Origin of the sequence: Lutibaculum baratangense AMV1, assembly GCF_000496075.1 — a bacterium.
GTDB lineage: Bacteria > Pseudomonadota > Alphaproteobacteria > Rhizobiales > Tepidamorphaceae > Lutibaculum > Lutibaculum baratangense.
In genome coordinates this window covers 1-56,084 of sequence record NZ_AWXZ01000012.1, presented here as the reverse complement: position 1 = coordinate 56,084, position 56,084 = coordinate 1, and the positions used below count along the sequence as shown (strand labels likewise).

The window sequence follows — 56,084 nt, the reverse complement described above, 5'->3', positions numbered from 1 at the left end:
TGAACGAACGCCTCCCGCGCCTCGGCAAACCCGAAGATCATCCCCGACCGAACACGCCGATGGACCAGCCCAAAGCGGACCCAAAGAGCGCCGGCCCCTACAGGGTGCTGGCGCGGAAGTACCGGCCGCAGGGCTTCGAGGACCTGATCGGCCAGGCGCCGATGGTGCGCACGCTCAGGAACGCCTTCGCGTCCGGCCGCATCGCGCAGGCTTACATGCTCACGGGCGTGCGGGGCGTCGGCAAGACGACGACCGCGCGCATCCTGGCGCGCGCCCTGAACTACGAGGGAACCGACGGCACGGCGGGCCCGACGCTCGACATGCAGGCCGAAGGGGTGCACTGCCGGGCGATCCTCGAATCGCGCCATGTCGACGTGATCGAGATGGACGCCGCCTCCCACACCGGCATCGACGATATCAGGGAGATTATCGAGGCGGTGCGCTACCGCCCGGCCCAGGCGCGCTACAAGATCTACATCATCGACGAGGTGCACATGCTCTCGAAGGCCGCGTTCAACGGCCTTCTGAAGACGCTCGAGGAGCCGCCGGAGCATGTGAAGTTCGTCTTCGCGACGACCGAGATCCGCAAGGTCCCGATCACCATCCTCTCGCGCTGCCAGCGCTTCGACCTCAGGCGCGTCGAGGCGGGCGAGCTCGTGCGCCACCTCGGCAAGATCGCGACGGCCGAGAGCGTCTCCGTGACGGACGAGGCGCTGGCGCTGATCGCGCGGGCGAGCGAGGGGTCGGTGCGCGACGCGCTGTCGCTCTTCGACCAGGCGATCGCCCACGGCGCGGGCGAGGTGCACACCGACGAGCTGCGCTCGATGCTCGGCGTGGCCGACCGCTCGCGCGTCGTCGACCTCTTCGAGAAGGCGATGTCGGCCGACGTCGCCGGCGCGCTCCGGGAGTTTGCCGAGCAGTACCGCGAGGGCGCGGCGCCGGAGGCGGTGCTGACGGATCTCGCGAGCTTCTCCCATCTCGTCACGCGGCTGAAGCTCGTGCCGGAGGCGGCGGAGGACGGCGCGCTGTCGCCGACCGAGATCGAGCGCGGCAAGGCGTTCGCCGAAAGGCTCTCCGTGCCGGAGCTCACGCGCGCCTGGCAGATCCTCCTCAAGGGCATCAGCGAGACGGAGAGCTCCTCGAGGCCCGAGGCGGCCGCCGAGATGGTGCTCATCCGCCTCGCCCACGCCTCGAGCCTGCCGAGCCCGGACGAGGTCATCCGCAAGCTGCAGGAGGAGGGGGCCTCCGCCGGCGGCGGCGCGCCGCAGAGGCCGGTGCCGGGCGGCGGCGGCGGCGCACGCGCCGCTCTCGCGGCTGTCCCGCAGGCCGCGCCGCCACGGCCCGTTCCGCAGGTGCCGCAGGCCGTCGCGGCACCCGCGCCGCGCGCCGAGGCCCGGGCGGAGCCCGAGCCGCGCCCGGCGGCGGAGCCGGCTCCGGAGCCCATGCCCGGTCCGGAGACCTTCGAGGAGGTCGTGGCGCTGGCGCAGGAGAAGCGCGACATCTCGCTGAAGGTCGCGCTCGAGTGCCATGTCCACATCGTGAAGTTCGAGCCCGGCCGCATCGAGATGAATCTCGGGCCGAACGGCTCGCACGCTTTGCCGCACGAGCTCGGGCGGAAGCTCGCGGAATGGACCGGCCGCCGCTGGGTCGTCACGCTGACGCGCGAGAAGGGCGGCCCGACCCTGCGCGAGAAGGCCGAGGCGGAGAAGCGTTCGTTCCGCGACGAGATGGCGCGTCATCCATCCGTCAGCGCCGTGCTCGAACGTTTCCCCGGCGCGCGTATTGTCGACATCAGAGTGAGCGAGGAAGAGCCGCCCGCCGAGATCATGGCGGGTCTCGAGGCGCTTCCCCCCGGCGACGAGGAGGACGAGACATGAAGGATTTCACCAGCATGCTGAAGCAGGCCCGCGAGCTGCAGACCCGCATGGCGGACCTGCAGCAGGAGATGGAGCGGACGGAGGTCGACGGAACGGCCGGCGCCGGGCTGGTGAAGGTGACCCTCACGGCGAAGGGCGAGCTCAGGGCCCTGACGATCGACCCCAGCCTCCTGAAGCCAGAGGAGACCGAGGTCCTGGAGGATCTCGTCGTGGCCGCCCATGCGGACGCGAAGCGCAAGGCCGAGGAGGCCCTTCAGGAGAAGATGAAGGAACTGACCGGCGGCCTGCCGATCCCGCCCGGCATGTTCCCGGGAGTCTGAATGGCGGGCGCCTCTCCGGCCGGGCCCGAGCTCGACCGCCTAATCCAGCTGCTCGCGCGCCTGCCGGGGCTCGGCCCCCGCTCGGCGCGGCGGGCGGTCCTGCATCTGATCCAGAAGCGCGACCAGCTGCTCGAGCCGCTGGCCGACGCGCTGCGCCTCGTCGCCGACAGGGTCACGATCTGCTCCACCTGCGGCAACCTCGACACGCGCGACCCCTGCTCGATCTGCAGGGACCAAAGGCGCGACGCCTCCGTCATCTGCGTCGTCGAGGATGTCGGCGACCTCTGGGCGCTCGAGCGGGCCCAGGCGACGACCGCTCGCTACCACGTGCTGGGCGGCGTCCTGTCGCCGCTCGACGGCATCGGCCCGGACGACCTCAGGATCGGCGAGTTGATCGAGCGCGCGAGGGACCCGGCCGTCTCGGAAGTCATCGTCGCGCTCAACGCGACGGTCGAGGGCCAGACGACGGCGCACTACGTCACCGATCTCCTCGCCGAGGCGAACGTGAAGGTCACGAGGCTCGCCCACGGCGTGCCGGTGGGCGGAGAGCTCGACTATCTCGACGAGGGCACGCTCGCCGCAGCAATCCGCTCCCGGCAGCCTTTCTGAGGCGCCCGCGTCAGATGCGCTCTCCCGTCGGCTGTTCGATCAGCATCGATCGCTCGGCCAGGAACGGGTGGATCTCGACCGCCCACTTGAGGATCGACTGCGCCGTCTCGAACCGGCCCTGCCGCATCAGGATGATCGCCTGCCCGGCCATCGCGCCGAAGTGCTTCGGCTCCCGCCGCAGCGTCTCCTCGATGTCGAGGAGGCTGCCCTCGGTGTCGTCCTGCATGAAGCGGATCGTGGCGCGCTGGTTCCAGGCCTCCGCCCAGCCCGGCCGGGCCTCGGTCAGCCGGTCGAGCACGGCGCGGGCGCCGGCGAGGTCCCAGACGCCCCGCAGCCGCAGGGCCTCGTTCATCAGCGACGCCGCCTCCTCGTCCGGCGCCTCGAGCCAGTGGCGCCAGATCTCGCCCTCGATCTCGCGGGCCTGCGTCTCGTCCGCGGCCTGGTAGAGCCGCATGAAGAGCCGGGCGCGCGCCGCCTCGCCATCGCCCGGCTCCGCCCGCACCACCGACTGCACGGCCTGGGCGAGCGCCGGCCCGGCGGTGCCGGCCAGCGCCCCCAGAACGATGCCGGCCGCCACGATGGCGGCAAGGCGGCGTCTCGCTGATCGTCCTCGTCTCATCGTCCGTTCCTCCAGCGACCCCCATGAGCCTGCCACGCCTCGGTAAACCGGACGAGCGGCATGCGGTTCAACACTGCGCGACCGCCTGCACGAGCCGTTTACGTCTGCGGGGCCATGATCGGCGCGAGGGGCAGGACGTTCAACGGTGGAGCAAGGAGAAGCAGATGCTCGGCGACGCACTCGTCACCCTCCACACGATCCTCGCGATCGTCTTCCTGGTCGCGCTGGGCAGGCTGTTGCTGAAGGGAAGGTCACACCGTGTCAGGCTTTCCCTGCCGGTGCGGCAGCGGATCGTCCCTGATCGCTGATCCAGGGACCGAACATGCCAGGCGCCGGCAGATGGGGCAGGCGTGGGTGCCGCCCGCGACGGCGCCTTCATCGTGGCCGCCGGAGCGCGTCACTGCGCGCGAGCCGGCGTCGCCCGGCTCGATGCGGCCGCGATTGCGTCAGGCCCCCGGCTGGTAGGGGCGCGGGATCAGCGTCTCGATGCGGTAGCGGATCTCGAAGGACGGCACGAGCGGTATCGACACCTCGTAGCTCACCTCCGCGTTGAGGCGGGTCAGCGGAAACGTTCCGGGTTCTTCGTCCGCGAAGCTGATGGCGAAGTCCGCCGTGGTGATGTCGCCGAGGAGCGCCTTCGCCTTCGCCTCTATCTCGTCTCCCGTCGTCGCGGGGTTGATCATCATCTCGCGCGAGGCCTTCTCGATCGCCCATTGCACAGAGGAGATCGTGAAGAAGGCCTGGCCGATCATGATGACGCCGAACATCAGGACCAGGAGCAGCGGGAACACCATCGCGAACTCGATCGCGGTGGCGCCGTCACGGGCCTGCCGGAACCGCCGGATCGGGGCGTGGAGAGCCGGCATCATCGTATCCTGATCGTATCGACATAGACGATCTCCTCCTTCTGGAAGATTGTTTCCAGAGGGGCGGAGATGACGACCTTGGTGAAAGCGTCGGGGACGCTCCCGTCCGGACACGCGACATTGCAGGGGCAGTCCACGGGCCCGCACCGGCAGAACTGGGTGATCGTGACCGTCGCGTTCTCGGGCGCCTGCGTCCAGGAGCCGCGGATGATCGCCTCGGCTTCGGAGAGGTCGAGGCCGCCGGCCATGAAATACTGCCCGCCCGTGCGGACGGCGGAGTGCATGTCGCTGCGCTGCAGTGCCAGCCATGCCACGTCGACGACGCCGAGCAGCGTGATCGACAGGAGCGGCGCGATCACCGCGAACTCGACCGCCGCCATGCCGCGGTCGCATCGCCTCCCGCGCTTCAGAAGGCGCAGCAGACGGCGGCGCCAGATTCCGTTCTTCATCACCGGACCTACTCCACCAGGTGAACCGCGCCGGGCGCGGCGACTTTCGAGAAGGCGGCACCGGTGCAGTCCGAAGTGAAGGTCGCGTTGCCGCCGATCTCGACGGTTCGCGCGACGATGCGCGTGCAGCCGCCGCTGCCCCCGAAATCGCCGCGCATGTCGACCGGCTGGGTCGGGAAGTAGAGCGAGCCGATGAGGCTCGAATCCGCCGTCCCGTTGAAGAGGGCCGAGCTCCCGGACGAATGCGGATCCGCATAGAAGAGCATGCCCTCGTAGGTCCCGCTGGCCGGAGCCCTGAACTCCACATGGGCGGTGCCGTTCATCTGCACGCTGGCGCCGTTCGTCAGGTAGAAGGTGACGCCGTCGCCGACGACGTGCGAGTTCGCGTTGATCCGCAGGGTTCCCCCCGACACCACGTACACGCCCGGCTCGAGCGTAACCTCGCCCTTGAGATCGAGGCCGCCGCAGAACTTGCCGGGAGCGAGCGTCGTTGGCCCGCTGCCCCCGGACGAGGCGGAGCAGGCGGAGGGGATCGGCGGAGGTGGCACGTCGGCATATGGGTCCGCGGCTCTCGGCATGCGCTCCCGGGGGGCCGGACACTCGGTCACGACCGCGCCCGCGCCGTCGGCGACCCCACCCGCCGCGCTGAGACAGGACGCACTGAGACTGACCGCGCCACGCACGCTCAAGGCGTCGTCCGCCAGGGAGTTCGACATGAGCGTGCAGCCGGTGAAGGTCGCGTCGGCGCTGCCCGATACGAGCAGTGCCTCGTTCGCCGTCTCGTCGAGGGCGATGATGCAGGCGGATACTGGCTGCTCGAACGCCGCCACGGCCCGCACGACGATCGTGACGGGTTCGTCCTTGATGCTGGTGAAGAAGAGGCGGCGGTAGCGCTGTTCGATGAGCACCTCCACCGAGCGCGCGTTGATGCTCGTCCCGCTCGACGGCGGCCAGTTCACGGTGATCGTCCCGTTGCCGGGGATCAGGCCGAGATATTCGGCTTCCTGCGTGGCTGCGGCGACGATCTTCTCGCCCGATCCGCCCGACCTGGCGATGACGGCCCCGGCATAGGCGGAGAGATCGGCGGAAGACTGGAGGCGCCGCTGCTCGAAGTACCAATAGCCCGTTTCGGCCCCGAGGCCCGCGAAACCCAGAAGGACCGGCAGTGACACGGCGGTCAGCACCGCGACATTCCCGCCGACATTGCCACCCAGGGATGCGGCCTTTCCGAAGAACCCGCGCACAAAAGCACTCCACTTTACGTCGAAGAGGCAATCGTGCTCCGAAGTTACGGCGATCCGATAAACAGCATCGCGAGAAATTGATGGAAAGAGTTCTGTAGAATCCGCAGGTCAAGGCCTCCCCAGAAGCCTTTCCGGCCGGCGGCAAGAGGGGAAGGGTTCAGCCGATCCGCCCGTAGAGGCTTTCGGCGCGCATCTCGTCGCTCAGTCGGAAGCGGTGGTCGGCCGGCGGGTGGGCGCGCTGCCCGCATTCGAGCCGCGGGCAGATCCGGCAGCTGGGGCCCACCGGCACGACGTGCGAGCTCTTCGTGAGGTCGACGCCGTCGGAATAGATCATCTTCCTCGCGTGCGAGATCGAGCAGCCGAGGCCGATCGAGAGATGCCGGCGCGGCGCGGTGTAGGAATAGTCGCCCCGGGCGAAGCTGCGCGCGATGCAGAAATAGACCTCCCCGTCGGGCATCTGGCTCAGCTGGACGTTGATGTGGCCGGGATGGAGGAAGGCCGAGTAGACGTTCCAGCGCGGGCAGGCGCCGGAGTGGCGCGGGATGTGGATCCCCGACAGCGAGAAGCGCTTCTGGATGTTGCCGGCGATGTCGGTCCGCACGAGGTGCAGCGGGATGCCCTGCGAGCCCGGCCGCTGCAGCGTCGTCATGCGGTGGCAGACCTGCTCGAAGCTCGCCTGGAAGCGCCGCATCAGCCGGTCGATGTCGTAGCGATGGGCCTGGCAGGCCTTGAAGAAGGGCTCGTAGGGCATGATCACGGCCGCCGCGAAATAGGAGGCGAGCACGTTCCGCGCGAGGGGCGGCGCGTCGGCCTCGGGCAGGGTGCTGCCGGCGATGATCGCTTCGATCTCGCCCTGCGCGGCCATCAGCCCGAGATGGTGGGCGACGGCGAAGTTTGCCGTCTCGGGCGGCAGGATGTCCGAGATCTCGAGCGTCCGTCCGTCGCCCGACAGCCGGCGCGCGATGCCGCGCGGCAGCGACGCCTGGCGGCAGTCGACCCCGAAGACGTTCATGAGGTAGGTCCTCAGCCCCTGCTCGAGGCTGTCGGAGGCGCGGTCGACGTCGGCGCGCACGCGCCCGGCCGCGGCTTCGAGCGCGGGGAAGTGGTTCGCGTTCTCCTGCACGAAGTCCGACACCTCGTCGGTCGCGGGATGGAACGCCGCGTCTCCGGCGTCGGCCGAGGGGGCGCCGCTCGCCCGGTTCTTCACGAGGTCCTGGTACTTGTCGAAGAGCCGCATCACCGCCCGCGCGACGACCGGGTTCTGGTAGGCGAAGTCGCGGATCTCCTGGTTCGTCAGGTCGGAGTCGAGGAAGAGGTCGTCGCCGAACATCTCCATGAGGTCGCCGGCGAGGCGCCCGTCGTCGGTCTCGGCGAGGTCGCCGGGCTCGATTCCGAACTGGCCCGCGATCTTGAAGAGCAGCGGCACCGTGATCTTGCGTCGGTTGTGCTCGATGAGGTTGAGGTAGCTCGCGGAGATTCCGAGCGCCTGAGCCAGCTCCGCCTGGGTCAGGCGGCGGTCGCGGCGCAGGCGGCGGATCCTGCCGCCGATCTGCGGATCCTGGGCGTCGGCCATCCGAACCGCTCCTTCACAAGATTTACAGTTTGGCCGCGGGCCTTTGCGAAACTTTACAGGTTTACCGGCCTGCACCGCTGAATTTCTTGCCTTTCCGCTGAGATTGTCAATCCTTTACTCAGGCAACGACGCCAGACGAAAGGACCAGACGATCATGTTCACGAGCATCACGCAGCGTGACGGGCAGGGCGCCGAATACGTCACGATCATCGCGCCGACCTTCGAGCAGGTCATGCGCCGCTTCCGCGACGGCAACCTCGCCGCGCAAGGCTTCTCCATCGCCGGCAGGGTTATGCCCCATCACATCGTCTTCGACGACGGCTCGGGGAAGGACCAGGTCTTCAACGGCGCGCCGATGATCACCGCCACCTTCGTCCGCTCCTCAGAGACGCGCGCCTGATCGGCCGGACCTGCCGGCCGAACCCACGAAAGAACGAGAGACATCGACCATGCTCGACCGACCGACCCGCGGCCCCGCGCCCGAGACCTTCCCCGCCCCGGACTGGGCGCCCGACCGCTGGAAGAACGTCGCCCGCACCTACACGCCGGCCGATGTGCGCAAGCTCCAGGGCTCGCTGCCGATCCGCCACAGCTTCGCCGAATACGGCGCGCGCCGGCTGTGGGAGCTTCTCCACACCGAGGACTACCTGCCGACCCTCGGCACCTTCACGGGCAACCAGGCGGTGCAGCAGGTGAAGGCGGAGCTGAAGGCGATCTATCTCTCCGGCTGGCAGGTCGCCGCCGACGCCAACACGAGCGGCAACACCTATCCCGACCAGAGCCTCTACCCCGTCGACAGCGGCCCCGCCGTCGTCAGGCGGATCAACAAGGCGCTGCAGCGGGCCGACCAGATCCAGACGCTGGAGCGGTTCGAGGGCAAGGAGACGCCGGAGCTCGACTATTTCGTGCCGATCGTCGCGGACGCGGAAGCCGGATTCGGCGGCGCGCTGAATACGTTCGAGCTCATGAAGGCGATGATCGAGGCGGGCGCCGCCGCGGTCCACTTCGAGGATCAGCTCGCGAGCGAGAAGAAGTGCGGCCATCTCGGCGGCAAGGTTCTGGTGCCGACCAGGACCTTCGTCCGCACGCTCAACGCCGCCCGCCTCGCCGCCGACGTGATGGGCGTGCCCACCGTCATCATGGCGCGCACCGACGCGGAGGCCGCGCGCCTCATCACCTCGGACGTCGACGAGCACGACGCGCCCTTCATCACCGGCGAGCGGACGGAGGAAGGCTTCTATCGCCTGAAGGGCGGCTTCGACGCGGCGATCGCGCGTGGCCTCGCCTACGCGCCCTATGCCGACCTCATCTGGTGCGAGACCTCGACGCCGAGCCTCGAGGACGCGAGGCGCTTCGCCGAGGCGATCCGGAAGGAATATCCCGAGCAGATGCTCGCCTATAACTGCTCGCCCTCCTTCAACTGGGCGCGCCACATGGGCGAGGACGAGATGGCGCACTACCAGCGCGAGCTCGGCGCGATGGGCTACAAGTACCAGTTCATCACGCTGGCGGGCTTCCACAACACCGCGCTCACGACCTTCGAGCTCGCCCGCGCCTACGCGAAGGACGGCATGACGGCCTATTCGCGCCTGCAGCAGGCGGAGTTCGCGGCCGAGAAGGACGGCTTCACCGCCACGCGCCACCAGCGAGAGGTCGGCACCGGCTATTTCGACGCGGTCTCCACCGCGATCGCACAAGGGTCCTCCTCGACGCTCGCGATGGAGCATTCGACCGAGACGGCCCAGTTCTAGGGAAGGGCGCGGGCCGCGCACGCTCCCGGATGCGCGGCCGTGCTCTTAGGAAACGGCCCGAAGGTCGATGACGCCTCCAGGGGTGGCAGGCCCCTGGAGGCGGTTTCGTGTCAGGCGGTCGCCACCTCGCCGGGCTCGCTCTTCGGCTTGAAGTGGCCGCGCGTGCCGAGCCACCAGAGGAGCGCGAGGCCGGGCAGCGCCGCGACCGCCGTGATGGCGAAGAACGAGACCCAGCCGATCGCCTCGGCCGCGTAGCCGGCGGTGGCGGCGAGCACCGTTCGCCCGACGGCGGCGAGGGCTGCGAGAAGCGCATACTGCGTCGCGGTGTGGCGGGCGTCGGTGCACAGGCTCGAGATGTAGGCGACGAAGATCACCGTGCCGATGCCGCCGGTGAAGTTCTCGACCGCGATCGTCACCGACAGCGCCCAGAGCTCCGGTCCGATCAGCGCCTGCCACGAGAAGACGAGATTCGAGGCCATCTGCAGCACCCCGGCGATCATCAGGGCGGTGTACATCGGCATCGCACGTGCCATCGCGCCGCCGACGAACCCGCCGACGAGCACGGCGCCGAAGCCGACGCCCTTCACGATGCCGGCATAGGCAGCCTTCGAGAAGCCGATGTCGAGGACGAAGGGGGCCGTCATCACGCCCGCGAAGGCATCGCAGAACTTATAGAGCACGACGAAGATCAGGATCGCGATCGCGTCGCGCCGCGTCAGGAACTCGTGGAAGGCGGCGTAGGCCGTCACCGCCACGCGCATCACCGGGTTCTGCTTCGGCGCGTGCTCCTCGCCGAGATGCGTCTGGTCGGTGCGCCCGTCGCGGCCGGGCTCGGTCGCGAGCAGCGTCGTGATCATGCCAACGAGCACGAAGCCCGCCATTGCCGCATAGGCCCAGCCCCAGGCCGCGCCGAGCTCGAAGCCGTTTGCCTGCAGGTAGCTGACGGCGAGGGCCGCGCCCGCCGTGGAGACGAGCATGCCGACCCGGTAGGCCGAGACGAACCACGCCATGCCGGCCGCCTGCTCCTCGTCCGGCAGGCTCTCCACGCGGAAGGCGTCGATCACGATGTCCTGCGTCGCCGAGGCGATGGCGACGAGGAGCGCGCCGAAGGCGACTGCCCACGGCATGATCGTGGGGTCGAGTGAGCCGAGATAGACGACCGCGGCGATCAGCAGGAGCTGCGACAGGATCAGCCAGCCGCGCCGCCGCCCGAGAAGGCGGGTCAGCACCGGCACGTTCGTCGCGTCGACGATCGGCGCCCAGAGGAACTTGATCGTGTAGGGGATGCCGACGAGGGAGAAGAGGCCGATCGTGCCGAGATCGACCCCCTGGTCGGCCATCCGGAGCGCCAGCGTCGAGCCCGACAGCGCGAGCGGCAGGCCCGAGGCGAAGCCGAGGAACAGGACGATCAGGACGCGCGGCTGAAGGAACACCTTCAGGGCCGCGGCGAACCGCTCCCGCCGGCCGAGGGGGGCTTCGGTCAGTTCACCGGTGGTCATCTTGGCTCCGCTTGCCACTTCGCCTCATGCGCCGGCCATCAGCCGAGGCTGCGCGCGAGACTGGTCGTCCTCTGCGGCGAAATCGAGTTCCTCGATCTTCGCGCCGCGCTTCTGGATCTTGTCGACGGAGGTCAGGATCTGGTCGATGTCCCGCCCCGCCTGGTCGTGGTGGCTCTTCAGCTTGCCGACCCGGTCGCCGAGGCGGCCGACGTCTTCGGCGAGCAGCGTCACCTCCTTGTGGATGACGTGCGCCTGCTCGCGCATCCGGTGGTCGCGCAGGATCGCCTGCACGAGCCCGATCGACAGCATGAGGAGGCTCGGGCCCACGACGATGATGCGCTGGCGGTTCGCCCGCTGCACGACGTCCTCGAAATGCTCGTGGAGGTCGGCATAGACCGATTCCGACGGCACGAACATGATCGCCGTGTCCTGCGTCTCGCCGGGGATGAAATACCGCTCGGCGATGTCGCCGACGTGCTTCAGGACGTCGGCCCTGAGGCGCTGCGCCGCCGCCTTCCGCGCCTCGGGGCCGCCCGCGTCGCGGTAGGCGGTGAAGGCTTCGAGCGGGAACTTCGCGTCGATCACGAGGCACGGCGCGTTCGGCAGCCGCACGACGCAGTCCGGCCGCCTGCCGTTCGACAGCGTCGCCTGGAAGTCGTATCCGCCCTGCGGCAGGCCGTCGGCGACGATCGCCTCCATGCGGCCCTGGCCGAAGGCGCCGCGCGTCTGCTTGTTCGCGAGGATCTCCTGCAAGCCCACGACGTCGCGCGAGAGCTCGGTGATGTTCTTCTGCGCCGTGTCGATCACCGCCAGGCGCTCGTTCAGCCGCGTCAGGCTGTCATGCGTCGCCCGCGCCTGGCTCGTCATCGACTGGTTGAGGCGGTGCCCGAAGCCGTCGAGCCGCTCCGTCAGCGCGCGGGCGAGATCGGAATGCCGGTTCGCGAAGACCTCGGCCATCGACTGCATCCGCCCCGTCATCTCCGCCTGCGCGCGCGCCATCTCCGAGAGGCGGTGGGCGATCTCCTCGTCGTGGCGGGCCGCCTCGCGCGCGCCGCGGCGGCGAAGCAGAATGACGAGCAGAACAAAGAGCGCGACGGCACCGCCGAGCGCCTGTGCCCACGTCACACCATGACCGCCGATCGTGAAGAGCGTGTCGTCCATGCGTCGGACGCTAGGCGATTCTTGGTTAACCGGAGATCAAGGCGCGGCCTGGCGGAAGGCGGCGCCCCGACTTCGCGTTGACCCCCGCCGCGCCATCTCCTATCTGGAGGTCAGTCCCCCGCATCGCCGCAAGAAGACCCGCCCGCCATGACCGTCCGCGACCTCGTGATCCTGCCAGACCCGCGCCTCCGCGCGACATGCGAGCCGGTCGAGGCGGTCGACGACGAAGTGCGGTGCCTCCTCGACGACATGCTCGAGACGATGTACGACGCGCCGGGCATCGGGCTGGCGGCGATCCAGGTGGGCATACCGAAGCGGCTCGTGGTGATCGACCTCGCGAAGGAAGAGGAGGAGCCGCGGCCCTTGTTCCTCGTCAATCCCGAGATCACCTGGACCTCCGAGGAGACCTCCGTCTACGAGGAGGGGTGCCTGTCGATCCCCGAATATTACGAGGAGGTCGAGCGCCCGGCCCGCTGCCGCGTCAGGTTCCTCGACCGCGAGGGACGCGAGCAGGAGCTCGAGTGCGACGGCCTCCTCGCCACCTGCGTCCAGCACGAGGTCGACCACCTGAACGGCGTCCTCTTCATCGACCACATCTCGAAGCTGAAGCGCGACCGCGTGACGAAGAAGTTCGCCAAGCAGGCGCGCCGCGACGGAACGCGCCTCGCCGGCTGATCGGCACTCTCTGCAGGGAAGGCATCCGATGCTCCGCGTCGTCTTCATGGGCACGCCCGATTTCGCCGTGCCGACGCTGATGGAGATCGTCGGGCACGGCCACGAGGTCGTGGCCGTGTACACCCAGCCTCCCCGCAAGGCCGGCCGCGGCATGTCCGAGCGGCAGAGTCCGGTCGCCGAGGCCGCGGCGAAGGTCGGGCTTCCCGTGCGCACGCCGTTGAACTTCAGGGATGAGGCCGAGGTCGAGGCGTTCCGCGAACTCGATGCAGACGTCGCGGTGGTCGTCGCCTACGGGCTGATCCTGCCGAAGGCCGTTCTCGAGGCGCCGGCGGAAGGCTGCCTCAACCTGCACGCCTCCAAGCTGCCGCGCTGGCGCGGCGCCGCCCCGATCCAGCGTGCCATCATGGCGGGCGACCGGCAGACGGCGGTGGCGGCGATGCGCATGGAGGAGGGGCTCGACACCGGCCCCGTCTGCCTCGAGGAGGTGGTCGAGATCGGCGCCGACGAGACGGCCGGCGAGCTGCACGACCGGCTCTCGCGCCTCGGCGCCAATCTGATGGGCCGGGCGCTCGCCGCCCTCTCGCGCGGGTCGCTCGGCGAGACGCCGCAGTCCGGCGAGGGCGTGACCTACGCGCGCAAGATCGAGAAATCGGAGGCGCGCATCGACTGGGCGCGGCCGGCCGCCGAGGTCCACGACCACATTCGGGGCCTCTCGCCGTTTCCCGGCGCCTGGTTCGAGGTCGCGGGCGAGCGCGTGAAGGTGCTGCGCTCGACGCGGGGCGAGGGCTTCGGCGAGGCCGGCATGATCCTCGACGACGACGGCAACGTTGCGTGCCGCGAGGGTGCCGTGCGCCTCCTGCAGGTGCAGCCGGCCGGCGGCAAGCCGATGGCCTTCGCCGATTTCGCCCGCGGCCGCAGGATCGCCCCCGGCGACCTCCTCGGCTGATCCCGCCGATGCCGCGCTACAGGCTGACCATCGAATATGACGGCACGCCCTTCGTCGGCTGGCAGCGTCAGGCGAACGGCCGCAGCGTGCAGCAGGCGCTCGAGGAGGCGGTCTTCCGCTTCTCCGGCGAGGAGATCCGCGTCAACGGCGCCGGCCGCACCGATGCCGGGGTCCACGCCACGGGCCAGGTCGCCCATATCGACCTCTCGCGCGCCTGGCCGGAGGACACGATACGCGACGCCGCGAACGCCCATCTGCGGCCAGAGCCGGTCGCGGTGCTGAAGGCCGAGGCGGTCGCGGACGATTTCGACGCGCGGTTCAGCGCCACGATGCGGGCCTACCGCTACCTGATCCTCAACCGGCGCGCCCATCCGGCGCTCGAGCGGCACCGCGTCTGGCACGTCGCCCGCCCGCTCGACGCCGATGCGATGGACGAGGCGGCGCAGGAAATCGTCGGCCTGCACGACTTCACGACCTTCCGCTCGACGGAATGCCAGGCGAAGTCGCCGGTGAAGACGCTCGAGCGCCTCACGGTGCGCCGCGAGGTCGACACCGTCGTGGTCGAGGCGGTCGCTCGGTCGTTCCTGCACAACCAGGTGCGCTCGATGGTCGGCTCGCTGAAGCTCGTCGGCGAGGGGAAATGGGGGCCGGGTGCGATGGGCCGGGCGCTCCGGGCGCGCGACCGCAAGGCCTGCGGCCCCGTCGCGCCACCGGACGGCCTCTATCTCGAGCGCGTGGACTATTGAGGCGGGTCTTGCGGGTGCTCAGACGCCGGCGATCCTGCTGATCGTTTGGCTGAGCACGATCGACAGGAGGAAGTCGAGCGCCACCAGTCCCGCGGCCATGGCCGGCAGGCCACCCAGGGCTGCCCTGGCCGCCCGGTAGCGCCAGGCGATGGCGAGAACGAGGGCGACGAGCAGGAGGAGGGTTGCGGGCTCGGGCCCGAGCATCCCCGTGCCGAGCAGGATCGAGGGCAGCGACAGGGGCACCGCGATCAGCGGGGCCGTCCAGTTGAAGATGACGATGAGCGGCACGTAGGCCCTGCCGATCCCCAGCGGCCGCGCGAGAAACGCCATCAGCAGCGGGAACGCCGCGAGATCGGCGAGGAAGCCGACGGTGCGCGACAGCGCGAAGACCGCCTCCTCGATCGCCGCGCCTTCCGGCAGCATGTCGAGGATCAGCCGGTGCTCGGCCATGACGTGCAGGACGTAGAGCGGCAGCGCCAGGAGCGGCGCGAGAAAGGACCGCCAGAAGCCCTCGACCGTCATGTCGAGCCCGTCGAGCGGGTGCGGCCGCCCGAGGAACACGCGCCACGCGGCCGAGACTCCCGTGGCGACCTCCGAAGGGTTCAGCATGTGATCACGGGTGTTCAGCCGCCGAGACGCGCGAAATAGCCTTGGATGAGACGCTGGTAGATCCTCGTGAGCGTTTCGAGGTCGGCGACCGGCACGTTCTCGTCGATCTGGTGCATCGTGTCGCCGACGAGCCCGAACTCGAGCACGGGGCAGTGGTCCTTGATGAAGCGGGCGTCGGAGGTGCCGCCTCCCGTCGTGAGCTCCGGCTCGTGGCCGGTCGCGCCCTTCACCGCCTCCCGCATCGCGTCCACGAACCCGCCGGCGGTCGTCAGGAAGGAGTCGCCGGGATTGGGCTCATACGTGACCTTCGCCCTGAACCGGGTGCCGTCGACGCGCTCGTCGACGAGGCGCCCGATCAGCGCCATGAGGCTCTTCGGGGTGTGGCGGTCGTTGAAGCGGATGTTGAAGCTCGCCTGCGCCCGCGGCGGGATGATGTTGTGCGTGGGATTCCCGACGTCGATCGACGTGATCTCGAGGTTCGAGGGCTGGAAGTGCCGGTTCCCGTCGTCGAGCCGCTCGTGCATCAGCCGCGCCAGGAGCTCGACCATCGCCCGGCACGGATTGGCGGCGCGCTCGGGATAGGCGACGTGCCCCTGCCGGCCGACGATCTCGATCGTGCCGGAGAGTGATCCGCGCCGCCCGATCTTGATCGTGTCGCCGAGCGCCGCGACGTTCGTCGGCTCCCCCACGAGGCAGTGGTCGATCTCCTCGCCGAGCTCCTTCATCCAGGCCAGGACCTTGCGGGTGCCGTTGATCGCCGGTCCTTCCTCGTCGCCCGTCAGGAGGAAGGCGATCGAGCCCTTCGGGGCGCCGTGCGCGGCGACCGTGCGTGCCGTCGCGGCGATGAAGCAGGCGACGGCGCCCTTCATGTCGACGGCGCCGCGGCCGTAGAGCCGTCCGTCGGCGACCTCGGCGGCGAACGGATCCCGGGTCCAGCGCGACGTGTCGCCCGGCGGCACCACGTCCGTATGCCCCGCGAAGCAGAGCGTCGGGCCTCTCGTGCCCAGCCGCGAGAAGAGGTTCTCGACGTCGGGGGTGTTCTCGTCGGCGAAGGTCAGGCGCTGGCTGACGAAGCCCAGATCCTTCAGGACGTCCGCCACCAGCGCGAGCGCGCCGCCCTCCTGGGGCGTCACGCTCGGGCACTTGATCAGCGCCTCGGCGAGGGCGAGGGGGTCGGTCGGATCGAGCTTCGCGATGTCGGTCATGTGGTTGATCTAGCCACGCCCGAACGGCCGGTCAACGCGAAGTGTGAGGCCGATGCGCCCGGTCCGGATGCGGCCGGAGCCGTTCCTGTGCGCGGCGGCCGTCACGGCCGATCTCCTCAGCGCGGCGGCCGCACGTCCCTTTCCGGGCCGAAGCGGTTCGGCCCCGCGTCGCCCGGCAGGACGCCGATGATGACCGACCAGGCGAGGCCGACGATCGGGATGAGGCTGATGAGCGCGAACCAGCCGGACAGGTTCCGGTCGTGGCACCTCTTCGCCATCAGCGCGATCTGGCTCCACATGCCGATGAGGAGGAGCGGAAGGAGCGCGTTCAGCGCCGCCTCCGGCTCGAGGTCGGCGGCCACAAGGTCGCCCGCGATGCCGAAGATCGCGAAGACGAGCAGGAGGCCGAGCCAGTAGGCCTCCCGGCCGATCCGGCCGTCGAGGCGGAACAGGAGCCAGGCGAAGGCCGACAGGTCCGCGCTCCGGCTCGGCGGCGGCGGCGAATGGTCCTGGGGTGTGGGGCGTTCGTTCAAGCCGTCACCGCGCAATGGAGGCCACCGGATGGCGGTCCTCGTGAAGGAAACGCATCAGTTGCGCAGAAGGTCGTTGATGGAGGTCTTCGAGCGGGTCTGCTCGTCGACCCGCTTCACGATGACGGCGCAATAGAGGCTCGGCGCCGCCGCGTCGCCGGCGGCTCCCTGCGCCGGCAGCGTCCCGGGGACGACCACCGAATAGGGCGGGACCTCGCCGCGATAGACCTCGCCGGTCGTGCGGTCGACGATCTTCGTCGAGGCGCCGAGATAGACGCCCATCGACAGGACGGAGCCCTGCCGCACGCGCACGCCCTCCGCGACCTCGGAGCGCGCGCCGATGAAGCAATTGTCCTCGATGATGACGGGATCGGCCTGCAGCGGCTCGAGGACGCCGCCGATGCCGGCGCCGCCGGAGATGTGGCAGTCCCTGCCGATCTGCGCGCAGGAGCCGACTGTCGCCCAGGTGTCGATCATCGTGCCCTCGTCGACATAGGCGCCGACATTGACGAAGCTCGGCATCAGCACCACGCCCTTCGCGATGAAAGCGGAGCGGCGGACGGTGCAGTTCGGAACGGCGCGGAAGCCCGCCTGGCGGAACTCGTCCTCGCCCCAGCCGTCGAACTTCGAGGGCACCTTGTCCCACCACCTAGCGCCGCCGGGGCCGCCGGAGATGGTGGTCATGTCGTTGAGGCGGAAGGAGAGGAGGACGGCCTTCTTCAGCCACTGGTTGACGACCCAGCCGCCGTCCCGCGGCTCGGCGACGCGGGCCTCGCCGGCGTCGAGCAGGCGCAGCGCCTCGTTCACCGCGACGCGCACCTCGCCCTCGGTGGCCGGCGAGACCTCGGCCCGGTTTTCCCAGGCGGCGTCGATCGTCTGCTGAATGGCTGATGCGTCCATAGGCTGTGTCGTCCCCATGCGTGTCACTTCGGTCGCGGCGGACCTTATCCGGCGCGCGGGGGGAGTCAATCGCGCGAGGGAGCGCCCGTGCCGATCCTCTCGCACACGCTGACCAGGAACTGCGCGAGGTCGTCGGTCACGTGGTCGACGTAGCTTTCGCCGGTCGTCTGTTCCCAGTCCGCCCGGTGTCCCGCCGTCTCGGTCGCGTCGCCGGTGACGAGCACGGTCAGCATGCCGAGCTCGTGCGGCACCTCGAGGTTGCGCGGCAGGTCCTCGAACATCGCCGCGCGGGCCGGCTCGATGCCGTGGCGCGAAAGGAAGCTCTCGTAGGGCCGCCGCGCGGGCTTCGGCTCGAACTCCGCGGCGATGATGTCGAAGAGATCCTCGAAATGCTCGCCGATCCCCAGCCGCGCGAGCACCGCCTCGGCGTGGCTGCGCGACCCGTTCGTCAGCACGAACTTGCGGCCCGGCAGGAGCGCCAGCGCCGAGCCGAGCGCGGGGTCGGGCTCGATCGGCGAGTGGTCGATGTCGTGGACGAAGGCCAGGAAGTCGTGGGGGTCGATGCCGTGCTCGCTCATCAGCCCGCGCAGCGTCGTGCCGTAGCGGCGGTAATAGTCCTTCTGCACCCGCCGCGCCTCCACGCGGTCGCAGGAGAGAAGCGCCGCGATGAACCGGCCCATCCGGTCGTCGACCTGCTGGAACAGGTTCGAGCGCGGGGGATAGAGCGTGTTGTCGAGGTCGAAGACCCAGCTCTCGACCGTGTCGAACGGCGAGAGCGGATCCTCAGCGCGTGATGAGTGTGCCGACGCCATGTTCGGTGAACAGCTCCAGGAGTACGCAGTGGGAAACCTTGCCGTCGAGGATGACGACGCCCTCGACGCCGCGATCGAGCGCCTCGATGCAGGTCTCGACCTTCGGGATCATGCCGCCGGAGATCGTGCCGTCGGCGATCAGGCGGCGCGCCTCCGCCACGGTCAGCTCCGAGATCAGGTTCCTGTCCTTGTCGAGCACGCCCGGCACGTCGGTGAGGAACAGGAGGCGCTTGGCGTTCATCGCCCCGGCGACCGCGCCCGCGAAGGTGTCGGCGTTCACGTTGTACGTCTCGCCGTCGTCGCCCGGCGCGACCGGGGCGATGACCGGGATCAGGTCGGCCTTCGAGACCATGTCGATGACGGAGGGGTTCACCCGCTCCGGCTCGCCGACGAAGCCGAGATCGACGACCTTCTCGATGTTGGAGTTCGGATCGACGACCTTGCGCGTCGCCTTGCGGACGAACACCATGTTGCCGTCCTTGCCGCACAGCCCGACCGCCTTGCCGCCTTCGCGGTTGATCGCCGCGACGATCTCCTTGTTGATCCCGCCAGCGAGCACCATCTCGACGATCTCGACCGTCGCCCGGTCGGTCACGCGCAGGCCCGCCCGGAACTCCGACTGGATGCCGAGCTTCTCGAGCATGCGGCCGATCTGCGGGCCGCCGCCATGCACGACGACGGGATTGATGCCGGAAGTCTTGAGCAGGGTGATGTCGGCCGCGAAGGCGCGGGCGAGCTCGGCGTCGCCCATCGCATGGCCGCCATACTTCACCACGACCGTCTCCTCGTCGTAGCGCAGCATGTAGGGCAGCGCCTCGGCGAGGATGCGCGCATGATCGTGGGGCGTGATCTCGGACAAGCGCTTCTCCCTTCGCGTCTTCTCGTTCAGCCTTCGCCGTCTGTCGGCGCCAGGGCGAAAGCGGCCATCTCGGCGCGCAGTTCCTCGATGCCCTGTCCCGTCTGGGAGGATGTCAGGATCACGTGCGGATGGGCGGCGGGGTGCTTGGCGAGCGCCTTGCCCACGCTCTCCACCACCTTGGCGACCTCGGCCTGCTTCAGCTTGTCGACCTTCGTCAGCACAGCCTGGTAGGAGACCGCCGCCTCGTCGAGCGTCTTGAAGATCGGCTCGTCGTTCGCCTTCACCCCGTGCCGCGCGTCGATCAGGACGTAGACGCGCCGCAGCTCGACCCTCCCGCGCAGGAACTGGAAGATGAGCTTCGTCCAGCGGGCGATCTCGGCCTTCGGAGCCTTGGCGTAGCCGTAGCCCGGCATGTCGACCACCCTCAGGCGACCGTCGAGGTCGAAGAAGTTGAGCTCCCGCGTGCGCCCGGGCGTGTTCGAGGTGCGGGCGAGATCGCCCTGGCCCGCCAGCGCGTTGATGAGGCTCGACTTGCCGACGTTCGAGCGCCCGGCGAAGGCGACCTCCGGGAGGTCGGGCGGCGGCAGGTCGCCGATCACGCGGGCGCCCCGAAGGAAGGCGGCGGGACGGGAGAAGAGGAAATGGTGGCCGGGCGCCTGTGGCGCCTCGTCCCGATCCCCGTCCTCCCCGCCGGCGCTCTGCATCCTGGCTCGACCCTTACTTCCCGGCGCCCGATTTCGCGGCCGTGCCGCTTCCCCCGCTCGACCCGTCGGAGTCGTTGTCGGGCTTGGACTTGCTGAAGCTCGCCCTGATGTTGCCGAGGATGTCCGGCTTCACGCCCTGGCGCCGCATGATGACGTATTGCTGGAGCACCGAGAGCGTGTTGTTCCAGGCCCAGTAGATGACGAGGCCCGCGGGGAACCGCGCCAGCATGAAGGTGAAGATCAGCGGCATCCAGTTGAACACCATCGCCGAGGTCGGATCCGGCGGGGGCGGGTTCAGCCGCATCTGCACCCACATCGTGATGCCCATGATGATCGGCCAGATGCCGACCATGAGAAGCTCGGGCGGGCTCCACGGAATGAGCCCGAACAGGTTGAACAACGTCGTCGGATCCGGCGCGGAGAGGTCCTGGATCCAGCCGAAGAACGGCGCGTGCCGCATCTCGATCGTGACGAAGATCACCTTGTAGAGCGCGAAGAAGACCGGAATCTGGACGACGATGGGCAGGCAGCCGGAGAGAGGGTTGATCTTCTCCTTCTTGTAGAGCTCCATCATCTCCTGTTGCTGCTTCATCCGGTCGTCTTTGTACTTCTCCCGGATCTCCATCATCTTCGGCTGGACGAGCTTCATCCGGCTCATCGAGACGTAGCTCTTGTTGGCCAGCGGGAAGAAGACCGCCTTCACTAGCACGGTCACGATCAGGATCGCGACGCCGAAATTGCCGACGAGGCCCGAGAAGAAGTGGAGGACGCTGAAGAGCGGCTTCGTGATGAAGTGGAACCAGCCCCAGTCGATGAGGAGCTCGAACCGCTCGATCCCGAGCGTCGCCTCGTAGGAATCGAGAAGGTCGGTGCGCTTGGCGCCCGCGAAGACGTAGCTCTCCACGCTCGCGGTCGCGCCCGGCGCGATCTCGATGGGATCGAGCAGGTAATCGGACTGGTAGCTGATCTTGCCGCCCGTGGCGGTCCCCGACGAGAACCGCGCCTGGTAGTGCGCGTCCGGCGGCGGCACGAGCGCCGCGGCCCAGTACTTGTCGGTGATGCCGAGCCAGCCGCCGGTGGCGGCAAATTGCTGGGCGGGCTCGCCGGCGACGTCGTCGTAATCGACCTCCTTCAGGCCATGCTCCCCGAGCACGCCGATCAGGCCCTCGTGAAGGATGAAGAAGTTCTCGAGATCGCTCGGAAGCCCGTGGCGGGAGACGAGAGCGTAGGGGCTGAAGGTGGCGGCTTCGCCGCCCTCGTTGGTCACGGTGTCGGACACCGTGAACATGTAGTTCTCGTCGACCGTGATCGTCCGCTGGAAGACGAGCCCGCTCTCGCTGCGATAGGTCAGGGTGACGGGCGTGTCCGGCGTCAGCTCCGCGCCTTCCGGCGCTTCCCACTCCGTCCGCGAGCTCGGAAGGTCTGCGAGGCCGGCGTTTGCGGAGACGAAGCCCTGCTCGGCGTAGTAGGGCAGCGGCGCGCCCGAGGGCGACAGGAGGACGACGTTCGGGCTGTCGCGCTCGACCGTCACCCGGTAGTCGCGCAGCACGACGTCGTCGATGCGCGCCCCGACGAGGGAGATCGAGCCCTCGATCGACGGCGTCCGGATCGGGACGCGGGGCCCCTGCTGCAGCGCCTGGTCGCGGGTCATCGTGGTCGGGCTGGCGTGGTCCGAAGGCGCGCCCGGGGCCGCCGGAGTGCCCGGCGCTGACGACTGCGGCTGCGGGATGCCTGTCTGCGCCTCCTGCTGGGCCTCTATCGTCGCCTGCTGCCGCTCGGTCTGCGGTCCGACGATGAAGTACTGCCACCCCACGAGGATGAGGATCGAGAGCACGATCGCGATGATGTAGTTGCGACTGTCATCCATCGGAGGGGTCCTTGACGGCGGCGGTGCGCTTGTTCGCCCGTTTGAAGGCGCGGGCCAGGTCTTGCAGTATGGAATCGTAGCTGGCGGTCAGGGTGTCGCGCCGCCCGATGAGAACGTAGTGACGTTCGGGCTCTGCGTGGCGCGGCGAAAGCGCGCGGGCCGCCTCCCGCAGCCGCCGCTTCACGCGGTTCCGCTCGACGGCGTTTCCGACCTTCCGGCTGACCGTGAAGCCGAGGCAGGTCTCCTCGCCCTCGCGGCGGACAGCCTGCAATATGAGCGTGGGCGTCACGGCGCGCTCCCCGCGGGCGGCCGCCAGGAACTGGCGGCGCTTGCGCAATCGCCCCGGCTGCTCGCCGGAACGCTCCGGCTGCGCCCCGGGGCGCTCGCGCATGTGGTCGACCTCTGAACGCTTACGCGGACAGCCGCTTCCGGCCGCGGGCGCGGCGACGCGCGAGGACCTTGCGGCCGTTCTTCGTGGCCATGCGCGCGCGGAAGCCGTGGCGGCGCTTACGCACGAGTTTCGAGGGTTGATATGTCCGCTTCACGGTGCCTGCTCCGACTGGATTGTCATTCTGATCGCACGTCGTTACCGGGTTCGGCTCGCCCGCCGGAAACAACGCGACGTCGCACGCGGCCGGGCTGCGGCGCGAGGGGCGACGTAGTTTCGCCCGGCATATACGGGACGAAGCGGGGCGAAGTCAACGCGGGAGCGCGCACGAGGCGCTGATTACACGGCCTGTCAAATGCCGGTGAGACCGGCCGCTGGCCGCTCCGGCTGTGCTAGATGCCATGTGGTGGGACCGGCGAAGGCGCCGGCGGATGAGATGGTCGGCGCAACGCGCCGCGGAGGAGCGGTCGGCAATGGCGCGGGAGAGCGGGATGGGCGCCGGGCGTCGCGCGAGCTGGCTGGCTCTCGCCGCGGGTCGTCGCGCTCGCCGCCTTCGTCTGGCTCTCCGGCGCGCTGCGCTACCTGACGTCCGAAGCCCTCGTTGAGCATTACGCGACGTTCCAGGCGTTCCTCGCCGACCACCGGCTCGCGGGGCTCCTGGTCTACGCCGGCGTCTATGTCGTCGCGGTGGCTCTCTCGCTCCCCGGCGGGCTCGTGCTGACGGTTGCGGAAGGGCTCTTCTTCGGCTGGCTGACCGGTGGCCTCGTCACTCTCGTGGCGGCGACGCTCGGGGCCTCGCTCCTCTTCCTCGTCGCGCGCACGACGCTCGGCGAGACGCTGGCGGAGCGCGCCGGGCCGCGCCTCGAGGCCCTGCGCGCCGGCTTTACCGAGGATGCCGCGAGCTACCTACTCTTCCTGCGCCTCGTGCCCGTGTTCCCCTTCTGGCTCGTCAACCCGGCCCCGGCCCTGCTCGGCCTCGGGCGCCTTCGTCGTCACGACCTTCGTCGAGAGCGCCCCGGCCACCTTCGCCTTCTCCGCGATCGGGGCGGGCCTCGGCAGCGTGGAGGCCGAGCAGGCCGAGGCGCTGGAGGCCTGCCGTGCGGCAGAGGGCGATGAATGCGGCGTGACGCTCGAGCTCTCGCGCCTCGTCACCCCGACGCTGCTCATGGCGCTCGCGGCGCTCGGCGTCCTGGCGCTCGTGCCCGCCGTCGTGAAGAAGCTCTGGCGCGTGCGGCAGAGGCGGCGCGGGGTCGCGCGGGGCCGAGGGGAACGCGATGGGCGAAGAGCGGATTGGCTGGCATGGCTGAGCGTCTGCGGCCCGACATCTGCATCATCGGCACCGGGTCGACCGGGCTCTCCGTCGCCGCCACCGCCTCTGCCTTCGGCGTCTCCACGGTGCTGATCGAGCGCGACCGGATGGGCGGAGAGTGCCTCAACACCGGCTGCGTCCCCTCGAAGGCCCTGATCGCGGTCGGTCGCCGGCTCGTGCTCGAGGGGCTGGGGCTCGAAGCGGCCGGGATCGCGCATGACGGCAAGCGGCGGCAGCTCGACGCCAGGCTGCGCACGACGAACAGGCGCGTCTTCGCCGCCGGCGACGTGGCGGGGGGCCCGCAATTCACTCATGTGGCGAGCTACCATGCCGGGATCGTCATCCGGAACGCCCTGTTCCGCATTCCCGCGAAGGCGAGCTACGGGCACCTTCCGCGCGTCACCTACACGGATCCGCCCCTCGCGCAGGTGGGGCTGACGGAGGAGGAGGCGCGGCAGGCGGGGCACCGGGTGAAGGTGCTGCGCTCGGCCTATGCCGAGAACGACCGCGCCCGGGCCGATCGCGCGACACGAGGGCACATCAAGGTCGTCGTGTCGGACAGGGGGCGCATCCTCGGCATCGTCGGCGCCGACGCCGACGCCCTCGTCCAGGTCTGGGCGCCCGCCCTGGCCCGCAGGCTCGGCATCCGCGCGATGACGGAGCTCGTCGACCCCTATCCGAACTTCGGCGAGATCTCGAAGCGCGCCGCGTATGAACACTACAAGCCCGGTTTGACTAACCCCTGGACCCGGCGCATCCTTTCCGCTCTAAGGCTGTTCGGCTGAAGGGCGGCCGGCCTGCCGTCCCGTGCCCTCGTCGCCCGAGGGCGCGAGAGAGCGTGGAAGGACGTCGAGGTGGCCAGAGGGGAAGCGACTGGAGCCAGCGGCGAGGGCCGCGCGGGCCCGCGCCGGCCCGGCCTGTCCGCGAAGCTCCTCCTGCTGACGGCCGTTTTCGTGATGGTCAGCGAGGTGCTGATCTACGTGCCCTCGATCGCGAATTTCCGACGCAGCTTCCTCGCCGAGCGAATCGATGCCGCGCGGCTCGCCGCCCTCGTCCTCGAGGCGTCGCCCGACCGCATGGTGCCGCGCGAGCTCGAGCTGCGGCTCCTCGACAAGGTCGGCGCGCAGATGGTCGTCCAGGAGGAGGGGGGCGCGCGCCGGCTGCTCGCCCTCTCCGACATGCCGCCGACCATCGACGCGACCTTCGACCTGCGCGAGCTCGACGTCGTGGGCGAGATCAGGTGGGCCTTCGCCACACTCGCGAGCCCCCCCGGCCGGATGATCCGCGTCGTCGGCAGCCACGGCGCGCAGCCGGGCGACTTCATCGAGATCGTCATGGACGAGACGCCGCTGCGGCAGGCGATGTTCACCTACTCGACGAACATCCTGACGCTGTCGATCATCATCTCGGTGATCACCGCCGCGCTCGTCTATCTCTCGCTCAACTGGCTGCTCGTGCGGCCGATGCGCCGCCTCACCGAAGCCATGCTCGCCTTCCGGGCGGATCCCGAGGACGGCGACCGCATCATCACGCCCTCCGGCCGGTCCGACGAGATCGGCGTCGCCGAGCGGGAGATGGCGGGCATGCAGCGCGAGCTCGCCTCGATGCTGAGCCAGAAGAACCGGCTCGCCGCCCTCGGCCTCGCCGTCTCGAAGATCAACCACGACCTCCGCAACATCCTCGCCTCGGCGCAGCTCGTCGTCGACAGGGTCGGCACGGTCGACGACCCGCTCGCGCAGCGCCTCGCCCCGAAGCTCGTGCGCACCCTCGACCGCGCCGTCGCGTTCTGCTCGGACACGCTGAAATACGGCTCGGCCCGCGAGACGCCGCCGCAGCGCCAGCGCGTCCGCCTCGCGCCGATCGTCGACGAGGTCGCCGAGACGCTCGAGCCGAACATGGGCGGCGATATCGTCCTCGTGACGGCGATCGACCGGAGGCTCGAGATCGACGCCGACACCGACCAGCTCTTCCGCGTCCTCATGAATCTCGGCCGCAACGCCATCGAGGCGATGCAGGCCGGCGCGGGGGGCAGCGAGCCGACGCTCAGGATCGCGGCGAGGCGCGAGGGCAGCGTCACCGTCATCGAGGTGTCCGACACGGGGCCCGGCATTCCGGCCCGCGTGCGCGAGCGGCTCTTCGAGCCGTTCCAGACCTCGCGGCGGACCGGCGGCACGGGCCTCGGCCTCGCGATCGCGGCGGAGATCGTGACGGCGCATCACGGCTCGATCCGCCTCGCGGAGGGCACGCTCGGCGCGACCTTCCTGATCGAGATCGCCGACCGCATCGTCGAGCTTCATGCCCGGCCGAAGCCGAGCGAGCGGGCGACGGGCAGCGCCTGACGGGCCCTCGGCGCGCGGCCTTCGCGAAGTCGCGAGATCACCGCTTGCATTCGCCGCCGAAGCCCATTAGGTATCGCCACGCTCGCAAGACGCCGACGGCACCGGCCGCGGCGGCGGCACCGTTTCGACGGTCACACGCGAGCGACTTGGCGCCGGTAGCTCAGCTGGATAGAGCACCAGACTACGAATCTGGGGGTCGGGAGTTCGAATCTTCCCCGGCGCGCCATCCCACCGTCAGAGCCACGATAGCGATCGCCTCCACGATGTCTCGGGAGCCGAGGGCCGCGTTCTCCCGGAGCGGCGTGCGTCGGCCGACCTGCGGCACCGCTGTCCTGCGCGGCTCCCCTATTCCTCACCTCACAGGCCCGCGACGCGCGCGAGCCTGCGTCTTGCAGCCCCAGTAGCGGCCAGGCGCCTATCTCCACCTTCGCGGGATCGAACTGCCCGCTCGTCAGGCAGACCCAGGCCCTCGCCGCCATGCCGGCGGTCTCGTGGTCACCGCGTTCGAGGGCCCGCGTGCCAAGGCCGCGCAGACCGGCGGAGGTGTATTCCCGCCACTCCCGGTCCAGGAGATCGGCGTCCATCGGCGGCGAGGGGCGATGTCAGTTCGCCGTCCCCGCGCCGGGGTCCGTTGTGGGCGCCTCGGTGCCGGGCGCCGTCTCCAGGCCCGCGCCGGGCTCGGTGGCCGGGGCCTCGGCTCCGGGCGTCGTGCCCATGCCGGTCGTGCCCGTGCCCGGTGCCGTCTCGGTCGGCGCGGTCGCTGTGCCGGGCGTCGTGTCGACGCCCTGGCCGAACCAGCCGGAGGCGCCCCAGACGAGGAACAGGACCACCAGCACGGCCGCGGCGATCCAGATCCAGTTCTGCGAGCCGCGCCCGCGTCCAGATGGGGCGCCGGTATGCGGGGCGCCGGTCGGGGCAATGGGGTCGGGGCTGGCTGCGGGGCGGCCCGTGGCGGGGTCGAAGGTGGGGTCCCTGTCGAGGTTTGGGTCCCTGGCTCCTGTCCGCTCGCGATCTCGGTCCGTCATGTCTCTACTCTCCCACGCGTCATCTTAAGTCAGAGAGAAACCGTTTCGACCCGGTCGCCGTTCCAGGGGTTGACGCTGGAGGAGCCTCCCCAGCGGGACCTTCTCGACAATCGTCAGAGCACGCGGCCCGGGTGCGGACCGCTCGGAGCATGGTGGGAGACGATGCGTGGAAACGGGGCGCCTGACCGGTGTGGGGCTGCTCACGGTCGGCCCCGAGTGCCACCGCGTGACGTACGAACTGACGCTCCGGCCCGGCGATGATTGTCGTGGCGGTGGCTCGATCGACGGGGTCCCGAAAGAGCTGCTCGAGCGCGTGGCCCGGGTCGGCAACCTCGTTCTGCGGCTGGCCGACGGCAGGGAGACGAGGATCGACATCACCGGTCTGCGCGAGGCGTGGGCCGAGGTGAGCGTGGCGGCGTCGCTTTCGCCCTCGGAATGAAGCGTCCGCGCCACCGGCGGCCGGCTGCGGCGCCCGGGGAGCGGCCGAGGCTTCCGCTTCGATGGCCGGCCGTGCGATGGTGTCGCGTGACTCGCCTGCGGGGCGATCGGTGAACACGGGCAGTCGAGAACGAATTTGAACACCCTGCGTCCTGGCCCCCCACTCGATGCCGCCGCGCTGCTCGACGTGTCGCCCAACCCTTACGTGCTTCTCGATTCCCGGTTCGTCATCGTCTGGATGAACGAGGCGTATCTGCGGGTGACGATGCGCTCGCGCGAGGAGATCCTCGGGCGCGAGATGTTCGAGGCCTTCCCGAGCCCGCCGGAGTCGGAGAACGGCGCCCGGCTCCGCGCCTCCCTCGTCCGCGTTCTGCGGACGGGCGAGCGGGATCACATCCCTCTCATCCACTACGACATCCGCTCGCCCGACGGCGGTGTCGCCGAGCGCTACTGGAGCGCCACCCACACGCCGCTCCGTGACGGCGAGGGCAAGGTCGCCTACATCCTGCAGCACACGGTGGACGTGACCGAGCTGCACCTCCTGCGGCAGGCGACCTCCGACACCCGGACGGGCACGCTGTCGACCCAGGTCGAGGGAGAGGTCTTCCGGCACGCGCGGCAGGTCGAGGATCGCAGCAGGATCCTCGAGGAGGAGCGCGACCATCTGCGGGGTCTCTTCGAGCAGGCGCCGGGCTTCATGGCGGTCCTGCAGGGGCCGGACCACGTCTTCACGCTGGCGAACGAGGCCTATCTCTCGCTCGTCGGGCGGCGGAGCATCCTGGGGCTCGACCTCGTGAGCGCGCTTCCGGAGATCGCCTCGCAAGGCTTCATCGACATTCTCGACCAGGTGTACTCGAGCGGAAAACCCTATGTCGGCCGCAACGTCCCCGTCATGCTCCGTTCCGAGGAGAGCGGGCTTGCCGAGGAGCGCATTCTCGACTTCGTCTACCAGCCCATTCGCGGTCGCGGCGGCACCGTTGACGGCATCTTCGTTCAGGGCCACGACCTGACGGATCTGAAGCGGGCCGAGCTCGCGCTGCAGGAGAGCGAGGCGCGGTTCCGCCTCGTCGCCGAAAGCGCCCCCGTCATGCTGTGGATGAGCGACGAGCGCGGCGGCTGCGTCTATCTCAACCGGGCCCAGCGCGACTTCTGGGGGGTGGACGTAGCGGATCCCGATGGCTTCGACTGGTCCAGGACCCTGCACCCGGACGATGCGCAGTCGCTCTGGGAGCCCTACCGCGAGGCGATGGAGCGGCACAGCGGCTTCGATGTGGAGGCCCGCTTCAGGCGGATCGACGGAGAGTTCCGAACCCTGCATACGCAGGCCCAGCCGCGCTTCGGCCCGGCGGGCGAGTTCACCGGCATGATCGGCGTCAATGTCGACGTCACCGAGACGCGCCTGGCCGAGGCGGCCCTCCGCGAGGAGACGCGGCTTCTCGAGATTCTCAACCAGACGAACGTGGCGGTCGCAGCCGAGCTCGATCTGGAGCGCGTGGTGCAGAAGGTCACGGATGCCGGTGTCGCCCTAACCGGCGCATCGTTCGGCGCGTTCTTCTACAACACCGTGTCGGGAAGCGACGACCGCTACATGCTCTACAGCCTGTCGGGCGCGTCGGTCGATGCGTTCGCCCATTTTCCGATGCCGAGGATCACGAAGCTCTTCGAGCCGACCTTCCGGGGCGAGCGCGTCGTGCGCTCCGACGACGTCACGAGCGACGGATCTCTCCCCGGCCCGACGATGCCGGCCGGGCACCTCCCCGTGCGGAGCTATCTCGCCGTGCCCGTCAGGTCCCGCTCCGGAGACGTCTTGGGCGGGCTCCTCTTCGGCCATCCGGAGCCCGGCATCTTCACGGAGCGGTCCGAGAGGCTGTCGCTCGGCCTGGCCGCGCAGGCGGCGGTCGCGATCGACAATGCGCGTCTGTTCGGGGCGGCCGAGCGCGAGATCGCCCAGCGGAGCGAGGCGGAGCAGGCCCTGCAGCAACTTAATGCCCGCCTCGAGGAGGAGGTGGCGGCGCGCACGGAGGAGTTGCAGCGGAACGAGGAAGCGCTGCGCCAGGCTCAGAAGATGGAGGCCCTCGGTCGGCTGACGGGCGGCGTCGCTCACGACTTCAACAACCTCCTGCAGATCATCGGGGGCAATCTGCAGATGCTGGCGAAGGACGTCGCCGAGGATCCCAGGGTCGCGCAGCGCCTGCAGAACGCGCTCGCGGGCGTGGCCAGAGGCGCGACCCTCGCCGCGCAGCTCCTGGCCTTCGGCCGCCGCCAGCCGCTCGCGCCGAAGGTCATCAATCCGGTGCGCCTGGTGCAGCGGCTGGACGACATGCTCCGCCGCGCGCTGCGCGAGGGAGTGGACCTCGAGATCGTCGCTCGGGATGCCGATGCGAACACCCTCGTCGACCCGGCGCAGCTCGAGAACGCCCTCTTGAACCTCGCCATCAACGCGCGCGACGCGATGGACGGGCAGGGCAGGCTGACCGTCGAGATCGGAACCGAGGCGCTCGGCAACCGGCTCGGCGTGGACGACGTCCTACCCGGTCGCTACGTCGTGCTGGCGGTGACGGACACGGGCTGCGGCATGACGCCGGAGGTGATCGAACAGGCCTTCGATCCGTTCTTCACCACCAAGCCCGAGGGACGCGGCACCGGCCTCGGCCTGAGCCAGGTCTACGGCTTCGTGCGGCAGTCGGGCGGCTACGTGACGATCGACAGTGAGGTGGGGCGCGGCACCAAGATCCGGCTCTATCTGCCGATGAGCGAAGCGCCGGAGGAGATCCTTCCGGAGATCGAGCCCGCCCCCGCCAGCCGCGGCACAGAGACGGTCCTGGTCGTCGAGGACGATGAGAGCGTGCGGCAGACTGCGGTCGAGATGCTGACGGATCTCGGCTATACGGTGCTGGAGGCAGAAGACGGCCAGAGTGCCCTCGAGATCCTGGAGAGTGGCGCGGAGATCGACCTGATCTTCACGGATGTCGTGATGCCGGGTCCCGTCCGCAGCGTCGATCTGGCGGATCGCGCCCGGACGATCCTGCCCGGTGTCGCGGTGCTCTTCACCTCAGGTTACACGCGGCACGCGATCGACCACGAGGGCAGACTCGATCCGGGAGTCGACCTCCTGAGCAAGCCCTATCCCCGCGAGGAACTCGCCAGAAAGGTCCGGGAGGTGCTGGATCGTACCCCACCCCGGGTGGGCTCGCGGGAAATGCCGGCGTGCGGGGACGCGAAGGACGGCGGAAGCGATGCGCTCCGCGTGCTTCTCGTGGAGGACGACGTTCTCATCCGCATGGCGACGGCCGACATGCTGGCCGATCTCGGACACGAGGTCGTCGAGGCAGGAAGCGCGGCCGAGGCGCTGGCGACGCTCGAGAGGCAGCCGATCGACGTGCTCCTCACGGATATCGGGCTGCCTGATCGATCCGGCCTCGAACTCGCCCGCGAGGCGTGTGGGCAGTCGCGGGACCTGCGGGTCGTGTTCGCGTCGGGCCACGAGGTGTGCCCGGAGGAGGTGGGGGAGGAGGTCGCGCCGAGAATGGCGGTTCTTCGCAAGCCCTACGACGAGACCGGGTTGAGGCTCGCGCTCTCGCCGGCGCAGTAGCGGTCCGTCCGTCGCGTGATGTGGCTCCCCGGGTTGGGCTCGAACCAACGACCTAGCGGTTAACAGCCGCTCGCTCTACCAACTGAGCTACCAGGGAACAGGCACGCGTCGTTCATACAGCATTTCGCGGCGCCGCGAAGCGCTCGATGCAATTCCGGTAAAAGCCGAGCTAATGGAATGCGCGACCCCGCGTCGCCCGCGAAAGGCAGCCGGCGCTGTCGCTCCGCCTCCGACGAGCACCCTCCGTTCGCGCGAAGCCCGCGACCGCCCTTGACGTCGAGCTCCCCGCAGCCTACCTGCTGGGGGGAAAATACCCCACCCCAGGTGGGGTGGATGATGAGGGAAATGGATGACGACGCTTCAGATCGAAGGCATGAGCTGCGGCCACTGCAGGGCCACCGTCGAGGCTGCGCTCGCCGGCGTCGACGGCGTGACGGCCGTTCGGCAGATCGATATCGCCTCCGGGCGCGCCACCGTGGAGGGGACGGCTCCGGTCGAAGCCCTGGTGGCCGCCGTGGAGGTCGCAGGCTACGAGGCAAGACCCCTATGAGCGCGACCCACGGCCATGCCGGCCAAAGTCACTGCCTGCGCCTCGACAACGAGGCGCGGGCGAACGCGCGCCGCCGCCTCCTCTCCGTGCGCGGGCACGTGGAAGGGATCCTGCGCATGCTCGACGACGACGGCGTCTACTGCGTCGACGTCCTGAAGCAGGTGAAGGCGGTCGAGGGCGCGCTCGACAAGGTCGGCGATCTCGTCCTGCGCAGCCATCTGCGCGATCACGTCGTCACGGCGCACGAGCGCGGCGACACGGACGAGATCGTCGAAGAATTGATGGAAGTCCTGAAGTACCGGTGAGCCGGCGGAGTTCGAGATCATGCAGCGCGACGTCTCCCTCGTGATCGAGGGCATGACCTGTGCCTCCTGCGTGCGCCGCGTGGAAACCGCGTTGGGCGGGGTTCCGGGCGTTTCGGAGGCGTCCGTCAACCTCGCGACGTCGAAGGCGCGCCTGGCGGTCGATCCGGCCACGGTCGATCCCGGGGCCCTCGTCGAGGCCGTGGAGGGCGCCGGCTACGAGCTGCGTCCCGCCGAGTTGCGCCTGGCCGTCGAGGGCATGACCTGCGCGTCCTGCGTGCGGCACGTCGAGCGGGCGCTGTCCGCCGTCCCGGGCGTTCTCGCCGCGAGCGTGAACCTCGCGACGAACGAGGCTCGGGTGCGCTACCTCCCGGGCCTTCTCGACCCCTCCGCGCTCGAGGCGGCGTCGGCCGCGGCCGGCTATCCCGCCCATGCGGTCGCCGAGGACGCCGACCGCGCCGACCGCGACAAGGCGGCCGAGGCGCGCGAGATCGGACGCTTGCGGCGCGACGTCCTCTTCGCCACGCTCTTCACCCTGCCGCTCGTCGTCGTCGCCATGGGGCGCCACGTGCCGGGCCTCGAAGGGCTCTACGCCGCCCTGCCGCATCGCGGCTGGATGCTCGTCGAGTTCCTGCTCGTCACGCCCGTCCAGTTCGGCGCGGGCCGGCGCTTCTACCGCCAGGGCTTCGCCGAGCTGCGCCATCTCGCGCCCGGCATGAGCAGCCTCGTCATGCTCGGCACGAGCGCGGCCTATCTCTACTCCCTCGTCGCGCTCGCCTGGCCGGACCTCCTCCCCGCGGGCGCGCGCCACAGCTATTTCGAGGCGGCGGGCGTCATCATCACGCTCATCCTCGCCGGCCGGCTGATGGAGGCTGCCGCCAGGGGGCGCACCTCCGACGCGATCCGGAAGCTCCTCCGCCTGCAGGCGAAGACCGCCCGCGTCTCCCGCGACGGCGAGGAGCGCGAGATCCCGGTCGACGACGTCGTCCCGGGCGACGTCGTCATCGTGCGGCCGGGCGAGCGCCTGCCGGTCGACGGCGAGGTCGTGTCGGGCTCGAGCTATGTCGACGAGGCGATGATCAGCGGCGAGCCGCTCCCCGTCCTGAAGGGCGCGGGCGCCGAGGTGGTCGGCGGCACCGTCAACCGGACCGGCAGCTTCACCTACCGCGCGACCCGCGTCGGCGCCGACACGGTCCTGAGCCAGATCATCCGCATGGTCGAGGAGGCGCAAGGCTCCAAGCCCCCGATCCAGGCGATGGCCGACCGCATCGCTTCGGTCTTCGTGCCGATCGTCATCGCCGTCGCCCTTTTGACCTTCGCGGCCTGGCTCGCGCTCGGCCCCTCGCCGGCGATCAGCTACGCCTTCGTCGCGGCGGTGTCGGTGCTGCTCGTCGCCTGCCCGTGCGCGATGGGCCTCGCCACCCCCACGGCGATCATGGTCGGCACCGGCAAGGGCGCCGAGATGGGCGTCCTCTTCCGCAAGGGCGCGGCGCTCGAGGCGCTCGCCCGCGTGACCACGGTCGTGCTCGACAAGACCGGCACGCTGACGCGGGGCCGGCCGGAGCTGACCGACACGGTCGTCGTCGCGGGCGATCTGCCGCGCGCCGAGATTCTGCGGCTCGTGGCGGCGGCCGAATCCCGCAGCGAGCACCCCGTCGCCGAGGCTGTCGTGCGCGCGGCGCAGGCCGAGGGGCTCGCGCTGCCCGAGATCACCCGTTTCGAGGCGGAGGCCGGCTACGGCATCGAGGCCGTCGTCCAGGGCCGGACGGTGCAGGTCGGGGCACGGCGCCACATGGAGCGGCTCGGCATCGCCACGCAGGCCGGGGCGGCGCAGGCCGACGCGCTGGCGGACCAGGCGAAGACCCCGCTCTACGTCGCGATCGACGGCGAGCTCGTGGGCGTCCTCGCGGTCGCGGATCCGCTGAAGGAGGGCAGCCGTCAGGCGGTCGCGGCGCTCCGGGAACTGGGCCTCGAGGTCGCCATGCTGACCGGCGACACGCGCCAGACGGCGCAGGCGATCGCCGCCGAGGTCGGCATCGACCGGGTGCTGGCGGAGGTCCTGCCCGACCAGAAGGCGGCCGAGGTCACGCGGCTTCAGGGCGAGGGGCGTTCGGTCGCCTTCGTCGGCGACGGCATCAACGACGCGCCGGCCCTCGCGCAGGCCGATGCCGGCCTCGCCATCGGAACCGGCACCGACATCGCGATCGAGGCCGGCGACGTGGTGCTGATGTCGGGCGACCTGCGCGGCATCGTCGATGCGGTCGGCCTGTCGCGGCGGACGCTGCGGACGATCCGCCTCAACTTCTTCTGGGCCTATGCCTACAACGTCGCGCTGATCCCGGTGGCGGCGGGCGTCTTCTATACCGTCTGGGGCGTGCTCCTGAGCCCCGTCCTCGCCGCCGCCGCCATGAGCCTGTCGAGCGTCTTCGTCATCACGAACTCGCTCAGGCTGCGCGGCTTCAGGCCCTCTCGCGAGGCGGCCCAAGCCTGCCCCGTCGGGGGCGGGCAGCCCGTGGGGCAGCCCGCGGAGTGACCTACCGCGCGGGGTAGCTCGCGTAGACCTCGGTCGTCCCGTCCGCCTTCACGAGAAGCACGTCGTAGGCGTCGGCCTCGTCGCCATATTCCATGCCGGGGGAGCCGAGCGGCATGCCCGGCACGGCGAGGCCGATCGCGTCCGGCCGCTCGTCGAGCAGGCGCTCGATCTCGCGAGCCGGCACGTGCCCCTCGATCACGTAGCCGTCGACCTTCGCGGTGTGGCAGGAGGCGAGGTCGGCGGGAATTCCCGCGTCCATCTTCGCCTGCACGAGCGCGCCCTGCGCGACGTCCTCGGACGTGACGGAGAAGCCCGCCTCCTCCAGCGTCTCGATCCAGGCGACGCAGCAGCCGCAGCTCGCGCCCTTGATCACGTCGACGACCGTCGCCGCCGAGACGGCGGTGCTCATCAGGAGGCCGCAGGCGAGGGCTGCGAGGCGGGTGGCTCGGCGGTCGGACATGATGTCGCTCCTCGATCGGTTGCGTGGAAAGGCGCCACGCGGTCGGATCCAGATTATCCCCGCCGGCAGGTGGCGCGACAGATCGGGAAAACCACGTGGGCGCCGCCGCCCGCGTCGTGCCGCGCTCAGGTCCTCGCCACGAGGCCGAACTCCGCGAAGCGCCGGGCCTCGTCGGTCCACACCTCGCTCACCTGCCAGCCGCAGGCGGCGGCGAGCTCGCCGAACCCGTCGACGGAGTATTTCCGCGAGCTCTCGGTGTGGATCGTCTCGCCGGCCGCGAAGCTGAAACTCCGGCCCGCGATCGTCACCGTGCGGTCGTCGAGGCTTCTCAGGTGCATCTCGACGGCCGAACTCTCCTCGTTCCATCGCGCCTCGTGCACGAACCGCTCGACCGGCACGTCGCCGTCGAGCTCGCGGTTGATGCGGGTGAGGATGTTGAGGTCGAAGGCCGCGGTCACGCCCTCGCTGTCGTCATAGGCGCGCAGAAGCGTCGGGATGTCCTTCTTCAGGTCCGCGCCGATCACCGCACGCCCGTCGCCGCCGACATGCTCCCGCATCCGCTCCAGGAAGGACACCGTCTCGTGGCGGTCGAGATTGCCGATCGTCGAGCCGGGGAAGAACCCGGTGCGCCTGCCGTCCTCCGGCAGGTCGTCCGGCAGCTCGAAATCCCCCGTGAAGTCGGCCACGACGGGCCGCACGGCGAGGTCGGGGAAGGTCTCCCCGATCCGCCGGGCGGAGGCCTTGAGGAAGTCGCCGGCGATGTCGACGGGAACGTAGAGCTCGGGCGAGCGGAGCGCGCCGAGCAGGATCTCGGTCTTCACGCTGGCGCCGGCGCCGTACTCGATCACCGTCGCCCTCTCGCCGCAGAAGCTCGCCATGTCGCCGGCGTGCTCGCGCAGGATCGCCGTCTCCGTGCGCGTCGGATAATAGTCCTCGACGGCGGTGATCTCCTCGAAGATCTCCGAGCCCCTGTCGTCGTAGAGCCAGCGGCTCGGCAGGGTCTTCCGCGCCTTCGACAGGCCCTCGATCACGTCGGCCTGGAAGGCGTGGCGCTGCGTCTCTTCGGCGCTGGTGCGGTCGAGCATCACGCGTCCTCCGCCAGGCGCAGCCCGGAGAACTGCCAGCGCGCGTCGGGCGGGAAGAAGTTGCGGTAGGTCGCGCGGATGTGGCCGCCGGGGGTGGCGCAGGAGCCGCCGCGCAGCACGAACTGGTTGCACATGAACTTGCCGTTGTACTCGCCGACCGCGCCCTCGACCGGCTTGAAGCGCGGATAGGGCGAGAACTGGCTGCGCGTCCATTCCCAGACGTCGCCGAACATCTGCGTGAGGCCCTCGCCCCGGCGCGGGGAGGGCTTCGGCCTCAGATGGCCGGAATCCGCGAAGTTGCCGTCCATCGACAGGCCCTCCGCCGCGTGCTCCCACTCGAACTCCGTCGGCAGGCGCCTGCCCGACCATGTCGCGAAAGCGTCCGCCTCGTAGTAGCTCACATGCGTCACCGGGGCGTTGGGGTCCACGGGCTGCGCGCCCCGCAGGGTCATCGTCCAGAACTCGCCGTCGCGCTCCTGCCAGTAGAGCGGCTTGTCCCAGCCGCGCGCCGTCACCGTGCCCCAGCCGGCCGAGAGCCAGAGGAGCGGGTCGCGGTAGCCGCCGTCGCGGATGAACTCGATCCACTCGCCGTTCGTGACGAGCCTGTCGGCGAGGCGGAACGGCTCGATCAGCGCCCGGTGGCGCGGGCCCTCGCAGTCGAAGTGGAAGCCGTTGCCCTCATGGCCGATCTCGAAGATGCCGCCGTCGAACGCCGTGAAGGAGACGGGCTCGCGGCCGCCCGTCTCCACCGGCAGCGGCTGTGGGTCCTTGTAGGCCGGCTTCAGCGGGCTCTGCGCGAAGAGGTGCAGGATGTCGGTCAGCAGGAGCTCCTGGTGCTGCTGCTCGTGATGGCAGCCGAGCTCGACGAGCTCCGTCACCTCCGGCGAGGGATCGGACGAGAGGAGCCTTTCGACCGCCTCGTCGACGTGCTCCCGGAACGCGAAGACCGTGTCGAGGTGCGGCCGCGTGATCATGCCGCGACGGGGCCTCGGCTGGCGCTCCCCGATCGTCTCGTAATAGGAGTTGAAGAGGTAGTTGAAGCTGTCGTCGAACGGCCGGTAGCCCGGCACGTTCGGCCCGAGCACCATCGCCTCGAAGAACCACGTCGTGTGCGCGAGGTGCCACTTCGCGGGGCTCGCGTCCGGCATCGACTGCACCGTCGCGTCCGCGTCCGAAAGCGGCGCGCCGAGCGTTCTGCTGTCCTCCCTGACGCGTCGGTAGAGCTTCAGGATCTCGGACGGGGCGGGCGTGCGGGCGGCTGAAACGGCGACCATGGCTGGGGCATCCTCGTATCGGTGTTCCCGTCATCCGGGCCGGACCGCGGGCGGGCACCCTTGCGGCAACGGCGGCAGAAGGGCAGGAACTAGGACGGCGCTCCGCACCGGCAATAGTTCGCGCGCCCGAATAAGGGCACCGTTCGCGAGGAGACGTCGTTCCGGCCCGCGGGACCGCAGCCCTCGGGGAGCACGAAAACCCTCGTAGGACATCACGATGACGTCACCCTCGCCGACGGAGCCCGAGATCCTGGCCTTCCAGGAGAAGGTCGACGCTTTCTATCCGCCGGACGCCGTCTCGGCTCCCGTGGCGCGGCAGCGGCAGTGGTACGACGCGCTCTGCCGTGCCTTCGACGTGGAGCGGCCCGAGGGCCTGTCGGTCGCGGACGGGGTGCCGGCAGGGGGCGTGGCGGTGCGGCGCTATGTGCCCGGCGCGATCCGGGCGCCGGCCCGCGTGCTCTATCTCCATGGCGGCGGCTTCGTCGTCGGCTCGCTCGACAGCCATGACGGCGTCTGCGCCGAGCTCGCGGCGGCGACGGGATTGGAGGTCGTGGCATGCGACTACCGTCTGGCCCCCGAGCACAAGGCGCCGGCGGCCTTCAAGGACGCCGCCACCGTCTTCCGCTCGCTTCTGGAGGAGGGGCGGCCGGTGGTCGTGGCGGGCGACAGCGCCGGCGGCAATCTGGCGGCGGGGCTTGCGCTTCTCGCGCGCGACGAAGGGCTCCGCGGGGTCGTCGGCCAGGTGCTGATCTATCCCGGTCTCGGAGGTGACCTCGCGCGCGGCTCCTATGTCGAAATGGCCGAGGCACCGGGACTGACGACGGCCGACGTCGCCTATTACCGCGATGTCTACGCGGCGCAGGCGGACGACATCTACGCCTATCCGCTGCGGGCCCGCGATCTCTCGGGCCTGCCGCCGGCCTTCGTGTGCACGGCGCATTTCGACCCGCTGCGCGACGACGCCCGCCTCTACGCGGCGCGTCTGGCGGAGGCCGGCATCGGCGTGACCTTCCGCGAGGACCCGCAGATGGTGCATGGCTGGCTCAGGGCCCGCCACACGAGCCCCGGCGCCCGCGCGGGCTTCGCGGCGATCTGCCAGGCCCTCGCCCGCCTCGCCTCGCCGGCCTGACCGGCTTCTCTCGGATGCCTCACATGAGGTCGCGCGGGATCTGCCGGTCCCAGTTCTTGCGGTGGACCTCGCTCTCGCCTTCATAGGCGACGACCGTGCCCTGGATGATCCAGTGGGCGCTCGTGCAGGACAGGGTGAGGTAGCTCTCCGTCCTGATCCGCCAGCCCTCGCGCGACATCTCCGCGGTCCAGTGCGTCTCGCCGCGTGCCGTCAGCGGGTCGTCGGGATCGACCGTCCACGCCTCGCGCCGCACCTGCCGTGTCGTCAGGCCGGTGTCGGGGTGCTCGAAGGCGCCGGTGTCCTCGAGGATGCGACTGGTCGTGACGTTCGACGTCAGGTTCCGCTCGACAGTGCGCCGGCTCGCCGGCGGCCAGCGCTCTATGTACTGGGGCAGGGGGTCGGGGTTCGCGGGCTCCGGCACCTCGACCGGCCGTGCCGCCTCGTCGAGGAGGGGTAGGCCGAGCTCCAGCGACGAGGGGTGGGCGGTGATGCCGCCGGTGCCGGGGGCGGGCCAGATCATCGGCCAGTAGGCGTTCGACAGCGAGAGACTGATCCTGTGGCCTGCAGCGAACCGGTAGCCGCAGGCATCGAGCTCGAGCGTGATCGTCACCGCCTCGCCCTCCGGCATCGCCGCGGGCTCCTCGTCGCCGTCGCGGTGCGCGAGGTTCAGGACGCCGAAGCTCACCCGGGTGGCGCTGCCGTCGGGATGCACGTCGACGAGGCGCGCGGCGAGGTTCTGCGGGTCCCGCGTCTCGACCCTCAGCGTCAGCACGGGACGGCCCAGCACCTCGACCGCCGCGTCGAGCGGCTCCGTCTCGAAGGTGACGGATCTGCCGTCGTCGGCGCGCTGGTCGCCGGCCATCTCGGCGTCGGGCTTGAGCGTGAAATACTCCCCCGCGGTCACGCCGGTGTCCTGCGGGCAGTCGATCAGGACCGTGCCCAGGTCGGCATCCGCCTTTTCCCGCGCGAGGCCGCGATGCGCCCCGGCGAAGAGCTCGAGGCGCGCCGGCACCCGCCAGGTTTCGATCGCCACCCACCGGCCCGGATCGTGCTCGCGCCGCGGCGCGGGCTTCGGCCCGTCGAGCAGATAGGCGCGCACCTGCGGCAGGTCGTCCGCCCCGTTACTCCTGCCCTTCAGCCAGCGGTCCCACCAGCGGATCGCCTCCGCGTGGAAGTCGGCGCGCGGCTGCGGCCAGGCGAAGTGCGGGTACTTGTGGATCCACGGGCCGATGATCGCCTTCGCCCTGGCGCCGAGGCCTTCGACCGCCTTCAGCGGCGTGTTGCGGTAGCCGTCCGCCCAGCCGGCGATCACGAGGGCTGGGATCTCGACCGCCTGGAAGTCCTCGCAGATCGAGCCGTGCTTCCAGAAGGCGTCGCGGCGCTGGTGGGCGAGCCAGTCCTCGAGCATCAGCGGCTCGTCCTCGAGGCGCTTCAGCCACATCTCCCGCCATCTGTCGCCGACGAGCGCGGGGTCGGGCGGGCGCGACTGGTAGCAGGCGACGGTCGCGGCCCAGGAGAGGTTCGCGGCGAGCTGGCAGCCGCCCTTGTAGTGGATGTCGTCGTTGTAGCGGTCGACCGTCGAGGCGATGGAGATGACGGCCTTGAGCGGTTCGGGCCTCAGGGCCGCCACCTGCAGCGCGTTGAAGCCGCCCCAGGAGATGCCCATCATGCCGACGCTGCCGGTGCACCAGGCCTGTGCCGCGATCCATTCGATCACCTCGCACGCGTCCGAGAGCTCCTGCTCGGAATACTCGCCGTCGATCACGCCCTCGGATTCGCCCGAGCCGCGCATGTCGACGCGCACGCCGGCATAGCCGGCCGCGGCGAAGACAGGATAGGTCGACTCGTCGCGCTGGGCCGTGCCGTCACGCTTGCGGTAGGGCAGGAACTCGAGGATCGCGGGGACCTGATCGAACTTCGATGCCCCCGGCATCCAGATGCGCGCGGCGAGCCTCGTGCCGTCGGCGAGCGGGATCCACTCGTTCTCGATGACCTCGAACGTCTTGTCCGTCATGGCAAATTGCTCTTCAAGCCGGGTCGCGGCGCCGGGTCAGCGCCCGCCGCTCTCCATCCGCCGCGTCTCGAGCACGTCCTCGAGCCAGCCTACCTTCATCTCCGGCACCGACTTCAGCAAGAGGTCCGTATAGTCGTCGAAAGGCGGCGAAAGCACCTGCGACTTCGGTCCGAAGCGCACGACCTGGCCGAGATACATCACCGCGACCGAATCCGCGATCGCCCGCACCGTCGCGATGTCGTGAGTTATGAACACGTAGGAAACCTGCGTCTCCCTTTGCAGCTTCGTCAGAAGCGTCAGGATGCCGTCGGCGACGAGCGGGTCGAGGGCGGAGGTCGGCTCGTCGCAGAGGATGAGCTCCGGCTCGGCGGCGAGCGCGCGGGCGATCGCGACGCGCTGCTTCTGGCCGCCCGACAGCTCGGCGGGATACCGGTCGGCGAACCCCTTGCCGAGCTCGATCTGGTCGAGCAGCTCCTGGATCCGGCGGGACTTCTCCTGGCCGTGCATGCCGAAATAGAAGGTCAGCGGCCGGCCGAGGATCTGGCGGATCGTGTGGCGCGGGTTCATTGCCGTGTCGGCCATCTGGTAGATCATCTGGATCTTCCTCAGATGGTCGCGCGAGCGCTCGGGAAGCGAGGCGGGCAGCGGCTCGTTCTTGAACAGGATGCGCCCGCTCTCGGGTGGCAGGAGGCCGGTGATGACCCGCGCCAGCGTCGACTTGCCGGAGCCCGACTCGCCGACGATCGCCAGTGTCTGGCCCCTCGGCACGTGCATCGAGACGTCGTCGAGAATGAGCGGGCCGTTCGCGTAGCGTGCGTTCACGTGGTCGATCTTCAGGAGCGCCTGGCTCTGGTCGGGAGCCTCCTCCTTCTTGACCTGGCGGACAGTGACGAGCTCGCGCGTGTAGGTCTCCCGCGGCTCCTCGAGGATCTGGCGCGTCGTGCCGTATTCGACCGTCTTGCCATGGCGCAGCACCATGATGTCGTCGGCGATCTGCGCGACGACGGCGAGGTCGTGGGTGATGTAGAGCGCCGCGGTGTGCGTCTCCTCGATGGCGCGCTTGATCGCGACGAGCACGTCGATCTGCGTCGTCACGTCGAGCGCCGTCGTCGGCTCGTCGAAGACGATGAGGTCGGGCGAGGGGAGGAGCGCCATCGCCGTCATCGCGCGCTGGAGCTGGCCGCCGGAGACCTGGTGGGGATAGCGCTTGCCGAACGTGTCGGGGTCGGGCAGGCCGAGGACGTCGAACAGATATCTCGCCCGCTCGTGCGCCTCCTCGCGGCTGAGGACGCCGTGGCGCAGGGCGGCCTCGACGACCTGGTCGCCTAGCCTGTGCGCGGGGTTGAAGGCTGCGGCGGCCGACTGCGCGACATAGCAGACCTTCGCGCCGCGAACCCTCCTGATGCCGCGGGGCGAGAGCTTCAGGATGTCCGTGCCGTCGAGGATGACCTCGCCGCCGGTGATGCGCACGCCGCCGCGGCCATAGGCGAGCGCGGAGAGGCCGATCGTTGACTTGCCCGCGCCCGATTCCCCGATGAGCCCCAGCACGCGGCCGCGGCCGAGCTGGAAGGACACGCCGTCGACGATGGTGATGTCTTCCGGCGGACCGTCCTCGGGATAGGCGGTGGCATCGATCCTGAGGTTCTTGACGTCGAGCAGCTCAGCCATCGCCGCGTGCCCCCTTGAGGCTCGATGTGCGGTTGAGGAGCCAGTCGACGACGAGGTTCACGCAGATGGCGAGCACAGCGATCGCGGCTCCGGGCACCAGCGCGGCGGGCACGCCGAAGATGATGCCGTCCTTGTTGTCCTTCACCATGCCGCCCCAATCCGCCTCGGGCGGCTGGATGCCGAGGCCGAGGAAGGACAGGGTCGACAGGAAGAGGACGGCGAAGGCGAAGCGCAGCCCGAACTCGGCGAGAAGCGGTGTGAGCGCGTTCGGCAGGATCTCCCGGAAGATGATCCAGGCATGGCCCTCGCCGCGCAGGCGCGCCGCCTCGACGAAGTCCATGACGGCGATGTCGACCGCCACGGCGCGTCCCAGGCGGAAGACGCGTGTGGAATCGAGGACCGCCATGACGAGCACCAGGATCCACAGGCGCTGCGGGAGCACCGCGAGCACCACGAGGGCGAAGATCAGTGTCGGGATCGCCATCATGAGGTCGTTGAAGCGGGAGAGGATCTGGTCCGTCCACCCTCGCACCACCGCCGCCGTGAAGGAGAGGAGGACGCCGAGCGAGAAGGACAGGACGGTCGCCGCGAGCGCGACGAAGATCGTCGTCTGGGCGCCGTAGATCAGCCGGGAGAGAAGGTCGCGGCCCAGATTGTCCGTGCCGAGCAGGAACTCGCCGCCCATCGGCATCCAGATGTCGCCGACGACCTGCCGCTCGCCATAGGGGGCGATCCACGGGGCGAAGACGGCGCAGAAGAGGGCGAGGGCGAGGCCGGCCATGCCGATCCAGGCGCTCACCGGGATGGAGCGCCACCTCATCGCGGATGCCTCAGGCGCGGGTTCGAGACGATGCCGATGATGTCGGCCACCATGTTCAGCAGGATGTAGACGGCCGCGAAGATCATGCCGCAGGCCTGCACCACCGGCATGTCGCGCACCGTGACGGCGTCGACCATGTACTGCCCCATGCCCGGATAGACGAACACGACCTCCACGACGACGACGCCGACCACGAGATAGGCGAGGTTGAGCGCGACGACGTTGACGATCGGCGCCACGGCGTTCGGCGCGGCATGTTTCGCGATGATCCGGAACGCGTCGAGGCCCTTGAGCTGCGCGGTCTCGATATAGGCCGACGACATCACGTTGAGGATCGCCGCGCGGGTCATTCGCATCATGTGGGCGAGGACCACCATCACGAGCGTGAGGCCGGGCAGGAGGATCGCCTCGAGCCGTGCACCGAACGGCATGCCGTCGTAGACGGTCGACGGAAAGGTGACCCAGCCCCAGTTCACCGCGAAGACCAGGATGAACAGGTAGCCGATGAAGAACTCCGGCAACGAGATCGCAGCGAGCGACAGGGCGTTGATCAGCCTGTCGGGAATGCGGTTGCGGTAAAGGACCGCCACCATGCCGAGCCCGACCGCCAGGGGGATCGAGACGAGTGCGGCGAAGCCGGCGAGCATGAGCGTGTTGCCGAGGCGGCGCGCAATCTGCTCGCTGATCGAGCGCCCGCTCGCCCAGGAGTTGCCGAAATCGCCCTGCAGCACGCCGCCGAGCCACTCAAGGTAGCGGGCGGTCGCCGGCCGGTCGAGACCCAGCTGCTCGCGAATGTTCGCCACCGCCTGCGGAGTCGCCGACTGTCCGAGATAGGTCTGCGCGAAGTCGCCCGGCAGCGCCTCGACGCCGACGAAGATGAGGAGCGACACCGCGAAGAGCAGGAGCACGCTCAGGCCCATGCGCTGCAGGATCAGCGTCGCCAGCGGGCTCTTCAGCCAATGCTGCCGCTCCGCCTCGCGAGCCCATTCCTCGCCCCGTTCGGCCGCGCCGACTTCGGCGGCGGCGGGCGACATGCCGGCTTGCGACGGCGGGAGGTGATCCCCCGCCGTCTCGTCCTCGGTCACGCGAGGATCGGAGCCGGTCCGATCCGTCGGCGCCATCACTCGGTCAGCCACACGCGGGTGGCGACGTAACCGTTCGACATGTCGTTGCCGATGTCGTGGACGTAGCCCTCGACGTTGCGCGAGGTGGCGTTCACGAAGTCGTTGAACATCGGCAGGATCAGGCCGCCCTCGTCGCGGACCATGACGGCCATCTCGCGGTAGAGCTCCTTGCGCCGCGCCTCGTCGAGCTCCGCGCGCGCCTCCAGCAGCAGCTGGTCGAAGTCGGGCCTGAAGAAGCGTGTGTCGTTCCAGTCGGCCTCCGAGTAGTAGGCCGTCGTGTACATCTGGTCCTGCGTCGGCCGGCCGCCCCAATAGGAGGTCGAGAACGGCTGCACGTTCCAGACGTTCGACCAGTAGCCGTCGCCCGGCTCGCGCTGGATCTGGATGTCGATGCCGGCTGCCTTGCAGCTTTCCTGATAGAGCACGGCCGCGTCGACGGCGCCGGGGAAGGCGACGTCGGAGGTCCGGAGCAGGACGGGGCCCTCGTGCCCCGACTTCTCGAAGTGGAACTTCGCCTTGTCGGGATCGTAGACGCGCTGCTCGATGTCGTCGGGCGCGAGCGCGTAGGTCTCGTTGATCGGATAGTCGTTTCCGACCTGGCCGAAGCCGCGGAGGATGGTCTCGACCATCTTCTCGCGGTCCATGGCGTATTTCAGCGCGAGCCGCAGGTCGTTGTTGTCGAACGGCGCCGTATTGCAGTGCATGATGAAGACGTAGTGGCCGCGGCCCGACGTCGACTGGATCTGCACGTTCGGCGAGCGCTGCAGCAGGTCGACCGTCTTCGGCTCCACACGGTTGATGAAGTGGACCTGTCCCGAGGAGAGGGCGGCCGTGCGCGCCGTCGCGTCGTTGATCACGACGATCTCGATGGAATCGACATGACCGCGCTCGGCGTTCCAGTGGTTCTCGAACTTCTGGAACGTCACGCGCACGCCCGGTTCGAAATTCTCGACCGTGTAGGGCCCCGTGCCGATGCCGGCGTTGGGGTCGTCCACGCCGCCGCCCGGCTGGATGACGAGATGGTAGTCCGACAGAAGGAGCGGCAGGTCCGCGTTGCCGTTGTCGAGCGTGACGACGAGCTTGCCGTCCTCGGCCTTGATCTCGCTGATCGTCTTCATGACGCCGAGGGCGCCCGACTCCGAATTCTCGTCGGAATGCCGCCGCAGGGTCGCGACGACGTCGTCCACGGTCATTTCCTGGCCGTTGTGGAACTGGACGCCCTGACGGATCGTGAAGGTCCACGTCTTGGCGTCGGGCGAGGGCTCCCACGATTCCGCGAGCGCGGGGATCGGCAGGCCCGATTCCGGGTCGCTCTCGACGAGCGTGTCGCCCCAGTTTCGGCCGGTGACGAAACACACCTGGGAGGTGCACTTCGCGGGATCGAGCACGTCGGTCGCCGCGCCGCCCTGAAGGCCGAGCTTGAGATGGCCGCCCTTGCGCGGCGCCTGGGCGCGAACGCTCGTCGACAGGAGCGTGCCCGCGGCCGATACGGTGAGGCCAAGGGCTGCGGCCCGCCCCATGAACTCGCGGCGGCTGAGGCGTCCGGCTGCCGCCTCGCGGCCCAGATACTTGAGATAGCTGTCCATCGGTTCCCCCTGTTCGCGCTTTCTGCGCGGTTGACGCTCAGGATGCCCCTCAAGGGACCATGCCGCAAGCACGGGGTGACCCGGGCCCGCACGTCGCCGCGAAGCGGCATCCGGCGGTGCGGCGCTGGGATCGGCCGCAGGAGGAGGCTCCGTCGGAGCGGGCGCGGCCGGAAGGGCGTGATCGACCTCTATTAGCGCAACTCGCGTGTGATCACAAATCCGCCGGCAGCGTGCCACGAAAATGCCCGGGAATGCGCTGCTCCCGGCGGGTTGGTGGCGGAATCGCGGACGGCGAACGCGAAACCACCTGGCTTCCTCCGTCTTCCGGCCGGTCCTCTTCCAAGCCGCCGACACTGAAGCGGCATTCCCTCGGGCGCGTCTCATGCACGAAATTCATAAACGGGGGCGGATTTTCGTTTTGAGTGATCTCGCGATCTCGTGCAAACGTTCCACGGGCGCGCTGCGGGACCTCTCGCGGACCGTTTTCGCTGTGTCGTTCCGACTTCGGACGAGCGGCGCCTAACTTTGAGTTCGCTGGGTCTTCCGAGGGCTCAACAACAAGAGATGCATGGGAGAGACGATATGGCACGATTCACCAGCCGCCTTCTGGGCGGGGCCGCCATGGTGGCGGTCCTGGCCGTGGCCGGCACGGCGCAGGCGCAGAGCGGCCAGACGCTGCAGGGCAAGACCGTCGAGTATGTCATTCCGTTCTCGGAGTCCGGCGGGTCGGCCCAGTGGGCGAACTTCTACGCGCCGCTCCTCAGGCAGGCCCTGCCGGGCAATCCGACGACGGTCGTCCGCTACCGCCCGGGCGCCGGTTCGACGGAAGGCGCGAACTGGTTCCAGAACAACCAGGGCAATGGCGATGGCACGCTGATCTTCGGTGATTCCGGCTCGACCAAGTTCCCCTACCTCCTGGGCGATCCCCGGGTCCGCTACCAGTACCGGGACTGGAAGCCGGTTCTCGCCTCCGGCACGGGCGGCGTGGTCTACCTCAAGCCCGACCTCGCCGAGATGGTCACCGACGGCGACATGTCCGTCCTGAAGGACGAGCCGTTCCTCTACGGCAGCCAGGGCGCGACGACGCTCGATCTCGTGCCGCTCCTCGCCTTCAAGATGCTCGGCCTCACGGTCGATCCGGTGTTCGGCGTCGAGGGCCGCGGCGACGGCCGTCTGATGTTCGAGCGCGGCGAAGCCACGATCGACTACCAGACCTCGTCGGCCTATCTCGCGAACGTCGTTCCGCTCGTCGAGGAGGGCCTCGCCGTCCCGATCTTCACCTGGGGCGCGCTCGACGACGACGGCAACATCGTCCGCGATCCGACCTTCCCCGATCTCCCGAGCTTCAAGGAAGTCTGCGAGGCGACGGAGGGCTGCGAGACGTCCGGCACCGCCTGGGATGCCTACAAGGCGTTCTTCATCGCCGGCTTCGCGAACCAGAAGACCATCTTCCTGCCGGGCAACGCGCCGCAGGAGGTGGTCGACATGTACACGCAGGCCTTCGAGGACATCAAGGCGCGCGACGACTTCGCCGAGATCTCCGAGGAGACGCTCGGCGTCTATCCGCAGCAGACGGGTGAGGCCGCGATCGAGGCGACCCGCCAGGCGACCGATATCTCGGACGAGTCGAAGCAGTTCGTGCTCGACTGGCTGCAGGAAGATTACGGCATCACCGTCCAGTGATCCGGACTCGCTAGAGCCCCTGTCCTCCCGCCCGGGTTCCGGGCGGGAGGTTCCGTCTCGTCCGGCTGAGGAGATCGCCCGTGACCGCGTTCTCGACCGCGCTGCCTGCCCTGGGCGATGCGCTTTCGCTGATCTTCCATCCCATGCAGCTCGCCTACCTCATCGGCGGCGTGCTGCTCGGCCTCTCGATCGGCGTCCTGCCGGGCCTCGGCGGAATCGCCGGCCTCGCGCTGGTCCTGCCCTTCATCTACGGCATGGATTCCGTTTCGGGTCTCGCGCTGATGGTCGGCCTCATCGCCGTCATCCCGACCTCCGACACCTTCTCGTCGGTCCTGCTCGGGATCCCCGGGTCCTCGGCGAGCCAGGCCACCGTTCTCGACGGATTTCCCCTGGCCAAGCAGGGCCATGCGGCCCGCGCCCTGTCGGCCGCTTTCGTCTCGTCGCTCTTCGGCGGCCTGGTCGGCGCGGTCGTTCTGACCTGCCTCATCTTCATCGCACGTCCGCTGATCCTCTCTTTCGGGCTTCCCGAGATGCTGATGATCACGTTCCTGGGGCTCTCGACGGTCGCGATCCTCGCGGGGCGGGTGCCGGTGAAGGGTATCGTGGCCGCCGGCCTCGGTCTTCTCGCCGGAACGATCGGCGCAGCGCCCGCCGGCGGATCTCTGCGGATGTCGACATACGAGATCCCATATCTCGTCGACGGCCTGCAGCTCGTCATCGTCGGCCTCGGCATCTACGCCATTCCCGAGATCGTCCAGCTGCTGCGCCAGGACAAGCCGATCGCAGGGAGCAACGACCTGGGCGCCGGCTGGCTCCAGGGCGTGCGCGACTGGTGGATGAACAAGTGGCTCTCGGTGCGCAGCGCGCTGATCGGCGTCTTCGTCGGCACCATTCCCGGCCTCGGCGGATCGGTCGTCGACTGGATCGCCTACAGCTCGGCGGTGCAGACGGCCAAGGACCGCTCGCGCTTCGGCCAGGGCGACATCCGCGGCGTGATCGCCCCGGAGAGCTCCAACAACGCCAAGGAAGGCGGCGGGCTCGTGCCGACGCTCATCTTCGGCATCCCGGGCTCCGGCTCGATGGCGATCTTCCTCGGTGGCCTCGCGCTCCTGAACATGACGCCGGGGCCGCAGATGGTGCGGAACAACCTGGACATCACCTACACGATCGTCTGGAGCCTCGCGCTGGCGAACGTCGTGGGCGCGGGCCTGTGCATCCTGATGTCGAACTGGATCGCCAGGCTGACGACGATCCGCTTCACGATCCTCGCGCCCTATCTGTTCATGATCATCGCCTTCGCGGCCTTCCAGTCGCGCCAGTCGATGAACGACCTCGTCGCGCTGGTGGCGATCGGCATCCTCGGCATCCTGCTGCGTCGGTTCGACTTCTCGCGCCCGGCCTTCCTCATCGGCTTCGTGCTGTCGCGGCAGACGGAGATCTTCACGAACCAGGCGGTGCAGATCGCGGGAGCCCGCTTCCGGCGCAGCTGGGAAGCGGGAATGGACTACATCTTCTCGCCGCTCGCGATCGGCATCCTGCTGCTGACGGTCGTCTCCATCGTCGTCGGCATCCGGCAGTCGAAGAACATCCGCGAGAACATCAACTCGCCGACGGGCGGCAAGCTCGCGCCCTTCATCTTCCTCGCCTGCTGCACGGCCTATGCCGCCGTTGCGACGGTCAACGCTGCGACGATCACCCGGTTCGGCGACAAGGTCTTCCCGCTGACGGTCGGGATCATCACCCTGCTCGGCTGCGCCGCCGTGCTGTGGCGGATGTGGCGCTCGCCGGCACATGACGACGTCTTCATCGATCTCGAGCGCGACGACGAGGCGGAAGCCGCTCCCCACGGCCTTTGGAGCACCCTCGCCTGGTTCGCGGCGCTGCTGATCCTGTCTGGCGTGTTCGGCCTGATCATCGCGCTGTCGATCTTCCTCCTCGCCTTCTTCCTCATAAGGGGGCGTCTGAACTTGGCCCGATCTCTTCTGGCGACCGCTGCGGGCATCGCGTTCATCACCTTCCTCGGCGGTATCCTCGGCCGTGACTTCCCGCCGGGCCTCCTCCAGGAGATGGTCAACCTCCCTTGGCCTCTCCACTGATATCCCGGGGCCGCGGCGGTTAGAGCTTCGCCGCGGCCACCAGATCCCCCTGCCGTTTGGAGTTCGACGACCGATGACCGCCCGGAAGACGTACGACGTGCTGGCCGAGTGCTTTCTGCGCGAGCGGACGCAGACGTGCTTTGCCCTTCTGGGCGACGCCAACATGAACTGGGGCACGAAGCTCGCCGAGGGCGGCTGCTCGATGGTCTATGTCCGGCACGAGCACTGCGCGGTGGCGGCCGCCATGTCGTTCGCGCGGGCCACCGGAGATGTCGGCGTCGCGACCGTCACGTGCGGGCCCGGGCTGACGCAGCTCATGACGGCGCTTCCGGCGGCCGTTCGCGCGAGCATCCCGCTCGTCGTCTTCGCCGGCGAGGCCCCGCTCAAGGCCAACTGGTACAACCAGGAGCTCGAACAGGCGCCGTTCGTCACGGCGACCGGCGCGGCCTACCACCAGCTCCACCACATCGAGCGCATGCCGGTTCAGATCCGCGACGCCTTCGTTCAGGCTCGCATGGAGATGCGGCCGGTCGTGCTCGGGGTCCCGTTCGACCTGCAGGCGCGCGACTGGCCGGGCGATGTCGATCTGCCGGCTCCTTCCTTCGAGATCATGCCGAAGGTGTCGCCGATGCCGCCGCATCCCGATGACGTCGCGCATGTCGCGGGGCTGGTGGCCGACGCGAAGCGGGTCATCGTGATGGCAGGCCGTGGCGCCTATCTCTCCGGCGCGGCGGCGGAATGCAGGGCGCTCGCCGAACGCTGCGGCGGGCTGCTCGCGACGAGCCTGCCGGTGCGCGGCCTCTTCAATGACGATCCCTTCTCGCTCGGCATCGCGGGCGGCTTCTCGACCGACGTCGCGCGGGAGTGCTTCGGCGAGGCGGACCTCGTCATCGCGGTCGGCGGCCGGCTCGCCCAGCACAACACCGCGGGCGGCAAGCTCTTTCCGCAGGCGCGCGTCATCCAGATCGACGTGCGTCCTCTTGCCGTCAGCCAGGGCCGTGTCGCCGCCGATGCCCATCTGCGCGCCGACGCGCGGGAGGGGGTGAGGGCACTGCTCGAGGCGCTGGGGCCGCGCCCGTCCGGCGCGGAGACGTGGCGCTCGGACGCGCTTGCCCGGAAGATCAGGGAGACGCCGGCCGATTCGACGCAGTTCCCCGCGCAGCAGGGCGCGCATGATCCGCGCGACGTGGTCGCTGCCCTGGAGGCCTGCCTGCCGTTCGACTGGGAGATGGTGAACTCCTCCGGGCACTGCTCCTATTACTTCGCGCAGATGCCGTCGCGGCCTGTGGAGCGGTTCCATACGATCCGCGAGTTCGGTGCGATCGGGAACGGCATCTCGTTCGCCATCGGGGTGGCGGCGGCGCGGCCGGACAGCACGGTCGTGCTGTTCGACGGAGACGGCAGCCTCATGATGCACGTCCAGGAGCTCGAGACGATCCGCCGCCACGGCATGAACATCCTGATCTGCATCATGAACGACGGCGCCTACGGCTCGGAGATCCACAAGCTCCGCTCCGAAGGCCTGTCCGATGCGGGTGCCACTTTCGGCCGGACCGATCTGGCCGCGATCTCTCGCGGTTTCGGCCTCGGCGGAGAGAGGGTCGACGACCTCGGGACCCTGCCGGAGCTGATCGCGCGCTTCTCCCGCGAGGGTGGGGCGGCCGTCTTCGATTTCCCGGTCTCCGACCTCGTCACCTCGCCCGTCATGCGGGCGGCGCATCCGCCGCGGCACTGAGTTCGGGCGCGACCGGAGGCGCGGCCTCCGCCTCCCCGCCGGAATTGCCGAGGGCCAGCAATCGCGCCACGATCATCGCCACGAGCTCCGTCGCCGCCTCCGAGAGCGGCACGCCGCGTCGCGTCACGATCCCGAGCGTGCGCGTCAGCTTCACGTCGCTGAACGGCAGCGGCACGAGCTTGCGGTTCGAGACGTGCACGGCGAGGCGGGGCAGGATCGTCAGGGCTGCGCCTTCCGCGACGAGGCTCATCGCCGCCGTCGCGTTCCAGACCTCGTAGCGCCACATCATGCGTTCGCGGTATTCGCCGAGACCGTCCTCCACGAGTTGCCGGTTGTTGGACTGCGTGCTGATGCGCGCCATCGGCACGCCATCGAGATCGCGGCGCGCCACGTGGCCGCGGCTGGCCAGCGGATGGTCGCGGGGGACGAGGAGGACGTAGGGCTCGTCGACGACCGGCCGCACCTCGAGGTCGGTCTGGTTCGCGAAGACGATCGTGATCCCGAACTCGACCTCGCCCGTCTGCACGAGCTCGTTGATCACCGGAAACGGCCGGTCGCGCAGACTGATGGCGATGTCCGGCCTGTCCTCGCAGTACCTCGCCAGGACACCCGGCAGGATCGAGTTCGCGATTGTCGGGAGGCAGGCAAAGGCCAAGCGTTCCTGCTTGCGCCGCCCCTGCTCGTAGAGCTGCCCGTAACTCTCCGACAGCTCCCGGAGGAGCTGCCGGACCCGCGGCAGCACCTCCTGGCCGGCGCGCGTGAGCGACACTTCGCGGGTCGTCCGGATGAGGAGCTGGAGCCCGAGGTCGTCCTCGAGCTTGCGGATGCGGTGGCTGAGCGCGGTCTGGCTCAGATGCAGCCTTGCCGCCGCACGCTGGAAGCTGCCCTGCTCGGCGATTGCGACGAAGGCTTCTAGGCCGAGATAGTCGATACGCATGGAGCGGGACTCGGAGAGAGAACGGGGCGGTCGCGCCGATGCTAAGCGCACGGCCCGGAAGTTCAACCCGACGGCCCGGCGTCTCCCGCCCGTTCCGTGCCGCCGGCATGTCCTTCCTGCCCGGCGGTCGCCGAGGGACGCGGCGCCGGCTCTCCCGGAATCTCGCTCACCGCGCTCTGGTCGTTTCCCGCATGCGCCGCGCCTCCGCGGCGAGAGGGTGCTGCGGGTGGGCGTCCACGAAGGCGTCGAGGGCCTCCGGAGTGCCGGCGTCGAGTGCCTTGCCGAACGCGGCGAGCACATCGGCATCCGCGCCGCCCGCACCGGCGCGGCTCGGAACCTGCGGCACGAGTGCTCTTGCCCGATCGGAGAGCGGCTCGTCCGGATGCCGAGCGATGAACATGAGCAGCGCCTCCCGGCTGCCCTGCTGGACGGCGAAGCGGTATTCCTCGGAGAGGATCTCGCCGTAGTCCTGTTCGGGCGGAACGGTGGGCTCGGGTCGTTCGTCCCTCGGCACGTCGGCTCTCCCGGCTGCGAGCGTGGCTGTGGCGGCGATGGCGGCGACTGTGACCGCGAGGGCGATCGAGGTGCGCCTGCTGCGTGTGATGTTGGTCGCGAGGTCCCCGCCCCGAGGCGGTCCGTTGTGCACGTGTGGCATGCGACATCTCTCAGCGAAGCCAGCCCGGCCCGCCGGCAAGTATACCGGCATCGCCTTTGCTCCGTCCATCGACGCCGCGCGACGCAGGTCTATTGACGTTAGGTAAGTCTTAGGCGCATGCTCACCTTCATCTTCTCGGCCGATGGAGAAAAAAAATGGAAAAGCTTAGTGATCTCACGGGCTTGAACGATCTCGGTTTGGGTGGAGACGAGGAGGAGACAAACCAGCGCGGCGTGGTTCCGGGCCTGCTTCTTCTGAGCCCCCTGATGGCTCAGGTCGCCGGCGAGGCGTCCGCCGCCAGCGTGAGCGCGGAAGAGAGCGGGTCGTTGAACCTTTCCCTGCCGCCGGCCGAGGAGGATGAGGGCGAAGAAGCCAGCGCGGACGATGCCTCTGCCGACACGGCGGCATCGGGGCACGTGATGGTGAAGGCGCAGTCTTCGAGTGCCTCCGACGAAACCCAACAGGCTCCCGCTGCGGAAGCCGCCGGCGGCATGGCCGCCGCCAAGGGTGCCTCTGACGGCGGACGGGGCTTTGTCGTTCCCGAGCATGGCACCCAAGGCGCGCGCAGCACGGCCGCGAGCCGGAGCGACATGTCGGTCCAGCCGGACGCGCCGCAAGGGGACGGTGGAGCCGGGGCAGCGGTGGACGGTTCGGCCGACACGCCCGACGTCTTCATCGGGGCGCTGAACGATCAGGATGGCGGGACGCCTCCGGTCTATACCGGCAATGCCTCCGGCGGTCTTGGGGAAGGCCTTCCCGAGCGTGACGAGAACGGCTCCGGTGCCACCACCGCCTCCGTGGCCGCAACAGGCGATCAACGGATCGACGGCCTCCTGAGCGGCGTGAGATGGGCCGGGTCGATCACCTACAGCGATCCCGATTCGACCGCCGACTATCAGGCGGGATACCCGGCCGGGCCGCTCACGGGCTTCAGCCAGATGAGTGCCCAGCAGATGGTGGCCGTGCATTTCGGCCTGAACGACGCCATCTATACTCAGCCTTCCGGTGCCGCCGGCTTTTCCGCGGAAGGGTTCACGAACCTCACGATCACCTATGCAGGCTCCGGTTCCGGCGCCGGCACGATCCGTGTGGCGAACTCGAGCGACCCCGGCACGGCCTACGCCTACTATCCCAGCAACTCCATCACGGGCGGCGACGCCTTCTTCGGGCCGAGCGGCGACTTCCCGGATGCAGGCGACTATGACTGGCACACCGTGCTGCACGAGCTCGGCCACTCGCTCGGCTTGAAGCACGGCCACGAGACGAGCGTCTATGGGGCTCTTCCGGCCGCTTACGACTCGCTCGAATATTCGATCATGACCTACCGCACCTATGTGGGCGGTCCGACGTCGGGCTACACATATGAGGCGTGGGGTGCGCCGCAGACCTTCATGATGCTCGACATCGCGGCGCTGCAGCACATGTACGGCGCCGACTACAGCGTCAACAGCGGCAACACCGTCTACACCTGGAACCCGACGACGGGCCAGACCTACGTCAACGGCGTGCTGGCGATCTCGCCGGGCGGCAACCGCATCTTCCAGACGGTCTGGGACGGCGGCGGCATCGACACCTACAACCTCTCCAACTACACGACCAACCTCAACATCGACCTGCGCCCTGGCGAGCACTCGACCTTCTCCACGACGCAGCTCTCCTATCTCGGAAACGGCAACTACGCGCGCGGCAACGTCTTCAACGCGCTGCTCTTCGGCGGCAACACGGCCTCTCTCATCGAGAACGCGACGGGCGGCTCGGGCAACGATTACCTCTACGGCAACCAGGCGGCGAACCGGCTGGAGGGTGGCGCGGGCAACGACACGATCAATGGCGGAGGCCTGGGCGCCGACACGATGCTCGGCGGCTCCGGCAACGACCGGATCTTCTGGGGACCGCCGAGCCCCAGCGTCTCGAGCCCCCGCTTCGCCGACGGCGGCAGCGACATCGACACGATCGATGGCGGCGGCACGACCTTCGGCGCCGTAACCTTCAACCTGGGAGCCGGCACTTACACGAACAATGCGGGCTTCACGGAAACCTGGGTCAACTTCGAGAACTATTACAACGCCACCGCCACCGGCAACGAGACGGTGATCGGCTCCTCCGCCAACAACCTCCTGCAGACCGGCAGTGGCGCGAACCGCCTGGAAGGAGGAGGCGGCGTTGACACGCTCTACGGTGGCGGTGGGAATGACACGCTTCTCGGCGGCTTCAGCACCGACACGATCTACGGGGAAGCCGGCAACGACCTGATCATCGTGCTCGACGGCGAGTTCTTCGACAATGTCGACGGCGGCACCGGCACGGACACGCTCGACCACTCGAACGTCACACGCTCCGGTGACATATTCGACTTCGAGACCGGCCAGATCATCACGACCTTCGCCACCGGCACACCGACGCTCGCCAGCATCGAGATCTATCTCGACGGCTCGGGCGGCAACACGATCATCTCCGACGGCAACGGCAACACCTATTACGGCAATGGCGGCAACGACACGATGGTCGCCGAGATCGGTGCGGAGACGATGGACGGCGGCGCCGGCATCGACACGCTCGACACGACCCGCTGGGGCGGCGACTACGTGCTCGACCTGGCGACGGGCTCCTCGAACTACTCCGGCGAGCTCTACACGAACTTCGAGAACGTGATCACCGGCGCCGGCAACGACTCCATCACCGGCACGAGCGGCGCCAACGTCATCGATGGTGGCGCGGGCAACGACACGCTCCTGGGCGGCAGCAGCAGCGACACGCTCTACGGCGGAGACGGCAACGACCACCTTTACGGAGGCTTTGCCACGGACACGGTCTATGGCGGCGCCGGCGACGACACGATCTATGTGCTCGAGGGCGAGTTTGGCGACTGGGTCGACGGCGGGACGGGCATCGACACGCTCGACCTCAGTAACGTGACGAGCCGCGGCGCCGACATCAACCTGGCGACGGAGACGTGGGACTTCTCCCCGAGCTTCGGCGGCCCGAACGCGATCGCCGGCATCGAGATCGTGCTCGGCACGCAGGCGGCGGATTCGATCTCGGGTTCGGCCGACGCCGAGCGGCTCGAAGGCAATTCCGGGGATGACTTGCTTAGGGGCTTCGGCGGCGACGACACGCTCATCGGCGGGGACGGCAACGACACGCTGCTCGGGGGTGCCGGCGCCGACATCATCGGCGGCGGTTTCGGCATCGACACGGCGAATTACGCCTCCTCGGGGGCGGCGGTGCAGATTTCGCTGCAGGCGGGCACGGCAGCCGGTGGCGACGCGACCGGAGACGCTCTCTATTCGATCGAGAACCTGGTGGGCTCCGCCCACGGCGACACGCTGGTCGGCGACGGCGGGGCCAACGAGCTCTACGGCCTCGCCGGCGATGACGTGCTGAGCGGCGGTGCCGGCAACGACACGCTTCGCGGCGGGCCCGGCGACGACACATTGATCGGCGGCGCCGGGGCCGACATCATCGGCGGCGGTTTCGGCATCGACACGGCGAACTACGCCTCATCCGGGGCGGCCGTGCAG

The 56,084-nt window shown here is 69.3% G+C and carries 50 protein-coding genes and 2 tRNA genes; 23 read left to right on the top strand and 29 right to left on the bottom strand.

Annotated elements, in window-relative coordinates:
- Positions 1 to 59: 59 nt before the first annotated feature.
- From N177_RS02155 to recR, 3 genes are read left to right on the top strand one after another with little or no spacing between them, the layout of a single operon-like run.
- Entirely contained in the window at positions 60 to 1,877 is a 1,818-nt protein-coding gene (locus N177_RS02155; protein WP_040484992.1) for a DNA polymerase III subunit gamma/tau, read from the top strand.
- A complete protein-coding gene (locus N177_RS02150) occupies positions 1,874 to 2,197 on the top strand; it encodes a YbaB/EbfC family nucleoid-associated protein (protein WP_023430577.1) in 324 nt (107 codons plus the stop codon). The genes N177_RS02155 and N177_RS02150 overlap by 4 nt, the downstream gene beginning before the upstream one ends.
- Positions 2,198 to 2,806, top strand: coding sequence for a recombination mediator RecR (gene recR / locus N177_RS02145; RefSeq protein ID WP_023430576.1), 609 nt, complete (start codon positions 2,198 to 2,200; stop codon positions 2,804 to 2,806).
- A gap of 10 nt (positions 2,807 to 2,816) precedes the next feature.
- Here recR and N177_RS02140 read toward each other — a convergent pair whose 3' ends face one another.
- Positions 2,817 to 3,425, bottom strand: a complete 609-nt coding sequence (locus tag N177_RS02140) for a tetratricopeptide repeat protein (protein WP_023430575.1) — start codon at positions 3,423 to 3,425, stop codon at positions 2,817 to 2,819.
- Positions 3,426 to 3,589: 164 nt separating this feature from the next.
- Between N177_RS02140 and N177_RS21530 the strand changes: the two genes are divergently transcribed.
- Entirely contained in the window at positions 3,590 to 3,733 is a 144-nt protein-coding gene (locus N177_RS21530) for a hypothetical protein (protein ID WP_023430574.1), read from the top strand.
- Positions 3,734 to 3,871: 138 nt separating this feature from the next.
- Here N177_RS21530 and N177_RS21525 read toward each other — a convergent pair whose 3' ends face one another.
- The 4 genes from N177_RS21525 to N177_RS02120 all read right to left on the bottom strand — a co-directional run bounded on the left by N177_RS21525 (position 3,872) and on the right by N177_RS02120 (position 7,557).
- Positions 3,872 to 4,291 (bottom strand): TadE/TadG family type IV pilus assembly protein, encoded by a 420-nt coding sequence (locus N177_RS21525; protein ID WP_160170905.1) that lies wholly within the window; start codon positions 4,289 to 4,291, stop codon positions 3,872 to 3,874.
- On the bottom strand, positions 4,291 to 4,740 hold the full coding sequence (locus N177_RS02130) for a TadE/TadG family type IV pilus assembly protein (RefSeq protein ID WP_040484991.1): 450 nt from the start codon (positions 4,738 to 4,740) through the stop codon (positions 4,291 to 4,293). The genes N177_RS21525 and N177_RS02130 overlap by 1 nt, the downstream gene beginning before the upstream one ends.
- Before the next feature lie 8 nt (positions 4,741 to 4,748).
- The gene (locus N177_RS02125) at positions 4,749 to 5,984 is read right to left on the bottom strand and encodes a pilus assembly protein TadG-related protein (RefSeq protein WP_023430571.1); all 1,236 of its coding nucleotides are present in this window, start codon (positions 5,982 to 5,984) and stop codon (positions 4,749 to 4,751) included.
- A 157-nt stretch (positions 5,985 to 6,141) separates the two neighbouring features.
- Entirely contained in the window at positions 6,142 to 7,557 is a 1,416-nt protein-coding gene (locus N177_RS02120) for a helix-turn-helix domain-containing protein (RefSeq protein WP_023430570.1), read from the bottom strand.
- Between the two features lie 154 nt (positions 7,558 to 7,711).
- On the opposite strand from N177_RS02120, the gene N177_RS02115 reads away from it, so the two are divergent.
- Positions 7,712 to 7,957, top strand: coding sequence for a hypothetical protein (locus N177_RS02115; RefSeq protein WP_023430569.1), 246 nt, complete (start codon positions 7,712 to 7,714; stop codon positions 7,955 to 7,957).
- Positions 7,958 to 8,006: 49 nt separating this feature from the next.
- On the top strand, positions 8,007 to 9,308 hold the full coding sequence (gene aceA, locus N177_RS02110) for an isocitrate lyase (protein ID WP_023430568.1): 1,302 nt from the start codon (positions 8,007 to 8,009) through the stop codon (positions 9,306 to 9,308).
- 110 nt (positions 9,309 to 9,418) lie between these two features.
- Here the strand turns inward: aceA and N177_RS02105 are convergent, their stop codons facing one another.
- Both N177_RS02105 and N177_RS02100 read right to left on the bottom strand, forming a co-directional pair.
- Complete coding sequence (locus N177_RS02105; RefSeq protein WP_023430567.1) at positions 9,419 to 10,807, bottom strand: AmpG family muropeptide MFS transporter; 1,389 nt, start codon at positions 10,805 to 10,807, stop codon at positions 9,419 to 9,421.
- A gap of 24 nt (positions 10,808 to 10,831) precedes the next feature.
- Positions 10,832 to 11,968: a DNA recombination protein RmuC gene (locus N177_RS02100; protein ID WP_023430566.1), complete on the bottom strand. Its 1,137-nt coding sequence runs from the start codon at positions 11,966 to 11,968 to the stop codon at positions 10,832 to 10,834.
- Positions 11,969 to 12,115: 147 nt separating this feature from the next.
- Here N177_RS02100 and def point away from each other — a divergent pair, with 147 nt between their 5' ends.
- From def to truA, 3 genes are read left to right on the top strand one after another with little or no spacing between them, the layout of a single operon-like run.
- On the top strand, positions 12,116 to 12,643 hold the full coding sequence (gene def / locus N177_RS02095) for a peptide deformylase (protein WP_023430565.1): 528 nt from the start codon (positions 12,116 to 12,118) through the stop codon (positions 12,641 to 12,643).
- A 28-nt stretch (positions 12,644 to 12,671) separates the two neighbouring features.
- Positions 12,672 to 13,589: a methionyl-tRNA formyltransferase gene (gene fmt / locus N177_RS02090; protein WP_023430564.1), complete on the top strand. Its 918-nt coding sequence runs from the start codon at positions 12,672 to 12,674 to the stop codon at positions 13,587 to 13,589.
- A gap of 8 nt (positions 13,590 to 13,597) precedes the next feature.
- Positions 13,598 to 14,335: a tRNA pseudouridine(38-40) synthase TruA gene (truA, locus tag N177_RS02085; RefSeq protein ID WP_023430563.1), complete on the top strand. Its 738-nt coding sequence runs from the start codon at positions 13,598 to 13,600 to the stop codon at positions 14,333 to 14,335.
- A gap of 18 nt (positions 14,336 to 14,353) precedes the next feature.
- On the opposite strand, the gene N177_RS02080 is transcribed toward truA, so the two are convergent.
- The 10 genes from N177_RS02080 to rpmH all read right to left on the bottom strand — a co-directional run bounded on the left by N177_RS02080 (position 14,354) and on the right by rpmH (position 22,366).
- Entirely contained in the window at positions 14,354 to 14,944 is a 591-nt protein-coding gene (locus N177_RS02080; RefSeq protein ID WP_023430562.1) for a hypothetical protein, read from the bottom strand.
- Positions 14,945 to 14,958: 14 nt separating this feature from the next.
- Positions 14,959 to 16,149 carry a succinyl-diaminopimelate desuccinylase gene (gene dapE, locus N177_RS02075; protein WP_023430561.1) on the bottom strand — a complete coding sequence of 397 codons (1,191 nt, stop codon included), beginning with the start codon at positions 16,147 to 16,149 and terminating at the stop codon, positions 14,959 to 14,961.
- Between the two features lie 116 nt (positions 16,150 to 16,265).
- Entirely contained in the window at positions 16,266 to 16,682 is a 417-nt protein-coding gene (locus N177_RS02070) for a DUF805 domain-containing protein (protein WP_023430560.1), read from the bottom strand.
- Positions 16,683 to 16,736: 54 nt separating this feature from the next.
- Positions 16,737 to 17,579 (bottom strand): 2,3,4,5-tetrahydropyridine-2,6-dicarboxylate N-succinyltransferase, encoded by an 843-nt coding sequence (gene dapD / locus N177_RS02065; protein WP_023430559.1) that lies wholly within the window; start codon positions 17,577 to 17,579, stop codon positions 16,737 to 16,739.
- A gap of 65 nt (positions 17,580 to 17,644) precedes the next feature.
- Positions 17,645 to 18,391 (bottom strand): pyrimidine 5'-nucleotidase, encoded by a 747-nt coding sequence (locus N177_RS02060; RefSeq protein ID WP_023430558.1) that lies wholly within the window; start codon positions 18,389 to 18,391, stop codon positions 17,645 to 17,647.
- The gene (gene argB / locus N177_RS02055; RefSeq protein ID WP_081718332.1) at positions 18,363 to 19,193 is read right to left on the bottom strand and encodes an acetylglutamate kinase; all 831 of its coding nucleotides are present in this window, start codon (positions 19,191 to 19,193) and stop codon (positions 18,363 to 18,365) included. The genes N177_RS02060 and argB overlap by 29 nt, the downstream gene beginning before the upstream one ends.
- Positions 19,194 to 19,276: 83 nt before the next feature.
- The gene (gene yihA, locus N177_RS02050) at positions 19,277 to 19,954 is read right to left on the bottom strand and encodes a ribosome biogenesis GTP-binding protein YihA/YsxC (protein ID WP_023430556.1); all 678 of its coding nucleotides are present in this window, start codon (positions 19,952 to 19,954) and stop codon (positions 19,277 to 19,279) included.
- A gap of 13 nt (positions 19,955 to 19,967) precedes the next feature.
- The gene (gene yidC, locus N177_RS02045; RefSeq protein ID WP_023430555.1) at positions 19,968 to 21,821 is read right to left on the bottom strand and encodes a membrane protein insertase YidC; all 1,854 of its coding nucleotides are present in this window, start codon (positions 21,819 to 21,821) and stop codon (positions 19,968 to 19,970) included.
- On the bottom strand, positions 21,814 to 22,212 hold the full coding sequence (gene rnpA / locus N177_RS02040) for a ribonuclease P protein component (protein WP_023430554.1): 399 nt from the start codon (positions 22,210 to 22,212) through the stop codon (positions 21,814 to 21,816). Before rnpA ends, yidC begins: the two co-directional genes overlap by 8 nt.
- Positions 22,213 to 22,231: 19 nt before the next feature.
- Positions 22,232 to 22,366 (bottom strand): 50S ribosomal protein L34, encoded by a 135-nt coding sequence (gene rpmH, locus N177_RS02035; protein ID WP_023430553.1) that lies wholly within the window; start codon positions 22,364 to 22,366, stop codon positions 22,232 to 22,234.
- A 530-nt stretch (positions 22,367 to 22,896) separates the two neighbouring features.
- On the opposite strand from rpmH, the gene N177_RS20870 reads away from it, so the two are divergent.
- The 4 genes from N177_RS20870 (at position 22,897) to N177_RS02015 (ending at position 26,083) form a co-directional block, all read left to right on the top strand.
- The gene (locus N177_RS20870; RefSeq protein WP_023430552.1) at positions 22,897 to 23,325 is read left to right on the top strand and encodes a TVP38/TMEM64 family protein; all 429 of its coding nucleotides are present in this window, start codon (positions 22,897 to 22,899) and stop codon (positions 23,323 to 23,325) included.
- 183 nt (positions 23,326 to 23,508) lie between these two features.
- Complete coding sequence (locus N177_RS02025) at positions 23,509 to 24,303, top strand: FAD-dependent oxidoreductase (protein ID WP_051402214.1); 795 nt, start codon at positions 23,509 to 23,511, stop codon at positions 24,301 to 24,303.
- Positions 24,304 to 24,474: 171 nt separating this feature from the next.
- Positions 24,475 to 25,857, top strand: coding sequence for a sensor histidine kinase (locus N177_RS02020; RefSeq protein WP_081718331.1), 1,383 nt, complete (start codon positions 24,475 to 24,477; stop codon positions 25,855 to 25,857).
- 149 nt (positions 25,858 to 26,006) lie between these two features.
- A tRNA-Arg gene (locus N177_RS02015) sits at positions 26,007 to 26,083 on the top strand.
- Positions 26,084 to 26,459: 376 nt separating this feature from the next.
- Here N177_RS02015 and N177_RS21245 read toward each other — a convergent pair.
- Positions 26,460 to 26,882, bottom strand: a complete 423-nt coding sequence (locus tag N177_RS21245) for a hypothetical protein (RefSeq protein WP_152527814.1) — start codon at positions 26,880 to 26,882, stop codon at positions 26,460 to 26,462.
- 166 nt (positions 26,883 to 27,048) lie between these two features.
- On the opposite strand from N177_RS21245, the gene N177_RS02005 reads away from it, so the two are divergent.
- Positions 27,049 to 27,321: a hypothetical protein gene (locus N177_RS02005; RefSeq protein WP_152527813.1), complete on the top strand. Its 273-nt coding sequence runs from the start codon at positions 27,049 to 27,051 to the stop codon at positions 27,319 to 27,321.
- A 135-nt stretch (positions 27,322 to 27,456) separates the two neighbouring features.
- On the top strand, positions 27,457 to 30,912 hold the full coding sequence (locus N177_RS20390) for a hybrid sensor histidine kinase/response regulator (RefSeq protein ID WP_051402213.1): 3,456 nt from the start codon (positions 27,457 to 27,459) through the stop codon (positions 30,910 to 30,912).
- A gap of 21 nt (positions 30,913 to 30,933) precedes the next feature.
- Here N177_RS20390 and N177_RS01995 read toward each other — a convergent pair.
- Positions 30,934 to 31,009 (bottom strand) — tRNA-Asn (locus tag N177_RS01995).
- 252 nt (positions 31,010 to 31,261) lie between these two features.
- Between N177_RS01995 and N177_RS01990 the strand changes: the two genes are divergently transcribed.
- From N177_RS01990 to N177_RS01980, 3 genes are read left to right on the top strand one after another with little or no spacing between them, the layout of a single operon-like run.
- Positions 31,262 to 31,462 carry a heavy-metal-associated domain-containing protein gene (locus N177_RS01990; protein ID WP_023430545.1) on the top strand — a complete coding sequence of 67 codons (201 nt, stop codon included), beginning with the start codon at positions 31,262 to 31,264 and terminating at the stop codon, positions 31,460 to 31,462.
- Positions 31,459 to 31,767, top strand: coding sequence for a metal-sensitive transcriptional regulator (locus N177_RS01985; RefSeq protein ID WP_023430544.1), 309 nt, complete (start codon positions 31,459 to 31,461; stop codon positions 31,765 to 31,767). Before N177_RS01990 ends, N177_RS01985 begins: the two co-directional genes overlap by 4 nt.
- Positions 31,768 to 31,786: 19 nt before the next feature.
- On the top strand, positions 31,787 to 34,297 hold the full coding sequence (locus tag N177_RS01980) for a heavy metal translocating P-type ATPase (RefSeq protein WP_023430543.1): 2,511 nt from the start codon (positions 31,787 to 31,789) through the stop codon (positions 34,295 to 34,297).
- A gap of 1 nt (position 34,298) precedes the next feature.
- Here N177_RS01980 and N177_RS01975 read toward each other — a convergent pair whose 3' ends face one another.
- The 3 genes from N177_RS01975 to egtB form a co-directional block, all read right to left on the bottom strand.
- Complete coding sequence (locus tag N177_RS01975) at positions 34,299 to 34,757, bottom strand: DUF411 domain-containing protein (RefSeq protein WP_023430542.1); 459 nt, start codon at positions 34,755 to 34,757, stop codon at positions 34,299 to 34,301.
- Positions 34,758 to 34,882: 125 nt separating this feature from the next.
- Positions 34,883 to 35,842, bottom strand: a complete 960-nt coding sequence (gene egtD, locus N177_RS01970) for an L-histidine N(alpha)-methyltransferase (protein ID WP_023430541.1) — start codon at positions 35,840 to 35,842, stop codon at positions 34,883 to 34,885.
- Positions 35,842 to 37,116: an ergothioneine biosynthesis protein EgtB gene (gene egtB, locus N177_RS01965; RefSeq protein WP_023430540.1), complete on the bottom strand. Its 1,275-nt coding sequence runs from the start codon at positions 37,114 to 37,116 to the stop codon at positions 35,842 to 35,844. Before egtB ends, egtD begins: the two co-directional genes overlap by 1 nt.
- 217 nt (positions 37,117 to 37,333) lie before the next feature.
- Between egtB and N177_RS01960 the strand changes: the two genes are divergently transcribed.
- Positions 37,334 to 38,245 carry an alpha/beta hydrolase gene (locus tag N177_RS01960; protein ID WP_023430539.1) on the top strand — a complete coding sequence of 304 codons (912 nt, stop codon included), beginning with the start codon at positions 37,334 to 37,336 and terminating at the stop codon, positions 38,243 to 38,245.
- A 19-nt stretch (positions 38,246 to 38,264) separates the two neighbouring features.
- Here the strand turns inward: N177_RS01960 and N177_RS01955 are convergent, their stop codons facing one another.
- Genes N177_RS01955 through N177_RS01935 form a run of 5 tightly spaced genes read right to left on the bottom strand, consistent with a single transcriptional unit; the run spans position 38,265 to position 45,457 of the window.
- Positions 38,265 to 40,259 carry a CocE/NonD family hydrolase gene (locus tag N177_RS01955; RefSeq protein ID WP_023430538.1) on the bottom strand — a complete coding sequence of 665 codons (1,995 nt, stop codon included), beginning with the start codon at positions 40,257 to 40,259 and terminating at the stop codon, positions 38,265 to 38,267.
- A gap of 36 nt (positions 40,260 to 40,295) precedes the next feature.
- Entirely contained in the window at positions 40,296 to 41,927 is a 1,632-nt protein-coding gene (locus N177_RS01950; protein ID WP_023430537.1) for an ABC transporter ATP-binding protein, read from the bottom strand.
- A complete protein-coding gene (locus N177_RS01945) occupies positions 41,920 to 42,747 on the bottom strand; it encodes an ABC transporter permease (protein ID WP_023430536.1) in 828 nt (275 codons plus the stop codon). Before N177_RS01945 ends, N177_RS01950 begins: the two co-directional genes overlap by 8 nt.
- Positions 42,744 to 43,868, bottom strand: a complete 1,125-nt coding sequence (locus N177_RS01940; RefSeq protein ID WP_023430535.1) for an ABC transporter permease — start codon at positions 43,866 to 43,868, stop codon at positions 42,744 to 42,746. The genes N177_RS01945 and N177_RS01940 overlap by 4 nt, the downstream gene beginning before the upstream one ends.
- On the bottom strand, positions 43,868 to 45,457 hold the full coding sequence (locus N177_RS01935) for an ABC transporter substrate-binding protein (protein ID WP_023430534.1): 1,590 nt from the start codon (positions 45,455 to 45,457) through the stop codon (positions 43,868 to 43,870). Before N177_RS01935 ends, N177_RS01940 begins: the two co-directional genes overlap by 1 nt.
- 582 nt (positions 45,458 to 46,039) lie before the next feature.
- Here N177_RS01935 and N177_RS01930 point away from each other — a divergent pair.
- From N177_RS01930 to N177_RS01920, 3 genes are all read left to right on the top strand, one after another.
- Entirely contained in the window at positions 46,040 to 47,140 is a 1,101-nt protein-coding gene (locus N177_RS01930) for a type 2 periplasmic-binding domain-containing protein (protein ID WP_023430532.1), read from the top strand.
- 80 nt (positions 47,141 to 47,220) lie between these two features.
- On the top strand, positions 47,221 to 49,236 hold the full coding sequence (locus tag N177_RS01925; protein WP_023430531.1) for a tripartite tricarboxylate transporter permease: 2,016 nt from the start codon (positions 47,221 to 47,223) through the stop codon (positions 49,234 to 49,236).
- A gap of 73 nt (positions 49,237 to 49,309) precedes the next feature.
- The gene (locus tag N177_RS01920; RefSeq protein ID WP_023430530.1) at positions 49,310 to 50,971 is read left to right on the top strand and encodes a thiamine pyrophosphate-binding protein; all 1,662 of its coding nucleotides are present in this window, start codon (positions 49,310 to 49,312) and stop codon (positions 50,969 to 50,971) included.
- Here the strand turns inward: N177_RS01920 and N177_RS01915 are convergent.
- Both N177_RS01915 and N177_RS21520 read right to left on the bottom strand, forming a co-directional pair.
- A complete protein-coding gene (locus N177_RS01915; RefSeq protein ID WP_023430529.1) occupies positions 50,940 to 51,908 on the bottom strand; it encodes a LysR family transcriptional regulator in 969 nt (322 codons plus the stop codon). The genes N177_RS01920 and N177_RS01915 overlap by 32 nt on opposite strands.
- A gap of 166 nt (positions 51,909 to 52,074) precedes the next feature.
- Positions 52,075 to 52,563, bottom strand: a complete 489-nt coding sequence (locus tag N177_RS21520) for a hypothetical protein (protein ID WP_023430528.1) — start codon at positions 52,561 to 52,563, stop codon at positions 52,075 to 52,077.
- A 155-nt stretch (positions 52,564 to 52,718) separates the two neighbouring features.
- On the opposite strand from N177_RS21520, the gene N177_RS20380 reads away from it, so the two are divergent.
- A partial coding sequence (locus N177_RS20380) for a M10 family metallopeptidase (RefSeq protein WP_051402212.1) occupies positions 52,719 to 56,084 on the top strand: 3,366 nt, incomplete at its 3' end.

What these genes read in the sequence shown, in the direction of transcription:
- N177_RS02155 (WP_040484992.1), top strand. Translation starts at nt 60, where the DNA reads ATGGACCAGCCCAAAGCGGACCCAAAGAGCGCCGGCCCCTACAGGGTG.
- N177_RS02150 (WP_023430577.1), top strand. Translation starts at nt 1,874, where the DNA reads ATGAAGGATTTCACCAGCATGCTGAAGCAGGCCCGCGAGCTGCAGACC.
- recR (WP_023430576.1), top strand. Translation starts at nt 2,198, where the DNA reads ATGGCGGGCGCCTCTCCGGCCGGGCCCGAGCTCGACCGCCTAATCCAG.
- N177_RS02140 (WP_023430575.1), bottom strand. Translation starts at nt 3,425, where the DNA reads ATGAGACGAGGACGATCAGCGAGACGCCGCCTTGCCGCCATCGTGGCG.
- N177_RS21530 (WP_023430574.1), top strand. Translation starts at nt 3,590, where the DNA reads ATGCTCGGCGACGCACTCGTCACCCTCCACACGATCCTCGCGATCGTC.
- N177_RS21525 (WP_160170905.1), bottom strand. Translation starts at nt 4,291, where the DNA reads ATGCCGGCTCTCCACGCCCCGATCCGGCGGTTCCGGCAGGCCCGTGAC.
- N177_RS02130 (WP_040484991.1), bottom strand. Translation starts at nt 4,740, where the DNA reads ATGAAGAACGGAATCTGGCGCCGCCGTCTGCTGCGCCTTCTGAAGCGC.
- N177_RS02120 (WP_023430570.1), bottom strand. Translation starts at nt 7,557, where the DNA reads ATGGCCGACGCCCAGGATCCGCAGATCGGCGGCAGGATCCGCCGCCTG.
- N177_RS02115 (WP_023430569.1), top strand. Translation starts at nt 7,712, where the DNA reads ATGTTCACGAGCATCACGCAGCGTGACGGGCAGGGCGCCGAATACGTC.
- aceA (WP_023430568.1), top strand. Translation starts at nt 8,007, where the DNA reads ATGCTCGACCGACCGACCCGCGGCCCCGCGCCCGAGACCTTCCCCGCC.
- N177_RS02105 (WP_023430567.1), bottom strand. Translation starts at nt 10,807, where the DNA reads ATGACCACCGGTGAACTGACCGAAGCCCCCCTCGGCCGGCGGGAGCGG.
- N177_RS02100 (WP_023430566.1), bottom strand. Translation starts at nt 11,968, where the DNA reads ATGGACGACACGCTCTTCACGATCGGCGGTCATGGTGTGACGTGGGCA.
- def (WP_023430565.1), top strand. Translation starts at nt 12,116, where the DNA reads ATGACCGTCCGCGACCTCGTGATCCTGCCAGACCCGCGCCTCCGCGCG.
- fmt (WP_023430564.1), top strand. Translation starts at nt 12,672, where the DNA reads ATGCTCCGCGTCGTCTTCATGGGCACGCCCGATTTCGCCGTGCCGACG.
- truA (WP_023430563.1), top strand. Translation starts at nt 13,598, where the DNA reads ATGCCGCGCTACAGGCTGACCATCGAATATGACGGCACGCCCTTCGTC.
- N177_RS02080 (WP_023430562.1), bottom strand. Translation starts at nt 14,944, where the DNA reads ATGCTGAACCCTTCGGAGGTCGCCACGGGAGTCTCGGCCGCGTGGCGC.
- dapE (WP_023430561.1), bottom strand. Translation starts at nt 16,149, where the DNA reads ATGACCGACATCGCGAAGCTCGATCCGACCGACCCCCTCGCCCTCGCC.
- dapD (WP_023430559.1), bottom strand. Translation starts at nt 17,579, where the DNA reads ATGGACGCATCAGCCATTCAGCAGACGATCGACGCCGCCTGGGAAAAC.
- N177_RS02060 (WP_023430558.1), bottom strand. Translation starts at nt 18,391, where the DNA reads ATGGCGTCGGCACACTCATCACGCGCTGAGGATCCGCTCTCGCCGTTC.
- argB (WP_081718332.1), bottom strand. Translation starts at nt 19,193, where the DNA reads ATGCTGCGCTACGACGAGGAGACGGTCGTGGTGAAGTATGGCGGCCAT.
- yihA (WP_023430556.1), bottom strand. Translation starts at nt 19,954, where the DNA reads ATGCAGAGCGCCGGCGGGGAGGACGGGGATCGGGACGAGGCGCCACAG.
- yidC (WP_023430555.1), bottom strand. Translation starts at nt 21,821, where the DNA reads ATGGATGACAGTCGCAACTACATCATCGCGATCGTGCTCTCGATCCTC.
- rnpA (WP_023430554.1), bottom strand. Translation starts at nt 22,212, where the DNA reads ATGCGCGAGCGCCCCGGGGCGCAGCCGGAGCGTTCCGGCGAGCAGCCG.
- N177_RS02025 (WP_051402214.1), top strand. Translation starts at nt 23,509, where the DNA reads ATGGCTGAGCGTCTGCGGCCCGACATCTGCATCATCGGCACCGGGTCG.
- N177_RS02020 (WP_081718331.1), top strand. Translation starts at nt 24,475, where the DNA reads ATGGTCAGCGAGGTGCTGATCTACGTGCCCTCGATCGCGAATTTCCGA.
- N177_RS21245 (WP_152527814.1), bottom strand. Translation starts at nt 26,882, where the DNA reads ATGACGGACCGAGATCGCGAGCGGACAGGAGCCAGGGACCCAAACCTC.
- N177_RS01990 (WP_023430545.1), top strand. Translation starts at nt 31,262, where the DNA reads ATGACGACGCTTCAGATCGAAGGCATGAGCTGCGGCCACTGCAGGGCC.
- N177_RS01985 (WP_023430544.1), top strand. Translation starts at nt 31,459, where the DNA reads ATGAGCGCGACCCACGGCCATGCCGGCCAAAGTCACTGCCTGCGCCTC.
- N177_RS01980 (WP_023430543.1), top strand. Translation starts at nt 31,787, where the DNA reads ATGCAGCGCGACGTCTCCCTCGTGATCGAGGGCATGACCTGTGCCTCC.
- N177_RS01975 (WP_023430542.1), bottom strand. Translation starts at nt 34,757, where the DNA reads ATGTCCGACCGCCGAGCCACCCGCCTCGCAGCCCTCGCCTGCGGCCTC.
- egtD (WP_023430541.1), bottom strand. Translation starts at nt 35,842, where the DNA reads ATGCTCGACCGCACCAGCGCCGAAGAGACGCAGCGCCACGCCTTCCAG.
- egtB (WP_023430540.1), bottom strand. Translation starts at nt 37,116, where the DNA reads ATGGTCGCCGTTTCAGCCGCCCGCACGCCCGCCCCGTCCGAGATCCTG.
- N177_RS01960 (WP_023430539.1), top strand. Translation starts at nt 37,334, where the DNA reads ATGACGTCACCCTCGCCGACGGAGCCCGAGATCCTGGCCTTCCAGGAG.
- N177_RS01955 (WP_023430538.1), bottom strand. Translation starts at nt 40,259, where the DNA reads ATGACGGACAAGACGTTCGAGGTCATCGAGAACGAGTGGATCCCGCTC.
- N177_RS01950 (WP_023430537.1), bottom strand. Translation starts at nt 41,927, where the DNA reads ATGGCTGAGCTGCTCGACGTCAAGAACCTCAGGATCGATGCCACCGCC.
- N177_RS01945 (WP_023430536.1), bottom strand. Translation starts at nt 42,747, where the DNA reads ATGAGGTGGCGCTCCATCCCGGTGAGCGCCTGGATCGGCATGGCCGGC.
- N177_RS01940 (WP_023430535.1), bottom strand. Translation starts at nt 43,868, where the DNA reads ATGGCGCCGACGGATCGGACCGGCTCCGATCCTCGCGTGACCGAGGAC.
- N177_RS01935 (WP_023430534.1), bottom strand. Translation starts at nt 45,457, where the DNA reads ATGGACAGCTATCTCAAGTATCTGGGCCGCGAGGCGGCAGCCGGACGC.
- N177_RS01930 (WP_023430532.1), top strand. Translation starts at nt 46,040, where the DNA reads ATGGCACGATTCACCAGCCGCCTTCTGGGCGGGGCCGCCATGGTGGCG.
- N177_RS01920 (WP_023430530.1), top strand. Translation starts at nt 49,310, where the DNA reads ATGACCGCCCGGAAGACGTACGACGTGCTGGCCGAGTGCTTTCTGCGC.
- N177_RS01915 (WP_023430529.1), bottom strand. Translation starts at nt 51,908, where the DNA reads ATGCGTATCGACTATCTCGGCCTAGAAGCCTTCGTCGCAATCGCCGAG.
- N177_RS21520 (WP_023430528.1), bottom strand. Translation starts at nt 52,563, where the DNA reads ATGCCACACGTGCACAACGGACCGCCTCGGGGCGGGGACCTCGCGACC.